At 69.8% G+C, this 57,132-nt stretch carries 55 protein-coding genes and 2 tRNA genes (2 of these 57 only partly in view); 8 read left to right on the forward strand and 49 right to left on the reverse strand.

Going from position 1 to position 57,132, the window contains the following annotated elements; translation table 11 throughout:
• Window positions 1-344: the 3' portion of a hypothetical protein gene (locus J4Z35_RS03155; protein WP_131941182.1), read on the forward strand. The gene continues 121 nt to the left of window position 1, outside the view; only the last 344 of its 465 coding nucleotides appear in the window; its start codon lies off the left edge, out of view; the stop codon is at window positions 342-344.
• Here J4Z35_RS03155 and J4Z35_RS03160 read toward each other — a convergent pair.
• The 3 genes from J4Z35_RS03160 to J4Z35_RS03170 form a co-directional block, all read right to left on the reverse strand.
• Window positions 295-453, reverse strand: a complete 159-nt coding sequence (locus J4Z35_RS03160) for a hypothetical protein (protein ID WP_160126212.1) — start codon at window positions 451-453, stop codon at window positions 295-297. The two genes, J4Z35_RS03155 and J4Z35_RS03160, sit on opposite strands and share 50 nt — an antisense overlap.
• A 108-nt stretch (window positions 454-561) precedes the next feature.
• Window positions 562-1,794 carry a radical SAM family heme chaperone HemW gene (gene hemW, locus J4Z35_RS03165; RefSeq protein ID WP_131941184.1) on the reverse strand — a complete coding sequence of 411 codons (1,233 nt, stop codon included), beginning with the start codon at window positions 1,792-1,794 and terminating at the stop codon, window positions 562-564.
• A 72-nt stretch (window positions 1,795-1,866) separates the two neighbouring features.
• Window positions 1,867-2,985: a TDT family transporter gene (locus J4Z35_RS03170; protein ID WP_208065342.1), complete on the reverse strand. Its 1,119-nt coding sequence runs from the start codon at window positions 2,983-2,985 to the stop codon at window positions 1,867-1,869.
• Window positions 2,986-3,069: 84 nt separating this feature from the next.
• Between J4Z35_RS03170 and J4Z35_RS03175 the strand changes: the two genes are divergently transcribed.
• The gene (locus J4Z35_RS03175; protein ID WP_074045586.1) at window positions 3,070-4,005 is read left to right on the forward strand and encodes a LysR family transcriptional regulator; all 936 of its coding nucleotides are present in this window, start codon (window positions 3,070-3,072) and stop codon (window positions 4,003-4,005) included.
• Between the two features lie 3 nt (window positions 4,006-4,008).
• Here J4Z35_RS03175 and J4Z35_RS03180 read toward each other — a convergent pair whose 3' ends face one another.
• The 3 genes from J4Z35_RS03180 to lepA all read right to left on the reverse strand — a co-directional run bounded on the left by J4Z35_RS03180 (window position 4,009) and on the right by lepA (window position 7,257).
• Complete coding sequence (locus J4Z35_RS03180; protein ID WP_136788033.1) at window positions 4,009-4,488, reverse strand: hotdog fold domain-containing protein; 480 nt, start codon at window positions 4,486-4,488, stop codon at window positions 4,009-4,011.
• 94 nt (window positions 4,489-4,582) lie between these two features.
• On the reverse strand, window positions 4,583-5,419 hold the full coding sequence (gene trmB, locus J4Z35_RS03185; protein WP_006944325.1) for a tRNA (guanosine(46)-N7)-methyltransferase TrmB: 837 nt from the start codon (window positions 5,417-5,419) through the stop codon (window positions 4,583-4,585).
• On the reverse strand, window positions 5,416-7,257 hold the full coding sequence (gene lepA, locus J4Z35_RS03190) for a translation elongation factor 4 (protein ID WP_208065343.1): 1,842 nt from the start codon (window positions 7,255-7,257) through the stop codon (window positions 5,416-5,418). The genes trmB and lepA overlap by 4 nt, the downstream gene beginning before the upstream one ends.
• A gap of 338 nt (window positions 7,258-7,595) precedes the next feature.
• On the opposite strand from lepA, the gene J4Z35_RS03195 reads away from it, so the two are divergent.
• A complete protein-coding gene (locus J4Z35_RS03195) occupies window positions 7,596-8,189 on the forward strand; it encodes a rhomboid family intramembrane serine protease (RefSeq protein ID WP_006944274.1) in 594 nt (197 codons plus the stop codon).
• A gap of 80 nt (window positions 8,190-8,269) precedes the next feature.
• Here J4Z35_RS03195 and J4Z35_RS03200 read toward each other — a convergent pair whose 3' ends face one another.
• Window positions 8,270-9,514, reverse strand: a complete 1,245-nt coding sequence (locus J4Z35_RS03200) for an MFS transporter (RefSeq protein WP_208065344.1) — start codon at window positions 9,512-9,514, stop codon at window positions 8,270-8,272.
• Between the two features lie 170 nt (window positions 9,515-9,684).
• Here J4Z35_RS03200 and J4Z35_RS03205 point away from each other — a divergent pair, with 170 nt between their 5' ends.
• Complete coding sequence (locus J4Z35_RS03205) at window positions 9,685-10,314, forward strand: type II toxin-antitoxin system PemK/MazF family toxin (RefSeq protein WP_144694505.1); 630 nt, start codon at window positions 9,685-9,687, stop codon at window positions 10,312-10,314.
• 102 nt (window positions 10,315-10,416) lie between these two features.
• Here J4Z35_RS03205 and J4Z35_RS03210 read toward each other — a convergent pair whose 3' ends face one another.
• Complete coding sequence (locus J4Z35_RS03210; protein WP_167539844.1) at window positions 10,417-10,893, reverse strand: N-acetyltransferase; 477 nt, start codon at window positions 10,891-10,893, stop codon at window positions 10,417-10,419.
• Between the two features lie 177 nt (window positions 10,894-11,070).
• On the opposite strand from J4Z35_RS03210, the gene J4Z35_RS03215 reads away from it, so the two are divergent.
• A complete protein-coding gene (locus tag J4Z35_RS03215) occupies window positions 11,071-12,408 on the forward strand; it encodes an acyl-CoA dehydrogenase family protein (protein WP_208065345.1) in 1,338 nt (445 codons plus the stop codon).
• Between the two features lie 64 nt (window positions 12,409-12,472).
• Window positions 12,473-13,756: an acyl-CoA dehydrogenase family protein gene (locus tag J4Z35_RS03220; RefSeq protein ID WP_131941190.1), complete on the forward strand. Its 1,284-nt coding sequence runs from the start codon at window positions 12,473-12,475 to the stop codon at window positions 13,754-13,756.
• Between the two features lie 175 nt (window positions 13,757-13,931).
• On the opposite strand, the gene J4Z35_RS03225 is transcribed toward J4Z35_RS03220, so the two are convergent.
• Window positions 13,932-14,129: a hypothetical protein gene (locus J4Z35_RS03225; protein ID WP_131941192.1), complete on the reverse strand. Its 198-nt coding sequence runs from the start codon at window positions 14,127-14,129 to the stop codon at window positions 13,932-13,934.
• A gap of 6 nt (window positions 14,130-14,135) precedes the next feature.
• Entirely contained in the window at window positions 14,136-14,315 is a 180-nt protein-coding gene (locus J4Z35_RS03230) for a hypothetical protein (protein WP_208065346.1), read from the reverse strand.
• Window positions 14,316-14,554: 239 nt separating this feature from the next.
• Here J4Z35_RS03230 and J4Z35_RS03235 point away from each other — a divergent pair, with 239 nt between their 5' ends.
• Window positions 14,555-14,881, forward strand: a complete 327-nt coding sequence (locus tag J4Z35_RS03235) for a hypothetical protein (protein WP_074039860.1) — start codon at window positions 14,555-14,557, stop codon at window positions 14,879-14,881.
• 239 nt (window positions 14,882-15,120) lie between these two features.
• On the opposite strand, the gene J4Z35_RS03240 is transcribed toward J4Z35_RS03235, so the two are convergent.
• The 8 genes from J4Z35_RS03240 to J4Z35_RS03275 form a co-directional block, all read right to left on the reverse strand.
• Window positions 15,121-15,193, reverse strand: a tRNA-Ala gene (locus J4Z35_RS03240).
• A 303-nt stretch (window positions 15,194-15,496) separates the two neighbouring features.
• Window positions 15,497-15,569, reverse strand: a tRNA-Ala gene (locus J4Z35_RS03245).
• Between the two features lie 96 nt (window positions 15,570-15,665).
• Window positions 15,666-16,154, reverse strand: a complete 489-nt coding sequence (locus J4Z35_RS03250) for a DUF4442 domain-containing protein (RefSeq protein WP_083603832.1) — start codon at window positions 16,152-16,154, stop codon at window positions 15,666-15,668.
• Window positions 16,151-16,468, reverse strand: a complete 318-nt coding sequence (locus tag J4Z35_RS03255; RefSeq protein WP_143181198.1) for a hypothetical protein — start codon at window positions 16,466-16,468, stop codon at window positions 16,151-16,153. The genes J4Z35_RS03250 and J4Z35_RS03255 overlap by 4 nt, the downstream gene beginning before the upstream one ends.
• Before the next feature lie 192 nt (window positions 16,469-16,660).
• Window positions 16,661-17,317: a histidine phosphatase family protein gene (locus J4Z35_RS03260; protein ID WP_171969827.1), complete on the reverse strand. Its 657-nt coding sequence runs from the start codon at window positions 17,315-17,317 to the stop codon at window positions 16,661-16,663.
• On the reverse strand, window positions 17,314-17,688 hold the full coding sequence (gene rsfS, locus J4Z35_RS03265) for a ribosome silencing factor (protein ID WP_006944260.1): 375 nt from the start codon (window positions 17,686-17,688) through the stop codon (window positions 17,314-17,316). Before rsfS ends, J4Z35_RS03260 begins: the two co-directional genes overlap by 4 nt.
• A complete protein-coding gene (gene nadD, locus J4Z35_RS03270; protein ID WP_006944269.1) occupies window positions 17,689-18,276 on the reverse strand; it encodes a nicotinate-nucleotide adenylyltransferase in 588 nt (195 codons plus the stop codon).
• A 17-nt stretch (window positions 18,277-18,293) separates the two neighbouring features.
• A complete protein-coding gene (locus tag J4Z35_RS03275; RefSeq protein WP_006944208.1) occupies window positions 18,294-18,521 on the reverse strand; it encodes a hypothetical protein in 228 nt (75 codons plus the stop codon).
• A 106-nt stretch (window positions 18,522-18,627) separates the two neighbouring features.
• Between J4Z35_RS03275 and J4Z35_RS03280 the strand changes: the two genes are divergently transcribed.
• Window positions 18,628-19,710 (forward strand): glycosyltransferase family 2 protein, encoded by a 1,083-nt coding sequence (locus J4Z35_RS03280; RefSeq protein WP_006944291.1) that lies wholly within the window; start codon window positions 18,628-18,630, stop codon window positions 19,708-19,710.
• A 93-nt stretch (window positions 19,711-19,803) separates the two neighbouring features.
• Here the strand turns inward: J4Z35_RS03280 and J4Z35_RS03285 are convergent, their stop codons facing one another.
• The 31 genes from J4Z35_RS03285 to cysC all read right to left on the reverse strand — a co-directional run.
• On the reverse strand, window positions 19,804-21,075 hold the full coding sequence (locus J4Z35_RS03285) for a glutamate-5-semialdehyde dehydrogenase (protein WP_074039856.1): 1,272 nt from the start codon (window positions 21,073-21,075) through the stop codon (window positions 19,804-19,806).
• Entirely contained in the window at window positions 21,059-21,718 is a 660-nt protein-coding gene (locus tag J4Z35_RS03290; RefSeq protein ID WP_074039854.1) for a NifU family protein, read from the reverse strand. Before J4Z35_RS03290 ends, J4Z35_RS03285 begins: the two co-directional genes overlap by 17 nt.
• Window positions 21,715-23,634, reverse strand: a complete 1,920-nt coding sequence (gene feoB / locus J4Z35_RS03295) for a ferrous iron transport protein B (protein ID WP_074039853.1) — start codon at window positions 23,632-23,634, stop codon at window positions 21,715-21,717. Before feoB ends, J4Z35_RS03290 begins: the two co-directional genes overlap by 4 nt.
• On the reverse strand, window positions 23,631-23,867 hold the full coding sequence (locus J4Z35_RS03300) for a FeoA family protein (RefSeq protein ID WP_175282459.1): 237 nt from the start codon (window positions 23,865-23,867) through the stop codon (window positions 23,631-23,633). The genes feoB and J4Z35_RS03300 overlap by 4 nt, the downstream gene beginning before the upstream one ends.
• Before the next feature lie 88 nt (window positions 23,868-23,955).
• A complete protein-coding gene (gene proB, locus J4Z35_RS03305; RefSeq protein WP_171969826.1) occupies window positions 23,956-25,197 on the reverse strand; it encodes a glutamate 5-kinase in 1,242 nt (413 codons plus the stop codon).
• Window positions 25,198-25,233: 36 nt separating this feature from the next.
• Window positions 25,234-26,760, reverse strand: a complete 1,527-nt coding sequence (gene obgE / locus J4Z35_RS03310; RefSeq protein ID WP_062257584.1) for a GTPase ObgE — start codon at window positions 26,758-26,760, stop codon at window positions 25,234-25,236.
• A 196-nt stretch (window positions 26,761-26,956) separates the two neighbouring features.
• On the reverse strand, window positions 26,957-27,223 hold the full coding sequence (gene rpmA / locus J4Z35_RS03315) for a 50S ribosomal protein L27 (protein WP_006944241.1): 267 nt from the start codon (window positions 27,221-27,223) through the stop codon (window positions 26,957-26,959).
• Window positions 27,224-27,272: 49 nt separating this feature from the next.
• Window positions 27,273-27,578, reverse strand: coding sequence for a 50S ribosomal protein L21 (gene rplU, locus J4Z35_RS03320; protein ID WP_006944318.1), 306 nt, complete (start codon window positions 27,576-27,578; stop codon window positions 27,273-27,275).
• Between the two features lie 344 nt (window positions 27,579-27,922).
• Window positions 27,923-31,384: an Rne/Rng family ribonuclease gene (locus tag J4Z35_RS03325; protein ID WP_347813533.1), complete on the reverse strand. Its 3,462-nt coding sequence runs from the start codon at window positions 31,382-31,384 to the stop codon at window positions 27,923-27,925.
• A 431-nt stretch (window positions 31,385-31,815) separates the two neighbouring features.
• Window positions 31,816-32,565 carry a TIGR03936 family radical SAM-associated protein gene (locus tag J4Z35_RS03330; RefSeq protein WP_208065347.1) on the reverse strand — a complete coding sequence of 250 codons (750 nt, stop codon included), beginning with the start codon at window positions 32,563-32,565 and terminating at the stop codon, window positions 31,816-31,818.
• A gap of 75 nt (window positions 32,566-32,640) precedes the next feature.
• Window positions 32,641-33,654: a hypothetical protein gene (locus J4Z35_RS03335; protein ID WP_074045575.1), complete on the reverse strand. Its 1,014-nt coding sequence runs from the start codon at window positions 33,652-33,654 to the stop codon at window positions 32,641-32,643.
• A gap of 58 nt (window positions 33,655-33,712) precedes the next feature.
• The gene (locus tag J4Z35_RS03340) at window positions 33,713-35,716 is read right to left on the reverse strand and encodes a TIGR03960 family B12-binding radical SAM protein (RefSeq protein ID WP_074039973.1); all 2,004 of its coding nucleotides are present in this window, start codon (window positions 35,714-35,716) and stop codon (window positions 33,713-33,715) included.
• 56 nt (window positions 35,717-35,772) lie between these two features.
• A complete protein-coding gene (locus J4Z35_RS03345) occupies window positions 35,773-36,876 on the reverse strand; it encodes a beta-eliminating lyase-related protein (protein WP_144707474.1) in 1,104 nt (367 codons plus the stop codon).
• 10 nt (window positions 36,877-36,886) lie between these two features.
• The gene (locus tag J4Z35_RS03350) at window positions 36,887-38,311 is read right to left on the reverse strand and encodes a DUF6421 family protein (RefSeq protein WP_144707475.1); all 1,425 of its coding nucleotides are present in this window, start codon (window positions 38,309-38,311) and stop codon (window positions 36,887-36,889) included.
• 204 nt (window positions 38,312-38,515) lie between these two features.
• Window positions 38,516-40,357 (reverse strand): long-chain fatty acid--CoA ligase, encoded by a 1,842-nt coding sequence (locus tag J4Z35_RS03355; RefSeq protein WP_074039846.1) that lies wholly within the window; start codon window positions 40,355-40,357, stop codon window positions 38,516-38,518.
• 64 nt (window positions 40,358-40,421) lie between these two features.
• Window positions 40,422-41,552, reverse strand: coding sequence for a rod shape-determining protein RodA (rodA, locus tag J4Z35_RS03360; RefSeq protein ID WP_074039845.1), 1,131 nt, complete (start codon window positions 41,550-41,552; stop codon window positions 40,422-40,424).
• Window positions 41,549-42,499 (reverse strand): bifunctional riboflavin kinase/FAD synthetase, encoded by a 951-nt coding sequence (locus J4Z35_RS03365; protein WP_074039843.1) that lies wholly within the window; start codon window positions 42,497-42,499, stop codon window positions 41,549-41,551. Before J4Z35_RS03365 ends, rodA begins: the two co-directional genes overlap by 4 nt.
• A 9-nt stretch (window positions 42,500-42,508) precedes the next feature.
• On the reverse strand, window positions 42,509-43,609 hold the full coding sequence (locus J4Z35_RS03370) for a HoxN/HupN/NixA family nickel/cobalt transporter (RefSeq protein ID WP_074039841.1): 1,101 nt from the start codon (window positions 43,607-43,609) through the stop codon (window positions 42,509-42,511).
• Between the two features lie 131 nt (window positions 43,610-43,740).
• The gene (truB, locus tag J4Z35_RS03375; protein ID WP_074039840.1) at window positions 43,741-44,700 is read right to left on the reverse strand and encodes a tRNA pseudouridine(55) synthase TruB; all 960 of its coding nucleotides are present in this window, start codon (window positions 44,698-44,700) and stop codon (window positions 43,741-43,743) included.
• Window positions 44,697-45,134, reverse strand: coding sequence for a 30S ribosome-binding factor RbfA (gene rbfA, locus J4Z35_RS03380; RefSeq protein WP_006943469.1), 438 nt, complete (start codon window positions 45,132-45,134; stop codon window positions 44,697-44,699). Before rbfA ends, truB begins: the two co-directional genes overlap by 4 nt.
• A 116-nt stretch (window positions 45,135-45,250) precedes the next feature.
• The gene (locus tag J4Z35_RS14675) at window positions 45,251-46,363 is read right to left on the reverse strand and encodes a hypothetical protein (RefSeq protein ID WP_208065348.1); all 1,113 of its coding nucleotides are present in this window, start codon (window positions 46,361-46,363) and stop codon (window positions 45,251-45,253) included.
• 197 nt (window positions 46,364-46,560) lie between these two features.
• Window positions 46,561-49,476 carry a translation initiation factor IF-2 gene (gene infB / locus J4Z35_RS03390; RefSeq protein WP_074039839.1) on the reverse strand — a complete coding sequence of 972 codons (2,916 nt, stop codon included), beginning with the start codon at window positions 49,474-49,476 and terminating at the stop codon, window positions 46,561-46,563.
• Window positions 49,477-49,576: 100 nt separating this feature from the next.
• A complete protein-coding gene (locus tag J4Z35_RS03395; RefSeq protein ID WP_253184066.1) occupies window positions 49,577-49,942 on the reverse strand; it encodes a YlxR family protein in 366 nt (121 codons plus the stop codon).
• A 129-nt stretch (window positions 49,943-50,071) separates the two neighbouring features.
• Complete coding sequence (nusA, locus tag J4Z35_RS03400; RefSeq protein WP_006944857.1) at window positions 50,072-51,091, reverse strand: transcription termination factor NusA; 1,020 nt, start codon at window positions 51,089-51,091, stop codon at window positions 50,072-50,074.
• Window positions 51,091-51,642 (reverse strand): hypothetical protein, encoded by a 552-nt coding sequence (locus J4Z35_RS03405; protein ID WP_074039838.1) that lies wholly within the window; start codon window positions 51,640-51,642, stop codon window positions 51,091-51,093. The genes nusA and J4Z35_RS03405 overlap by 1 nt, the downstream gene beginning before the upstream one ends.
• Before the next feature lie 170 nt (window positions 51,643-51,812).
• Window positions 51,813-52,748 (reverse strand): ABC transporter permease, encoded by a 936-nt coding sequence (locus tag J4Z35_RS03410; protein WP_006944871.1) that lies wholly within the window; start codon window positions 52,746-52,748, stop codon window positions 51,813-51,815.
• The gene (locus J4Z35_RS03415; RefSeq protein WP_006944904.1) at window positions 52,735-53,556 is read right to left on the reverse strand and encodes an ABC transporter ATP-binding protein; all 822 of its coding nucleotides are present in this window, start codon (window positions 53,554-53,556) and stop codon (window positions 52,735-52,737) included. The genes J4Z35_RS03410 and J4Z35_RS03415 overlap by 14 nt, the downstream gene beginning before the upstream one ends.
• A gap of 1 nt (window position 53,557) precedes the next feature.
• Window positions 53,558-54,670 (reverse strand): ABC transporter substrate-binding protein, encoded by a 1,113-nt coding sequence (locus tag J4Z35_RS03420; RefSeq protein WP_006944875.1) that lies wholly within the window; start codon window positions 54,668-54,670, stop codon window positions 53,558-53,560.
• A 1-nt stretch (window position 54,671) separates the two neighbouring features.
• Entirely contained in the window at window positions 54,672-56,060 is a 1,389-nt protein-coding gene (locus J4Z35_RS03425) for a GTP-binding protein (protein ID WP_006944912.1), read from the reverse strand.
• A 2-nt stretch (window positions 56,061-56,062) separates the two neighbouring features.
• Window positions 56,063-57,001 carry a sulfate adenylyltransferase subunit CysD gene (cysD, locus tag J4Z35_RS03430; RefSeq protein WP_006944913.1) on the reverse strand — a complete coding sequence of 313 codons (939 nt, stop codon included), beginning with the start codon at window positions 56,999-57,001 and terminating at the stop codon, window positions 56,063-56,065.
• Window positions 56,998-57,132, reverse strand: the 3' end of a protein-coding gene (cysC, locus tag J4Z35_RS03435) for an adenylyl-sulfate kinase (protein WP_050786489.1). The gene runs 402 nt beyond the window's last position; the window shows 135 of its 537 coding nt (coding positions 403-537); its start codon lies off the right edge, out of view — the gene reads right to left on this strand; it ends in the stop codon at window positions 56,998-57,000. The genes cysD and cysC overlap by 4 nt, the downstream gene beginning before the upstream one ends.

Raw genomic sequence — 57,132 nt, forward strand, 5'->3', positions numbered from 1 at the left:
TCCGCCGGGCCTGGCACATCACCTCACGCGACCTCGGCTTCGTCAAGGAGGGCGCGCTGGGTTCCTGGCTCGTCGGCGCACGGGGCGGCATCGCCGCCATCACCATCGTCTGGGGCGCCAACCACCTGCTCGGGGGCGTCGACTTCTCGCCCAAGATCACCGCCTCCGGAAAACGCGAACTCGCCCAGGATGAGCGAGGCGCCCGCGCCGATGAGGATCGCCCCCAGGACGCGGAAGACCGAACTCTCGGCCGCCGTGTTCATGACCGCGCCGGCCAAGCAGCGCGAAGATGCCTTAGACGGCGGGGTGAACGTGGACGCCGTCCTGGGAGACGTTGTCCTTGAACGGACCCTTGCCGGCGCGGATGAGGCGCGTCACGAGGAAGGTGACGACGAAGGAGATGAAGACGAACAGGAGCGGCAGCGTCGTCGTCGAGTAGTCGGAGCCGTTCATCGGCGCCCCCTTCGGTCGTCGGGGTCGGCGCAGGCGGGCACGCAGGGGCCCGGGGATCGCCCCTGAGGCAGGCCAGCCCCGGGAGGCGGGCGTCTCGGTGCGCGCGGCTCAGATCGCGAGCAGCGCCCGCACGACGGTGTCGGTGAGCAGGCGACCGCGCAGCGTCAGACGAACTCGTTTGTCGCGCACCGCTGACGGGCCGTCGATCAGCCCCGAGGCGACGAGGCCGGCGACGGCGCGTCGCCCGTCCTCGTCGAGAATGTCGAGAGGAAGTCCCTCGGCGAGGCGCACCTGGAGCAGGACGCGTTCCTCATAGCGCTGGCGCTCGTCGAGCAGTTCGCGTGCCAGCGCCGGCGAGAGCCCCGCGTTGACGCGTTGGGCGTAGGCGCGCGGATGCTTGACGTTCCACCAGCGCACGCCGCCGACGTGGCTGTGCGCGCCGGGGCCGACACCCCACCACGGCTCGTCGCGCCAGTACGCGAGGTTGTGGCGGCACTGCGTCTGCGGCGAGCGCGCCCAGTTCGACACCTCGTACCAGTCGTACCCGGCATCCGCGAGCAAGGCGTCGGCGAGCTCGTACTTGTCGGCCTCGTCGTCGTCATCGGGCAGGGGCAGCTCGCCGCGACGCACCTGCGCCCCCATCTTCGTGCCCTCCTCGACGACGAGGGCGTAGGCGCTGATGTGGTCGGGCTCCAGCGCGATCGCCGCGTCGAGCGAGGTGCGCCAGTCGTCGAGACTCTCACCCGGCGCGCCGTAGATGAGATCGATGCTGACCTGCAGCCCGACGTCCTTCGCGGCGCGCACGGCGCGTTCGACGTTGGCCGGGTCGTGCGTGCGCTCGAGCGTCGCGAGCACGTGCGGGACGGCCGACTGCATGCCGATGCTGACGCGCGTGAAACCACCGTCGGCGAGGGTGCGCAGGTAGGTCTCGTCGACCGAATCGGGGTTGGCCTCCGTCGTGACCTCGCACCCCTCGGCGAGACCGAACAGCTCGCGCGCCTTCGCGAGGATGCGGACGAGGTCGTCGGCGGGCAGCATCGTCGGGGTGCCGCCGCCGATGAAGACGGTCTCGATGACGGGGACGCCGCTCGGCGCCTCGCCCAGTTCGCGTGCCGCGAGATCCAGCTCGCGCAGCGCGGCGTCCGCGTACGTGCTGACGCTCGCGCCCGGCTCACCGAGCTCGGTGAGCGTGTAGGTGTTGAAGTCGCAGTAACCGCAGCGCGTCACGCAGAACGGCACGTGGACGTACAGCCCGAACGCACCGCCCGCCAGCGTCGCGAGCGCAGCGGACGGGAGGGCACCGTCGTCAGGGGCGGGGATTCCGTCGGGCATCTGCGGCATCTGGTCATTGTCGCACCGCTCGGCGTCGCACCGTTGCCGTCCATCCCTGCCGCGCCCAGCTCATCGCCGCGTTCAGGCGTGACGCAGAGCGCGCTGGTGACACACCGCGAGCAGCGAGCTGATCGCGCAGACGCTCCAGGTGCCGAGCAGGAAGAGATACAGCGCCGCACCGGCCCAGGTGAAGATCGCGTGGTGCGAGCTGCGCCCCAGCATCGTCGAGCCGAGCACGAGCGTGCCGACGGGGAACGTCATGCCCCACCAGCCTGGGCTGAACGGCATGCGCTTCGTGAAGCCACGCACCGTCATGGCGAGCGCCCAGGCGACGAGCGGCACCCCGATCGTTAGCACGACGTAGCCGTAGACGTGCCCGGCCTGGGTCACCGTCGTCGCGAACTGGCCCTGCAGCATCGACGCCGACTGCCTCGCGATGGCCTGCGCAGCCGCCGTCGACTGACCGACGACGCCGAGCGGCAGCCACGCGGTGATCGACGCCGCGAGCGGCAGCGGCTCGACGAGCCAGTGGTGACGGTAGGCGATCGCGAAGATGATGACCCCGAGCACGAGCGCGACGAAGAAGCAGGCCGCGCTCGCGAGCAGCACCCATACGCGCGCCTGCGGGTCGCTCAGCCAACCGACGATGCCGGCGCCGCCGGTCGCCGAGACCATCGGCGGCACGACCGCCAGACCCCACGCGGTCGTCGGTGTGCTCGGGTCGGCGACGAGCAGACGGGCCGGCACGGCGACGGCGGTGGTGAGGCCGATGACGGTGCCGACGACCCACAGGACGAGGTCGGCCTGCCAGGCTGCGTCCCACAGGCCCACGGAGATTGTCGGGAGCACCGCCGATGTCGCCGAACCGACGGCCAGGACGCCCATCGACACCATGCCCCACTGCGCCATCGCGACGGGGTTCGCGATGCTCGCACGCAACGCGTCGCGGTCACGAGCGATACGGACGACGAACGCGGCGGTGAGGGCGACGAGCAACGTACAGGCGATGAGCCAGAACACCACGGCGAGCAGGTGACCGAACGGGATGACGTCGGTGCGCAGTTCGCTCAGCGTCGCCAGGATGGCGCTGCCCATGACGCTGCCGTACCAAGCCGGCGACGCCGCGGGCACCGTCGTGTTCGCGAAGAACGAGCCGGTGGTGCGGTGAGGCATGACGTCGGTGGCGGTGGCTGTGCTCATGGGTTCCATGCTCCCGCCGTGTCGGCTCGCCCGGTAGCCCTATATCCGGCATGGGGGTATGTGCTTCGCATATAGGCTGGGGTGGTGACGACCTGGCCCGACCTCGCGACGCTCGAACTGCTCGTGGCACTCGCCGACGAGGGCTCGCTCAGTGCGGCCGCCCGACGCTGCGGGGTGGCGCAACCCAACGCGAGTCGCAGCATCGCCCGGCTGGAGCGCGGGCTCGGCCTGTCGCTCATCCATCGCGCGACGACCGGTGCCCGCGTCACGACCGACGGCCTGCTCGTCGTCGAATGGGCGCGCGCGACGCTCGAGGCGGCGCGCGCCCTCGAGACGGGAGTCGCGGCACTGCGCGCTCGTACGCAGGCGCCCCTCGTCGTCATGGCGAGCCAGACGGTCGCCGAACACCTGTTACCGGGATGGATCGCGGGGTGGCAGCACGCCGCGGGTGGCGCGGGCGCCGGTGGCGCTTCCCCTCACGACCCATCGCTTGGCGAGACGCGCGGCATCTCGGTAGCCGTCGGCAACACGACGGAGGTGCTCGCCGCGGCACGCGGCGGTGAGGTGGATCTGGGGTTCATCGAGGGCCCCGGCGCTCCGCCAGGGTTGAACTCCGTCGTCGTCGCGCATGACGACCTCGTCCTCGTCGTCGCGCCGCAGCATCCGTGGGCCGCGCGCTCACGTGTCCGCGCCGAGGAACTGGCGGCCACACCGCTCGTCGCGCGCGAGTCGGGCTCGGGCACGCGGGTGGCCTTGCGCCGCGCCCTCGCGCCGCTCGATGTCGCTCCCCCGGCGCTCGAGCTGGCGAGCAACGCCGCCGTGCGGGTTTCCGCCGCGGCCGGGACGGCTCCCGCCGTCCTCAGCCGGCTCGCTGTCGACGACGCGCTGCGTGCGGGCACCCTCGTGGAGGTCGGCGTCGACGGCGTCGACCTCACCCGCAACCTGAGGGCCGTCTGGGCCGGCCCACGGCGGTTGACGAACCCCGCCGCCGCGGCGCTTCTGGCCACGGCGGCGGGGTGAACGTCACTTCTTCTTCTTGGCCGAGACGTAGATCGGGATGATGCCCTCGACGGCGACCGTGCCGTCCTTGACGAGGCGCCCCGTCACCTTGACGTGGACCTGGAACGGCGGCTCCTTGTCCCAGTCCTCCGGCGTCGTCTCGGCGACGCACTCGATGTCGCCGGGCGTCTTCGCGACGTAGTCGAGCGTGATGCCCTTGGGGATCCAGCGCATGTCGTCGGGCGTCGTCGCCTCCGCGAGCAGCCCCATGGCGCACTCCATGCCGTTGGCGATGGCGATGGCGTGCACGGTGCCGATGTGGTTCTGCACACCCCACCACTTCTTGATCTTCACGACGCCGCGGTGCGGCTCCATCGTCTGGATCATCGGGGCGACCGTGCGGAAGTAGGGCGCCTTGAGCGCGAACGCGGCCGAGAACGCTGCGCGCCCCGCCTTGTCGTTCTTCGCGGTGAGCTTCTTGTACATGCCGTAGACCTGATTCATGGCCCCAAGGTTACCCGCGAGTATCGGCGTTCGCGCCCGATCAGCCGCGCCGGGGACACCGAGCCCGAACGCCGTGGGGACCGAGCGGCACCGCTCAGTTGGCTCGCTTCACCTCGAGGTCGCGCACGATGCGCTCGACCTTGAGACCCTTCGTCTCGAAGCGGGTCGTCGTGCGGCCCTCGAAGCGCGGCGCGAACCCTCCGCGCGCGCCCTCGGGATCGACGTGGGCGTCCCCGGCGTCCGCGAGGCGCCCGGTCCACGGGTTGGTGAAGCGGGGCGACGCCTCGACGACGTCACGCATGTGCCAGGCATAGTCGGCCCAGTCGGTCGCGAGGCGCCAGGTGCCGCCGGGCACGAGGACGTCGGCGACGACGTCGGCGAAGCCGAGCTGCACGAGACGACGCTTGTGGTGCTTCGTCTTCGGCCACGGGTCGGGGAAGAACGTCCACACCTCGTCGACACTGCCCGGCGCGAAGAGCCGATCGAGCGCTTCGGAGGCGTCGATCTCGATGAGACGCACGTTCGTCACGCCCGCGTGGACGGCCTTCGAGATCGTCTGCGCGATGCCGGGACGCCACACCTCCAGAGCGATGAAATCCGTCTCGGGGTGCTCGAGCGCTGCATGGACGATCTGATCCCCCGCGCCCGAACCGATCTCGACGACGAGCTTCGCCCGGCGTCCGAACACCTCGGCGATGTCGAGCCGGAAACCATCGACGGGCTCGGTCGTCCCCGGCTTGCGGGGAACGTCGAGGACGTACTGCTCACCGTTGTCACTCAGCGCACGATGGTGACGCTCCGGCATCCGGCCGCCGCGGCGCGTGAACGAGCGCGTGCGTGCGAGTGGGCGCGGCCCGACCTGCGGGTGCTCCCCCGCGCCCTCCGACGGCTGGCCGGACGTCGCACCCGGAACGTAACCGGGCTTGCTCACTTCTTCTTCTCCGCCGACTCGCCCTGGCTGAGCGCGGCGATGAAGGCCTCCTGCGGCACCTCGACGGAACCGACCATCTTCATGCGCTTCTTGCCCTCCTTCTGCTTCTCGAGCAGCTTGCGCTTGCGGCTGATGTCGCCGCCGTAGCACTTGGCGAGCACGTCCTTGCGGATGGCGCGGATGTTCTCACGGGCGATGACGCGCGTGCCGATGGCCGCCTGGATCGGCACCTCGAACTGCTGACGCGGGATGAGCTCCTTGAGCTTCGTCGCCATCATCGTGCCGTAGGCGTACGCCTTGTCGCGGTGCACGATGGCGCTGAACGCGTCGACGGTGTCGCCCTGCAGCAGGATGTCGACCTTGACGAGGTTGGCGCTCTGCTCCCCCGCGGGTTCGTAGTCGAGCGAGGCATATCCGCGCGTCTTCGACTTGAGGGCGTCGAAGAAGTCGAACACGATCTCCGCGAGCGGCAGCGTGTAGCGCATCTCGACGCGCTCCTCGGACAGGTAGTCCATGCCGAGCAGGTTGCCGCGACGGGCCTGGCACAGCTCCATGACGGCGCCGATGTACTCGCTCGGCACGAGGATCGTCGAACGCACGACGGGTTCGGTGATGTCGGCGATCTTGCCCTCGGGGAACTCGCTCGGGTTCGTCACCTCGCTGACGACGCCGTCGTCCGTCGTCACCTGGTAGACGACGTTCGGCAGGGTCGAGATGAGGTCGAGGTTGAACTCTCGCTCGAGGCGTTCACGCGTGATCTCCAGGTGCAGCATGCCGAGGAAGCCGACGCGGAAACCGAACCCGAGCGCTGCCGACGTCTCCGGTTCGTAGACGAGCGCCGCGTCGTTGAGCTTCAGCTTGTCGAGGGCGTCACGCAGGATCGGGTAGTCGGAACCGTCGATCGGATACAGACCCGAGAACACCATCGGCTTCGGGTCGGAGTAGCCGCCGATCGCCTCGGACGCGGGCTTCGCGGCGTTCGTGACCGTGTCACCGACCTTCGACTGGCGCACGTCCTTCACGCCGGTGATGAGGTAGCCGACCTCGCCGACGGACAGGCCCTTCGTCGGGATCGGCTCGGGCGAGTTGACGCCGATCTCGAGCAGCTCGTGCGTCGCGCGCGTCGACATCATCTCGATCTTCTCGCGCGGGCTGAGCCGTCCGTCGACGACGCGGACGTAGGTGACGACGCCGCGGTAGGTGTCGTAGACGGAGTCGAAGATCATGGCGCGGGCCGGCGCGTCGGCGTCACCGACGGGGGCAGGCAGCTTCTCGACGATGACGTCGAGCAGTTCCTCGACACCGACGCCCGTCTTGCCGGAGACCTTGAGTACGTCCTCCGGTTCGCAGCCGATGAGGCCGGCGATCTCCGCGGCGTACTTCTCGGGCTGCGCGGCCGGCAGGTCGATCTTGTTGAGCACCGGGATGATCGTGAGGTCGTTCTCCATCGCCAGGTACAGGTTGGCGAGCGTCTGCGCCTCGATGCCCTGCGCGGCGTCGACGAGCAGGACGGCGCCCTCGCACGCGGCGAGCGAACGCGACACCTCGTAGGTGAAGTCGACGTGCCCCGGCGTGTCGATCATGTTGAGGCAGTAGGTCGTACCGTCGAGCTCCCACGGCATGCGCACAGCCTGGCTCTTGATCGTGATGCCGCGCTCGCGCTCGATGTCCATGCGGTCGAGGTACTGCGCACGCATGGCCCGATCCTCGACGACGCCCGTCTTGCTCAGCATCCGGTCGGCGAGCGTCGACTTGCCGTGGTCGATGTGCGCGATGATGCAGAAGTTGCGGATCTGCTCCGGCGGCGTCGCGGCGGGCTCGAGTGCCTTGCGGGCCATGGGTGACAACGTGATACCTCGAAGTTCGTCGGGTCGGTGTTCGCCGCCGCGCGCCCTGGAGGCGGCGATGACGCATCGATCTGCGGCCGCCCGTCGCGCCCCGCGAGGAGCACACCGGCGACCCTTCATTCTTTCACGCCCCGACGCCCCTGCCGCACGCGTCACGTACGACGGCCGACGCGACACGTGCATCCAGCGCACGCGAAGAGAGCCCCACTACGATGCGAGACAGATACGCGTCGATCGGGTGTCGTCGAGCACGCGTTGTCGAACCGACGACGCATCACCCACGCCATACCGGTGGACCCGACGAGCCACTCCCCACAGGAGGCCAGCCCATGGATCTCGACAGCACCCTTCGCCCCGCGGCAGAGCGCGTCAAGCAATCCGCCGTCGTCTCCGCACTGATCGTCGCCGCGCTGTGGATCATCGAGGCCCTCGACGTGCTGACGCACCACGCCATCGACGCCGCCGCCTCCCTGAAGGCCTGGGAGGTGAGCGACCTGTGGTCGATCTTCACCATGCCGTTCGCACACTACGGGTGGGCTCATCTCGAGGCGAACAGTGCGTTGCTGCTGCCGCTCGGGTTCGTCCTCGCCCTCAGCGGCCTGGCCGTCCTCGCGCGTGTGACGTTCATCGTCACGTGCACGTCGGGGCTCGCCGCGTGGCTGCTCAGCCCGCCGTACACGGCCGTCGCTGGTGCCTCGGGCGTCGTCTTCGGGTGGCTGACGTACCTCATGGTCCGAGGATTCTGGACGCGCCGCTGGCCCGAGGTCGTCGTGGGGCTCGTCCTCGCCGTCGTCTACGGCAGCGTGCTGTGGGGTGTGCTTCCGCAGAGCACCCACGTCTCGTGGCAGGGTCACCTCGGTGGCGCGATCGGCGGTGTTCTCGCCGCGAAGCTCGTCAGCGATCGGACGGCGTCCTCAGGCTGATCCGCACGGCCCGAGCGTGCCCACGATGACGGCAGAGCCGGGCGAATCAGCGCGGCCACCTCGCGCCACCAGGGGCGCGCTCAGCCTGCGACGGCGGCGCGGCGCGACGTCCATGCCGAGACCAGCGTGATGACGGCGCCCGCCGCCGCGAGCACGGCACCGACGCGCGAGCACCACTCGTACCCGAGCCCCGCGTCGAGGACGACGCCGCCGAGCCAGGCGCCGAGGGCGTTGGCGGCGTTGAGCGTCGCGTGGTTGAGAGCGGCCGCGAGCGACTGGCCCTCGTGGGCGACGTCCATGAGCCGCGTCTGGATCATCGGCACCATGATCGTCGGCACGCAGCCGAGCAGGAACACGAACACGACCGCGCTGACCTTGTTGTGCGCGGCGAAGCCGAAGAGCGACAGGATGATCGCGATCGTCACGAGGCAGCCGAAGATGCCGCGCATGAGCCCGCGCATGGCGACGCGTTCGGACAGGAACGCACCCGCCGTCATGCCGATGCCGTAGATGACCAGGATGACCGGCACGACGGCGTCCGAGAAGCCGGTGAGCTCCGTCATCGTCGGCGCGATGTAGCTGAACGTCGAGAACATGCCGCCGAAGCCGACGACACCGATCGCGAGCGCGAACCACACCTGCGGGCGCGTCAACGCCTTCAGTTCACCGGTGACGGACGTGACGCCCAGGGAGCCCTGGTGCGGGATCCACAACCACACCGCAACGACGGTGAGCAACGCGATGACGGCGACGAGGGCGTACGGCCACTGCCAGCCCAGATGCTGCCCGAGCCACGTCGAGACGGGCACGCCGACGATGTTCGCCACCGTCAGGCCAGCGAGCATCATAGACACGGCCCAGGTGCGCCGGTGCTTCTCGACGAGGGTGGCCGCGACGACGGCGCCGATCCCGAAGAACGCGCCGTGCGGCATGCCCGCGACGAAGCGGGCGAGCAGCAGCATCGGGTAGCTCGAGGCGAGCGCCGAACCGATGTTGCCGACGAAGAACGCAACCATGAGTCCGAGCAGGACGTTCTTGCGCGGCACCTTCGCGAACAGCATCGTGACGAGAGGCGCACCGACGACCACGCCGAGCGCGTACGCCGACACCGCGTGACCGGCGCTCGGGATCGAGATGCCGAGACCCCGAGCGATCTGCGGCAGCAGACCCATCGTGACGAACTCCGTCGTGCCGATGGCAAAACCGCCAAGGGCGAGTGCGAGGATCGCGAGGCCGGCTCGCGGGTAGCTGCCGTGGTGGTTCGAGCGTTCGGCGTCGACGGCCCCGTCGTCGCAGATGTCATGCAGCGCGGTTGCTTCGGTCACCGATCCATTCTTCCGCACCCGTACCCCTACCCCGAGCCGCTGAGGGCGTGCGCACGGCGTGCGTTTCATCACCCGTCGTCACCTGCGTCCGTCGTTCGTGTGAGAGCGCAACCAGGCGGTCGGCGCGTGCCCCGCACCCGTTGCTCCCCCGGACGGACTACGTTCGGACCATGAACCTGCGCACCGTCGCCGTCCGCCTCTCCCGCCTGCTCGCACGTGAGGGCATGAATGCGCTCCTCGACCCCGAACGCCGTGGTGCGCCTTCCCCGCGGCGCGGCCCCGACGGCGTGATCGGGTCGGCAGGAGGGCGGGCCGGCACACCGACGTCACACCGTGAGCACGACGCGCCCAGGGCTCGTCCGGGCGGCCCTGCGCACCCGTATCGCGGCGATTGGACGGCGCCGCTACCCGCGACGGTCTATGCGCCGCATGACGACGGGCATCCCGATCCGGGTGAGGTCGTGTGGGCATGGGTGCCCTACGAGGAGGACCACACGCAGGGCAAGGATCGCCCGGTTCTCGTCATCGCCCGGCACCCGGAGCTGGAAGACTTCGTCCTCGCACTTCCGCTGACGAGCAAGGATCACGACCGTGACGCCGCGCAGGAAGCTCGGTCGGGGCGTCATTGGATGGATGTCGGCTCCGGCGCCTGGGACAACCGTGGACGGCCCAGCGAGGTGCGCCTCGACCGCGTCCTGCAACTCGACGTCACCAGCGTGCGACGCGAGGGTTCACACATCGACGAGCAGACGTTCGACGCCGTCGTCGCCGCCGCCCGCACCCGCTCCCTGGGCCGCTGAGCACACCGCCGCAACGGCGAATCCCGTCCAAATCGGCGATTTTCGTCCACCTCTGCGAATCTCGGTCACATTCGTGCGACGTCATCGACGGGTGGCCGAGAGTCACAACGCCATCGACAGGTGCTGGAACGGCCCTTCGTCGCTGAAACCGGCCTTGCGGTAGAGCGCGTCGCCGCTCTCGGTGGAGAACAGCGAGACCCAGCCGGCCTCCTGCTCGCGACACCACTGCAGTGCGGCGTCGAGCAGTGCCGTGCCGCAGCCGCGGCCGCGGAACTCGGCCTCGGTGCACATGTCGCCGACGTACGCCGAGCGGCCCGAGCCGTCGGGGCCGGGCAGGTGCTGTTCGACGGTCGCCGTCACGCACGACGCGAGCGGCGAGCCGGGGCCCGCGCCCTCGACGCGGTCGATGACGAAGCACGCGTACCCGTCGGAGGCGAGCAGCTGGCGCGCGACGCGGGCGCACCGTTCGCGCCACGCGTCGTCGAGTTCGATGTCGAAGGGCCACCCGTCGATCATGAGCAGCGCCTTGAGGCGCACGATCTCGGGGACGTCATCCTGGGTGGCGCGGCGAATGTTCACGATCCGCACCCTAGCGCGGCACGCCCCGGAGCGGGTCATCCTCGCCCGCACGCCAGTCCCCGGTTACCGATACCGCGCGTACCTACGTTCAGGTAACCTCGGCTTCAGCCGCGTGTCACGCCGCCTCGAACGGCGCTCGCACACCCCGACGCACCGTCACTCACGGAAAGGGCCGAGATGACTTCGACCACCAACCAGGCCTCCCTCGCCGACAAGGGCCAGGCCATCGCACTGCGCCTTCTCGCCAAGGCCGGCGGGCACGATCTGCTCAAGAACCCGGCGATCCGCTCCAAGGTCGAGCGTGCCCTTTACCAGGGCAGCAAGTCCGGTTTCAAGGCTCAGACGGTGGCCGGGCGCGCCTTCACGAAGAAGGCCGGCTCGGGCGACGCGGCACGCACCGCCCCGACGAAGCCGCGCCGCGAGTTCGACCTGACGCCCACCGAGGATCAGGAGACGATCGCCGCCGTCGCCGCCGAACTGGCCGACGAACTGCTGCGTCCCGCCGCGGCGAAGGCCGACGCGGAGCGCGCCCTGCCCGACGAGATCCGTGCGCAGGCCACCGAGATGGGCCTGACGCTCGTCGGCGTCCCGGCCGAGCTCGGCGGCATCGCCGAGGAGCGCAGCGCCGTGATGACGGCCCTCGTTCTCGAGCAGCTCGCCCGCGGCGACATGGGCCTCGCCGTTGCGATCATGGCACCGGCTGCCGTCGCGACCGCCATCGCGAGCTACGGCACGTCCGCGCAGCAGGAGACCTACCTGCCCGCCTTCACCGACGAGAAGAAGCCCGCCGTCGCCGCGCTCGCGCTCGCCGAAGCGGGCCCGCTCGCCGACCCGCGCACCCCCGCGACGACGGCCACCCGGGACGGCGCCGACCTCGTCATCACCGGCGAGAAGGCGCTCGTACCGTGCGCCGACTCCGCCGAATTGTTCGTCATCAGCGTCATGCTCGACGGCGCCGCGCGCCTCGTCATCGTCGAAGCCGGCACCGAGGGCCTGACGACGAGCGAGGAGCCTGCGATGGGCGTGCGCGCCGCGCACACCGGGCGCCTGCACCTCAACGGGGTGCGCGTGCCCGCCGAGAACCTGCTCGGCAAGGCTGACGACACCCTCGATGCCATCCGCCGCTCGCGCCTCGCGTGGGCCGCCCTCGCGTGCGGCACCGGCCGCGGCGTGCTCGATCAGGTCAGGCAGTACGTCGTCGAGCGCAAGGCGTTCGGTGAGCCGATCGGTCACCGTCAGGCCGTCGCGTTCACCGTGTCGAACATCGCGATCGAACTCGATGGGCTGCGCCTCGTCACCCTGCGCGCCGCGGCGCGTCTCGACGCCGGAGACGACGCCGGTGCCGCCGAGACCATCGCTCACGCCCGTGCGCTCGTCGGGATGCACGCCACGCAGATCGGCTCCGACGCCGTGCAACTGCTCGGCGGACACGGCTTCGTCAAGGAGTTCGACAACGAGCGTTGGTACCGCGACCTGCGCGGCGCCGGCGTCCTCGAAGGTGGCGTCAGCGTCTGAGCTCGCCGCTCCGCTGCGCCACCAGCCCTCCTCTTTCCGCGTCTTTTCAGCAAAGGACCCAGTGATGATCGACCTCGAGATCCCGAAGAAGTTCGTCCCCCTTGTCAAGCAGGCCGGCTCGATGGCCGACGAGGTCTTCCGCCCCGTCAGCCGCAAGTACGACCTCGCCGAGCACACCTACCCCGCCGAGCTCGACCTCGTCTCCGCCCTCATCGACGGCATGACCGACTCGGGTGCGAACAACGGCGCGGGCGCCGCCGGTTCCACGCGCGCCAAGGACGGCACCGACCAGGCCCCGGCCAGCACTGACGCCGACGAGGCGACGGGCGTGACGAAGCCCGCGTCCGGCACGAAGGCCGGCAAGGTCAACAAGAACGGCGCCAACATGAGCTCGGCGCTGTCGATCATGCAGACGTGCCGTGGTGACGTCGGGCTGACGCTGTCGATCCCGCGTCAGGGCCTCGGCAACGCCGCCATCGCCGCCGTCGCGAACGACGAGCAGAAGGAGCGCTACGGCAACCGCTGGGCTGCCATGGCGATCACCGAGCCCGACACCGGCTCGGATTCGGGCAACATCCGTACGACCGCGACGAAGGACGGCGACGAGTACGTCCTCAACGGCGAGAAGATCTTCGTCACCTCCGGTGAGCGCGCCGAACTCGTCGTCGTATGGGCGACGCTCGAGCGTTCGCTCGGCAAGAAGGCGATCAAGTCGTTCGTCGTCGAGCGCTCCAACCCTGGCCTCAAACTCGTGCGTCTCGAGCACAAGCTCGGCATCCGCGCCTCCGACACGGCGGCGTTCGTCCTCGAGGACTGCCGTGTGCCCGCGAACGATCTGCTCGGTGACCCCGAGATCCGCACCGAGGGCGGCTTCGGTGGCGCGATGCAGACGTTCGACAACACGCGCCCCCTCGTCGCGGCGATGGCCGTCGGTCTGACGCGCGCCTGCCTCGACTTCACCCGCACCGCCCTCGAGAAGGCCGGCCACGGCCAGGACTGGGACGCACCCGTCGCCGCCCAGACGTACGCCTCGGCGCGCCTCGTGCAGATGGAGGCCGACTACGAGTCGGCGCTACTGCTGACGTTGCGTGCCGCGTGGATGGCCGACAACGGCAAGCCCAACTCGATGGAGGCGTCGATGGCGAAGGCGAAGGCGGGCCGCACGTGCGTCAACGTCGCGCTGCAGTGCGTCGAACTCGTCGGAGTCGACGGCTACGCCGAGAGCGAGCTGCTCGAGAAGTGGGCGCGTGACGCGAAGATCCTCGACATCTTCGAAGGCACGCAGCAGATCCAGTTGCTCGTCGTCGCTCGTCGCCTGCTGGGTCTGACAAGTGGGCAGCTGAAGTAATCTCGCTCCCCTTGTCGATCATCGCCCGGAAACGCCTCGTCCCTGACGCGTTTGCGGGCGATGATCGTTCGGCGGGGCGCACTGCGCGCGGGGCGGCGGCCTTCTCACCAGAAGCATCGCTCGTGAAGTTGAATCGTGAAGTGACCCCCGGTGTCACAGCCATACGAGACATGGGTCAGATTGTGGTGTGACCACCTGATGCAGCCTCTTCGCGAACGCCAAGTGCCGCGCGCTGTTCATCTCTCGGATGCTGCTCATGGTCAGTGCCGTCATGGGGGACGTTCGCGCTGGGCGTCGTGATGTTCGACCAGACCCGCTCCCCCTTGTTGACCGCGCTGGTCATGTTCGGCCGGCCACTGGTCCAGCTCGTCACGTCGCGCTACCTGCTCGCCTCGAGCGACCTCCTGCGCCCGCGCACCGCCATGATGATGACGGGCGTCGTCGCCGCCTGCGTCGACAGCATCCAGGTCATCCCGTCACGGCCGTGGTGGATGCGCTTCGTGCTCGTCGCCGTCATGCACTTCGCCCTCGCCGCGACCATCGCGCTGCTGTCGGACATCGTGCCCAAGGAAGCGTTCGTCCTCGGGCGCGCAACGCTCAACATGACGGTGAGCACCGTCCAGGTCGTCGGCAACGCCCTCGGCGCCATCCTGCTGACGTGGGTGGCCCGCACGAACCTGTTCCTCATCTCCGCCGGGGCGGCCGTCGTCGCCGTCATCGGCACCCGCATCGGCCTGCAGGACTACCCGCCAAGGGCTCCTGCTGCCGCTGCGCCTGCTGCTCGCCGCACCGTTCCTCGTGTTCGCCCTTCACCCGCCGATCGTGCTCGCCGCGCCTTTGGGCGGCCTCGCCGCCATCGGCTACGCCGCTGCCCTGCCCCTACAAGAACGCCTCGTCGCAGCCATCGACCCCGACACCAAGGGCCAAGCCTTCGGCCTGCTCAGCACCGGCACCATGGTCGGCCAAGCCGCCGGCGCGCTCCTCATCGGAGGCATCGCCAACATCGTCGGAGCCGCCACCGTCATGACGATCGCCGCTGTGCTCGCCATCACGACGTCGCTGCTGCTCATGCCGGCGCTGCGCGGGACGATGCCTGCCGAAGACGAAGCCGTGGCGCTGGCGTGACGATAGGCTCACGCGCATGGCGGCGAGTTTCTCGCGCGTCGCCGGAGGTCTCACGCGCTTCGCGCGTCGTGGCGTGGCGGCGCGAGGTCCACGCGCTTCGTGCGTCGTGGAGCTATGGGGACTCCGTCGGGCTCGCTAGCGCTCGCCCTCCTCCTCGAATCACAGAGTTCGATCAAAAACAGAAACAGAGGACCACCCAGACGAAAAGCGTGTCTGGGTGGTCCTCTGTTTCTATCTTGTGGAGCTATGGGGATTCGAACCCCAGACCTCTTCCATGCCATGGAAGCGCGCTACCAACTGCGCCATAGCCCCGTGACCCACTTACGTGAGCACTCGCAGAACGTTACCTCCTCGACGCAGCAAGTCCAACTCGAGTTCACCCCGATGCGACGACTCCTCAGGGTCACGCGCTGCGTGCGTGCACCGCTGGGGCGTGGCGCGCTTCGCGCGTCTCAGCGTCGCGCACACGCGCCTCGCGCGCGTCGGAGCTATGGGGACTCCGTCGGGCTCGCTGGCGCTCGCCCTCCTCCTCGAATCACAGAGTTCGATCAAAGACAGAAACAGAGGACCACCCAGACGAAAAGCGTGTCTGAGTGGTCCTCTGTTTCTGTCTTGTGGAGCTATGGGGATTCGAACCCCAGACCTCTTCCATGCCATGGAAGCGCGCTACCAACTGCGCCATAGCCCCGCACTCACCTCGTGAGCAACCCGTGTACCTTAACCGGCCGGCCACCCACGAAGCAAATCACCCGCACGCACGCCGCGAGCACCGACACGCGAACGGTCACGCCGCCTTCGGACGCTTCTTGCGCACGTACACGAGACGCCTCGCATGCGCGACGACCGTGCCGTCAGCCAACGTCAGATCACACTCGAACCAGCGCAACACCTTCGACCCGTCAGCGGCCTGCGCACGGATCTCCTCGACGACGTCCTTGGGCATCCCGTACACGCCGTACACCGTCGATGTGCCCGGCGAACGGAACTCGATCTCACACGCCTGATCCCACACGAGATACTCCGGACCCAACTGATGCATGAGCAGCAATGGGAAGAACGCATCCGTCATCGCGTTGATCGACCCACCGAACGCCGTGCCGTTCTGGTTGCGATTCAGCCGATTGAGCTTGAGTTCGACGCGCGCTTCGCTCCAGTCGTCCGAGAACGACTTCACCCGCAACCCCATGCCCACCAGCGGCGGGTAGAAGTTCATGAGCCGCCCGAACGTGCGTGGCGACATCCGCTTGCGCTCGCGCCCCGCGTGCCGACTCATCGCCGCACCTCGTCCCCGCGACGGGCCTCGTCCGCACGGCCCGCGACGGGCACACCCACGAGACGGTTGATCGCCGGTGAGGCCAAGCCCATCCCGACACCACCGAGGATCGGCGGCAACCACGCCCCGAACGCGTCGTCGAGGACGCTGTCAGGAAGGAGGGACCGCGCCACGACGATGACGGCGACGAACACCACCAACCCGAGCGCGAGAGCCGCGAGAACGCGAAGCCACTCCTGGCGCCCCATTGGTCGAGAACCACCCTCGATCCCCAACCATCGCGCCATCGACTTGCTGCTGCCGTGCTCGCTCACTTGAGCCTCTCTCCTCGTCCGCGTGCGATCCGCCCTGATCATGCCACGCCTGACGCGACGCCGGCGGTCCCTTCACGAGGGTGCCCCGCCCCCACTCCGCCGCGAGGACCGAGCCCGGAAACCGAGACATGAACGACCCTCCGCCGACACGAGAAGACGCGGCCGCACCACAGAGCCCACGAGCCGGCAGGCTCACTCCCCCGCGTTCCAGCGTTCGATGGCCCAACCACCGTCGCGACGCTCGACGAGCGTCACCCAGTGGCAGTTGTCGATGCTCCGGAACGACGTGCGCACGGTCTGCGGCGCCAGCCCCGCCAACGCACCCGCCACCCCGCGGATGACGGCGCCGTGCGTCACGACGAGCACACTCTCCCCCGGGGTTGCCAACGACACGGCATCACGCACGCCCGCCTCGACGCGTGCCGTCGCCTCGGCGAGCGTCTCGCCGCCGTCACCGCGCCGGACGTCGTCGCCACGCGCGATCGCGGCCGACGCGTCGGGCCAGCTCGCAGCGACCTCGGCGTGCGTCAGACCGGCCCACGCACCCATGTCGATCTCGACGAGCCGAGCGTCCTCGGTGCGCACGAGCGGCCGACCGGCCAGGTCGAATGCACCCTTGAGCACGGACGTGGTCTGCGCCGCGCGCCGCGCCGGCGACGTCACGAGGCGCGTGATCGAACCGTCGCGCACGAGCAGCGCCGCGGCACGCTCGGCCTGGCGGAGCCCCACGTCGTCGATCGGCACGTCCAGGCGGCCCTGCCAGCGCCCCTGCTCGTTCCACGCCGTGCGCCCATGACGCAAGAGAATGACCCGCCGCAGCGGGTCATTCTCGGGGGACGTCGGCGTCACGCGTCGGCGGGCTCGTCGAGCTCGAGTTCGATGACGGGGCAGTCCTGCCACAGGCGCTCGAGGTCGTAGAACTCGCGGTCCTCCTCGTGGAAGGCCTGCAGGACGATGTCACCGAAGTCGATGAGCACCCAACGCCCGGAGGCGCGGCCCTCACGTCGCTGAGGCTTCGCGCCGAGCGGCAGCAGCGCCTCCTCGACGGCGTCGACGATGGCGTTGACCTGACGCTCGCTCTCCGCGGAGGCGATCACGAACGTGTCGGTGATGGCGAGCTGATCACTCACGTCGATCGCGGTGATCGACGTGGCGAGCTTGTCCGCGGCGGCCTGGGCGGCAGCTCGCGTCAGCTCGAGGGAACGGTCTGTTGCGGACACTCAGTCCTCCTGGAGGGAGCCCGCTCGGGGCCCATAAAGCTGGTACTTGTGGATGTACTGCACGACGCCGTCGGGCACGAGGTACCACACGGGTTTGCTCGCACGCACCCGGTCACGGCAGTCGGTCGAGCTGATCGCCATGGCCGGGATCTCGAGCAGGGTGACGCGATCGTGCGGCAGCCCCGCGTCACTGAGCTCGTGCCCGGGGCGCGTGACGCCGATGAAGTGCGCCAGCTCCCACAGCTCGTCGACGCCCTTCCACGACAGGATCTGCGCGAGCGCGTCGGCCCCTGTGATGAAGAACAACTCCGAATCGGGACGCAGCCGCTTGAGGTCCGTCAACGTGTCGCGCGTGTACGTCGGGCCCTGACGGTCGACGTCGACGCGGCTCACGCTGAAGCGCGGGTTAGACGCCGTCGCGATGACCGTCATGAGATAACGGTGCTCGGCCGGCGCGACATCTCGTCCGGCCTTCTGCCACGGCTGACCCGTGGGCACGAAGATCACCTCGTCGAGGTCGAGGAGGCTTTGAACCTCACTCGCCGCGACGAGGTGACCGTGGTGAATGGGGTCGAACGTGCCGCCCATGACCCCGATTCGTGATGTCAGTGGTTCACACCCTGGTTCTGACCCCCACCTCGCACACCGGCGGGGCCGTGGCCCTTGGGGGCACCGTAGCGGGCCGCGGTGTTGCGGAAGGCCCACAGCAGCGCGAACAACAGGCCGAAGATGCACAGGGCCATCAGACCAAAGGCCCACGGCGGCATGGCGATGTGGTTCTCCTCGAGCTCCGGAACATCCACAGCGGCGACAAGCGAAACGAACGACGTCATGAAAGCAAGGATACTGCCTCAGCACAGCCCGATGACAGCGACCCTTCCTAACGTCTCGATCGACACGGTGCCACCGCGCACGAGCCGATCCGCCGAGAAGGTAGCCATGACCTCCCACCCCAGCCTCGACACCCTCCCCAACGGCGCACCCCACCTGTCCGTCGTCGTCCCGATGTACGACGAGCAAGAGGTCCTGCCCCTGTTCGCCGAACGCCTGCGCCCCGTCCTCGACGGGCTCGAGGTGCCGTACGAGGTCGTGTGCGTCGACGACGGATCCCGCGACGCGACCGCGTCGCTCCTGCACGCGATGCGTCGGACGTGGCCGCAGGTGCGTCTCATCCAGCTGCGCGCGAACTCCGGGCACCAGGCGGCGATCAGCGCGGGCCTCGCCCGAGCCCGGGGACGCTGGATGGTGACGATCGACGCCGATCTGCAGGATCCACCCGAGGTGATCGCCCAGATGCTCGAGGTGGCCGAGCGAGAACACGTCGACGTCGTCTACGGCGTGCGCACCGACCGCAGCACCGACACCGCCTTCAAGCGCGTCACCGCCGAGGCGTTCTACGCACTCATGCACCGCCTCGGCGCGCGTGGGGCAATGAACGCCGGCGACTTCCGACTCATGTCGCGCACGACCGTCGACGCCGTCCTCGCGCTGCCGGAGACCAACCGGGTGCTGCGCCTCGTCGTGCCGGCCCTGGGCTTTCCGTCGGCCGACGTCGGCTACCGCCGTGACGAGCGGGCCGCCGGCGAGTCGAAGTACCCGTTGAGCAAGATGATCAGGCTGACGCTCGACTCCGTCACGGGCGTCTCCAGCGCTCCGCTGCGCCTCGCGACGTGGTTCGGTCTCGCGGGCTTCGTCCTCGCCTTCGCGGTGGCCGCATTCGCCGTCGTCTCGAAGCTGACGGGTCACTCGATCACCGGATGGGCGTCCACGATCGTCGTCGTCAGCGGCTTCGGCGCGATGCAGCTGCTGTGCCTCGGCGTGCTCGGCGAGTACGTGGGCCGCCTGTTCCAAACGGCCCAGGCGCGCCCGACCCGCTACGTCGCCTACGACTCGTTCGAGGCCGGGGGCCAGGGCACGGGCGATGATGCTCGCTACGGCGTCGAGACACAGAGTGGTTCCCGCGCAGGCGGAGCACACCCCGTCGCCGAACCCGGGTTCGAGGTGCTCGCCCAGGCGTCATGACACGCCGGGCGCCGTGCCGCGACGAACGCGCTTCAGGCGCCGAGCGTCACCCCGAAACGTCGGGACCGTCGTCAGGATGCGGCGCGAGTGACGTCAGCGGATCTGGCCGTCGCCGTCGACGATCCACTTCGTCGTCGTCAGCTCCGCGAGCGCCATCGGGCCGCGTGCGTGCAGCTTCTGCGTCGAGATGCCGATCTCGGCGCCGAAGCCGAACTCGCCGCCGTCGGTGAAACGCGTCGAGGCGTTGATCATGACGACGGCCGAGTCGACCTGCGCGGCGAACGTGCGCGCTGCCGCGCGGTCCTCGGTGACGATGCAGTCGGTGTGATGCGTCGAGTAGCCATCGATGTGGGCGATCGCCCCCTCGAGGCTGTCCACGACACCGACCGACATCTCGAGGCCGTGGAACTCGGTGCCCCACGCCTCATCCGTGACGGGCTGGGTCGCGACGCCACCGGCGAGGGCAGCGGCGCGTTCGTCGGCGTGCAGGACGACACCGCGCTCGGCGAGCTCGGTGAGCACGCGGGGCAGAAACGTCTCGGCGACGTCGGCGTGCACGAGCAGACTCTCGGCCGCGTTGCACACGCTCGGCCGGTGCGTCTTGGAGTTCACGGTGATGTCGAGCGCCATGTCGAGATCCGCCGCGCGATCGACGTAGACATGGACGTTGCCCGTGCCCGTCTCGATGACCGGCACGCTCGAACCGGTGACGACCGCCTCGATGAGCGCGGCCCCACCGCGCGGGATGACGAGATCGACGAGACCGCGCGCGGTGATGAGCGCCGTCACGTCGTCGTGGCCGCCGTCGAGCAACTGCACCGCATCGGCGGGGAGTCCCTGCTGTTCGTACGAGGCGCGCAGTGCCTCGACGATCGCGGCGTTCGTCGCCGCCGCGGCCGAGCCGCCGCGCAGGATCATCGCGTTGCCGCTCTTCAATCCGAGCCCCGCTGCGTCGACGGTGACGTTGGGGCGCGCCTCGTAGATCATGCCGACGACCCCCATCGGCACGCGCACCTGCTTGATCTGCAAGCCGTTGGCGAGAGTGTTGCCGCGCGTCACCTCGCCGACGGGGTCGGGCAGCGCCGCGACGTCGCGCAGCGCCTGCGCGACCTGGGTGACGCGTTCGGGCGTCATCCGCAGCCGATCCTGCAGGCTCTCGCTCATGCCGCCCGCAGCGCCCCGCGCCAGGTCCTCCTCGTTCGCCGCGACGATCGTCGCGGACGCGGCCTCGACGGCGTCGGCGAGCGTCAGCAGCGCGGTATCCTTCTCGGCGCGCGAGAGCAGCGCGAGGCGTTTCGACGCGGCGCGCGCCGCGCGACCGGCGGTCTCGATGCGGTGACGGGTTTCTTCAGCGACGTCGCTCATGCGCCCACTGTAGGAGCGCACGCCCGCCTCGCTCCAGTCCGCCCGAGCGCTTCTTCACGGTGTGGGCACGCACCTCGCGCACCCCGCCGACCCGCGCGCGCAGCTCGTCCTCGATGCGCCGGTGCAGCGTCATCGCCGCAGCGGGGCAGCCGTCGCACGCGCCCGTGAGGCTGACGGTGACGACGCCGCGCTCGACGCCGATCAGCGTGATGTCGCCGCCGTGCGAGTGCGCCACTTGCTCGGCGACGTCCGCGACGACCACTCGGGCCTGCTCGGCGATCTCGGTGTCGTCGGCAGCGCCCTCGTCGAGCTCGCCCACGGCGTCCCCGTCGGCGTTGCCCGAGGCATCGCTCGGCTCGACGCCGCCGGGCTCACGCGCAACGAATCGGCTCGACGCGTCAGCAAGCACGTCGCTCAGCGCGTCGCGCACGGCTGCTCCGTCACTCGCCCAGGTGTGCGGCGCGCTCAGCCTGACGACGAGCGCGCCCGGTTCGCTGACCACGTCGCCGACGCCCGCGCGCGTCAGCGCCTCGGGCCACGCCGCGAGCGCTCCGAGCGGGACGTCGCACCGCGCTCCGGAGAAGCGCCACCGCACGACGTCTGGATCGGGTGTTGCCTCCGGGTGCAGGGCGAGGTCGCTCATGTGATCGCGAGCACGATGTGGCGAGCGAAGAACGCCATGCCCCATGCGAGGACGAACATGTACGCCCACGCGATCGCCGGCCAGCGCCACGTGTTCGTCTCGCGACGCATGATCGCGATCGTCGAGACGCACTGCAGGGCGTAGACAAAGAACACGAGCAGCGCGACGACCGTCGCCGTCGTGAAGACGAGCTGCCCGGCGTGCGGGCCGTCGCTGAACGTCATCTTCATGAGCGCCGCGCGCGGGTCCTCGGGGTCGGTCGCGCTCGCCACCTGCCCGAGCGTCGCGACGAAGACCTCGCGCGCACTCGTCGCGCCGAGCAGCCCGACGCAGATGTGCCAGTCGAACCCGAGCGGCGCGAAGATCGGCTCGATGAACCGCCCGATCGAGGCGGCATACGAGTGGTCGATGACGTACGCGGCCTTCTCGGTGTCGCCCATCCCGGCGGTCTCGGCGCCGCGGGCCGGGAAGTTGAGCAGCACCCACAGCGCGACGGTCGTCGTCAGGATGATGCCGCCGGCCTTGCGCAGGAACATACGCACCGAGTGCCACATCGTCGTCACGACGTTGCGGATCGACGGGAAGCGGTACGGCGGCATCTCCATGTAGAACGGCAGCGACGCATCGCGCAGCGCCGTCGCCTTGAACACGGCGACCGCGACGAGGGCCGACAGCCCGCCGAGCACGTACAGCCCGAAGAGCACGAGGCCCTGCGCGTTGAACGGCCCGTACCGCTGCCCCGGTTCGACGAGCAGCGACGTCAGCAGCACGTAGACGGGCAGGCGCGCCGAGCACGTCATGAGCGGCGCAGTGATGATCGTCGCGATGCGGTTGCGTGACGACGGGATGGTGCGCGTCGCCATGATGCCTGGCACCGCGCATGCGAACGAGCTGAGCATCGCGACGAACGCGCGGCCCTCCAGCCCCGTGGCGGCCATGATCCGGTCCATGAGGAACGCCGCGCGCGACAAGTACCCGACGTTCTCGAGCAGCGACAGGACGAGGAACAGCAGCATGATCTGCGGCACGAAGACGAGCGTCGCGCCGACACCACCGATGATGCCGTTGCCGACGAGTGAGGCGAGCGTGTCGTTCGGGATGTGTTGCGCCTGGGCGCCGAGCCACGCGAACCCCTGCTCGACGAGATCCTGCAGCGGCGCGGCGACGGTGAAGATGGCCTGGAAGAACATGAACATCGTCGCGAAGAACACGGCGAGACCGGCGACCGGGTGCAGCAGCACCGCGTCGATGCGCCGCGAGCGCGTGTCCTGCCCGGCGGGCGTGTACTCGGCGGCCGCGAGCACCGAACGCGACCACGGCGCGAGCTGCGCATCCTGCGTCGGCGGGCTGACGACGGGCCGCGTCCAGGCGGGGACGTCGGCGAGCAGGGCGCGGATGTCGTCGACCCCCGCGCCCGTCGCCGCCATGACGGCCCGCACCGGCACGCCGAGGGCCCGCTCGAGGGCTGCGACGTCGAGGTGGCCGCCGCGCGCGTGCAGTTCGTCGATCATCGTGAGGGCCAGCATCGTCGGCTTGCCCAACGCGATCGCGCGCGCGACGAAGGGCAGCGAGCGTCGCAACGTCGTGGCGTCGGCGACGACGATGAGCGCGTGGGGTGCCGGCACGCCGTCGAGTCGGCCGGCGAGGGCATCGACGACGACCTGCTCGTCGGGGCTCACGGCCTCGAGGCTGTAGGTGCCCGGCAGGTCCTCGAGGACGAGGTTCGTCTCGCCTGCGCGCACGTCTCCGAACGAACGCGACACCGTCACGCCCGGGTAGTTGCCCGTCTTCGCGCGCAGACCGGTGAGTCGGTTGAACAGGCTTGACTTGCCGGCGTTCGGCGCGCCCAGCAGCGCGACGCGGGTGCTCGTCGCGGCGTCCGCTGTCGCGACATCATCGGGGGCGTGGCAGCTCACAGGACGTCGACGCGGATGGCACCCGCGTCACGCCGACGCAGGCAGAGTTCGTAGTCGCAGACACGGAAGACCATCGGATCGCCCATCGGCGCACGGCGCACGACCTCGATCTGTTCACCCTCGCGGAAGCCGAGCTCGCGCAGGCGACACAGGACGGCGTCGGCGCACCGGGACGCATCGAATCCGACGACGGTGGCGTGGGAGCCGGGCCGCAGCAGGTCGAGAGTCGTCATGGGCCTCACCTTCGGAGCGTTCGCATCGTCGCGGGACGCGGCGATCATAGGCAAGGCTAACTTTACTCCCCCGGGGCGAACAAGTGGCTCAGGGCAGCAGCACCAGATGATCGCGGTGGACGAGGCTGCGCTCGAAAGCCGGGCTGATGGCCTCGCTCAGATCGCGAGTCGTGCGCCCCATGGCACGGTGCACGTCGGCGACGTCGTAGTTGACGAGCCCGCGCGCGAACACGTGGCCGTGACGGTCGGCGAGGTCGACGGCGTCGCCTGCGAGGAATCGCCCCTGCGCCTCGATGACACCCGCGTGAAGCAGCGAGCGCCCCTTCGTCCGCACGGCCTCGACCGCGCCATCGTCGAGCACGAGGCGCCCGGCCGGGTGCGTCGCGTGCGCGAGCCACAGGCGTCGCGCGCTGCGACGACGACCTGTCGGCGCGAATGCCGTGCCCACCTGCTCGCCGAGCAGCGCGTGGCGCGCGTTCGGCATCGACGTCAGCATCGTCGGGATGCCGGCTGCGGTTGCGATGCGCGCCGCGTCGACCTTCGTCCGCATGCCCCCGGTGCCGACACCGGATCCGGTGCCGCCGATCTCGACGTCATCCATCGCGGCGACGTCGGCGACGAACGGGATCCGCGAGGTGCCCTCGCGGCTCGGCGGACCGTCATAGAGGGCGTCGACGTCCGAGAGCAGGATGAGCGCGTCGGCGTCGACGAGGTGCGCGACGAGCGCCGCGAGCCGGTCGTTGTCACCGAAGCGGATCTCCTGCGTCGCGACCGTGTCGTTCTCGTTGATGACGGGCACCGCGCCGAACTCGAGCAGCGTCTGCAGCGTCGAGCGGCCGTTGAGGTACGTGGCGCGGCGGGTGACGTCCTCCGTCGTCAGCAGCACCTGCCCCATCGTCAGCCCGAGACCCTGAAACAGCAGCGAGTACGCGGACATGAGCTGTCCCTGCCCGACGGCTGCTGCGGCCTGCGCCTGCGGCAGCTCCGTCGGGCGCGTCGGCATGCCGAGCTGGCCCATCCCCGCAGAGATGGCTCCGGAGGAGACGAGCAGCACCTCCTTGCCCGCGTGCCGACGCTCGGCCAGCACCCCGACGAGCTCCGTCAGCGCCTCGTGGTTGATGCCGCCGCTCGTGTGGGTGATCGAACTCGACCCCACCTTGACGACGACGCGCTTGGCTTCGCGGATCTGCGCGCGCACCGCGTCGCCGTCGACGGCAGGGGTCGTCGGGGGCGTCTGCGGGGCGTGCTCGGCATGATCGTGCTCGTCGCGCACGTCAGCCGCACGCGTGGCGTGCTCGTCGGGCATGGTCGTCGTGGCGTCTGCGTTCATCGGGCGACTCCTTGCTGCACCGACGCGCGGGGCGCGTCACTCCTCGGTGCGGTAGCTCTCGTGCTCGGTCCAGACTCCGGCCTGACGTTCGGCCGCGAGCTCTTCGCGCGCCAGACGCTGACCGTCCTTGCGGTTGTGGAACTCGTCGCGCTTCTCGGCGCGCGACGGACGCGACGCCTCCTCGAGGCGCAGGTCGGTGCCGCGGGCGCCGAGCAGTTCGGCGCCGGCCTGCAGGGTGGGCTCCCAGTCGAAGACGACAGCGTTGTCGCCGGGACCGATGAGGACGGTCGAGCCGGGCACCGCGCCCGCCTTGAACAACTCCTCCTCGATACCGAGGCGGTTGAGACGATCGGCGAGGTAGCCGACGGCCTCGTCGTTGCTGAAGTCGGTCTGGCGCACCCAGCGCGTCGGGCGATCCCCGACGATACGGAACAGCGTGCCGTGCGTGCCACCCTCCTTCACGATGCGGAACCCGGCGTCGTCCATGGCCTTCGGACGCACGATGACGCGCGCCGGCACGGCCGACTCGACCTCCTGACGCGCCTGCTCGACGTGCTTGGCGAGCGCGAACGTCAGCTCCTTGAGGCCCTGGTGCGCAACGGCGGAGACGATGAACACCTCGAGGCCGCGTGCTTCGAGGTCGGGCTTGACCATCTCGGCGAGTTCGCGGGCGTCCGGCACGTCGGCCTTGTTGAGCACGACGATGCGGGTGCGCTCGGAAAGGGGCTTGCCGCCGAGGGATTCGTCGGCGACGTACTCGCTCAGTTCGTGCTCGATCGTGTCGAGGTCGCTCATCGGGTCACGGCCCGGCTCGAGCGTCGCGCAGTCGATGACGTGGACGAGGACCGAGCAGCGCTCGACGTGACGCAGGAACTCCAGGCCGAGGCCCTTGCCCTGGCTTGCGCCGGGGATGAGACCGGGCACGTCGGCGATCGTGAAACGCTGCGAACCGGCCGTCACGACACCGAGATTGGGCACGAGCGTCGTGAACGGGTAGTCGGCGATCTTCGGCTTCGCGGCGCTGACGACGGAAACGAGCGAGCTCTTGCCGGCGCTCGGGAAACCGATGAGGGCGACGTCGGCGAGCGTCTTCAGCTCGAGCACGATGTCGTTGCTCTCCCCCGGCTCGCCGAGCAGCGCGAAACCGGGCGCCTTGCGCCGCTGGCTCGCGAGGGCCTTGTTGCCGAGGCCGCCGCGGCCACCGGCGGCCGCGACGTAACGGCTGCCGAAACCGACGAGGTCGGCGAGGATCGTGCCGTCGCGATCCTTGACGACGGTGCCCTCCGGCACGGGCAGGACGAGGTCGTCGCCGTCGGCGCCGTTGCGTTCGTCACCGGCACCCGGCTTGCCGTTCTGCGCGCTGCGGTGCGGGCTCTTGTGGTACTCGAGCAGCGTCGTCACCTGCGGGTCGACCTCGAGGACGACGTCACCGCCGTGCCCGCCGTTGCCGCCGTCCGGGCCACCGAGCGGCTTGAACTTCTCACGATGCACGGAGGCGACGCCGTGCCCACCGTTGCCGGCCGTCACGTTGAGGACGACGCGGTCGACGAAGTTGGTTGCCATGGGTGATTCCTTTCGGCGCGCGCGAGGCGCGTGGCGCGGCCGGGCCCGTGAGGCCCGTGGTGCCGCCGTGATGCGGTGCCGCGTCGATGCGTCACCACGTTGATTCTATGAGCGTTCCGAGACGCACGTGAGGGGGTGAGCCGCGACGCGCGGGCTCACCCCCTCACGCGGGGTGATCAGATGATCGCGTGAGCGATCAGGCCGTGATCTCCGGCTCGACGACGATGTCGACGACCTTGCGGCCCTTGCGCTCGCCGAACTTGACGGCGCCCGGGGCGAGGGCGAAAAGCGTGTCGTCGCCGCCACGGCCGACGTTCTCGCCGGGGTGGAAGTGCGTGCCGCGCTGGCGGACGATGATCTCGCCCGTGCCGACGACCTGGCCGCCGAAGCGCTTCACGCCGAGTCGCTGTGCATTGGAGTCACGACCGTTGCGGGTCGAGGATGCACCCTTCTTGTGTGCCATGTCAGAGCCTCTTTCGAAATCTGTGGAAGATCAGGGATGAGCGCGGGGCTCAGCCGATCTTGGTGACCTTGATCTGCGTCAGCGGCTGACGGTGGCCCTGGCGCTTGCGGTAACCCGTCTTGTTCTTGTACTTCATGATGGTGATCTTCGGGCCCTTGGCGGCCTTGACGACCTCGGCGGCCACCTTGACACCGGCCAGCTTGTCGGCCTCGACCGTGATGTCGGCACCGTCGACCAGCATGAGCGGCTTCAGCTCGATGCTCTCGCCCGGCTGCGCCGAGACCTTGTCGATGAGGAGGACATCGCCGACGGAGACCTTCTCCTGGCGACCACCCGCGCGAACAATCGCGTACACGTTGGACTCTCTTTCGTCATGGCACGCTCGCTCTGTCTGACCGGCCGATAGCTACCCCGGTTTCGCCGCGCACACGCACGAGGCGCAGGCTGGCGGTGACGGGACATCGGGCGCGGTGGGCGCACCAAAGGTAAAGAATACCTGGCGGCGGGTGCGGGGCCCAAATCGTCCTGATGGCCCGCCCGCTGTCGGCGCGGCTTCCCTCACCACGACGCTTGAGGTCTGGACCCCGCCATGCGGGACTGCAGTCCTCACGACGACGGTTGGGGGCCAAAACTCCGCCATGCGGAGTTTCGGCCCCCAAGATCATCGGGGACGACGTGGTGCGCGCCCCGCGTGATCGATCAGTCGTCGCTCGGCGCCTTCGGCGCGGGTGCCCCGGCGGGCGAGCTGACGCGAGCGCGCTTCTTGCGCGCCGGAGCCTTCTGCTCGCCAGCAGCAGCCGACGCCGCGTCAGACGTGCTGCTCGCCGTAGCCGTGTTGTGGGCTGTGGCCGTGTCGTTCGCGGTGGTCGTGTCGCCCGTCGTGGTCGAACCCGTCGAGTTCGACGCCGAGCCGGCCTCCCCTGCGACCTTCGTCAACGGGGCCGACGACGACGCCGGCGCGCTGAGGTCGACCGGCTGCAGAGTGACGGGCGCACCCGCGCTCGAACCGGCGCGGCGACGCGGACGCTTCGTCGGCGCCGGCGTCGTCCCGGCCGACGAGGTGACGACTGTCGATGACGTGGCGTCCGCCGGAGCATCCGACGTCGATGCGGCACCCTGCGTCGGGCCGTCGGTCGATGCCGTGTCCGTGCTGGAGCTCGCCAGTGCCGCCGAAGTCGACGGCGTAGCTGAGGTCGACGTGCCCGACTCAGATGCCTCGGACGGTGCGGTCGATGCCGACGCCGCCGGCACCGTCATGACGCTCGCCTCACCGGCTCGTGCGGGCGCACCCGTCGACGTCGCCGCGCGACGCGAACCGCGACGACGCGCCGTCGGGGCCTGCGCCGTCGACGCCGTCGCAGTGGCAGCGCTGCCCGCGTCGGCAGGAGCCGAACCGCTCACCGCCGTGCCGTTCGTCGCGATGTCGGCAGCGGCACCCTCGTTCGCCGCAGGCGCGCTCGCCACGTCGCCCGCGTCCGTCGAGGCGTCGGCAGCAGCCTGGGCGACGCGCTCCGAACGCGGCTTGACGCGGCCGGAGCGGCGCGTGCCCGACTTCTGGGGCGCACTTGTCTCGGGAGCAGCCTCAGCCGAGCCTGCGCCGTCCTGCCGCGACACCGTCATGACGGCGTCGTCGTCAGACGCGGTGGAGACGGGCTTCGACGTCGCCGACTTGTCGCCCGCGGAGATCGCTGCGGCGTGCGCGGCCGCGGCGATCTGCGCGAAACCGTTGTCGCGCTCCGCCTTCGACTCGCCGGCCTCGTCCTGACGACCCTGGTGCTGACCGCCGTTCGAGCCGCCGCTCGAACCGTGCGAACCGTTGCCCGGGGTGTCACGGCCACCACGACCACCGCGCCCGCCACGACCCTTGCGGTTCGTGTCGTTGCCGTTGATGTCGCGATTCTCGACCGGGTGGTCGTGGATGACGATGCCGCGCCCCTGGCACGACTCGCACGTCTCGGAGAAGACCTCGACGAGGCCCGCGCCGACGCGCTTGCGCGTCATCTGCACGAGGCCGAGCGAGGTGACCTCGGCGACCTGGTGCTTCGTGCGGTCGCGGCCCAGGCACTCGAGCAGGCGACGCACGACGAGCTCGCGGTTCGCCTCGAGCACCATGTCGATGAAGTCGACGACGATGATGCCGCCGATGTCGCGCAGGCGCAGCTGACGCACGATCTCCTCGGCCGCCTCGATGTTGTTCTTCGTCACGGTCTCCTCGAGGTTGCCCCCGGAGCCGACGAACTTGCCGGTGTTGACGTCGACGACCGTCATCGCCTCGGTGCGGTCGATGACGAGCGAACCGCCCGACGGCAACCACACCTTGCGGTCCATGGCCTTGGCGAGCTGCTCGTCGATGCGGTGCTCGGCAAAGACGTCTTCGTCGCCCTCCCACTTCTCGAGGCGCTCGACGAGGTCGGGCGCGACCTCGGAGATGTAGGTGTGCACCTCGTTCCAGGCACGCTCGCCGGAGACGACCATCTTCGCGAAGTCCTCGTTGAACACGTCGCGGATGACGCGGACCGTCAGATCCGGTTCGCCGTGCAGCAGCGACGGCGCGTTGGCCGTCTCGGCCTTGGCCTGGATGCGCTCCCACATCTTCATGAGGCGCTCGACGTCGGCGCGCAATTCCTCCTCGGAGGCACCCTCGGCGGCGGTGCGGACGATGACGCCCGCGTCGGCCGGCACGACCTCCTTGAGGATGCGCTTGAGGCGCGCGCGCTCGGTGTCGGGCAGCTTGCGGCTGATGCCCGTCATCGAGTTGCCCGGCACGAAGACGACGAAGCGTCCCGGCAGCGAGATCTGCGACGTCAGGCGGGCGCCCTTGTGGCCGATCGGATCCTTCGTCACCTGGACGAGGACGCTCTCGCCCGCCTTGAGTGCGTGCTCGATGCGCTTGGGCTGGTTGTCGAGACCGGCGGCGTCCCAGTTGACCTCGCCGGCGTACAGGACGGCGTTGCGCCCGCGGCCGATGTCGACGAACGCCGCCTCCATCGACGGCAGCACGTTCTGCACCCGGCCGAGGTAGACGTTGCCCGCCATCGAGCTCGCCTGCTCCTGACGCGAGACGTAGTGCTCGGCGAGCACCCCGTCCTCGAGGACGCCGATCTGAGTGCGCCCCTCCTGCTCGCGCACGACCATGACGCGCTCGACGCTCTCGCGGCGTGCGAGGAACTCGGCCTCGGTGATGACGGTGCGGCGGCGCCCCGCCTCACGGCCCTCGCGTCGTCGCTGCTTCTTCGCCTCGAGGCGCACCGAGCCCTTGATGGAGGTGATCTCGTCCTTCGCGCGACGCGGCTCGCGCACCTTCGTCACGGTGTTCGCGTCGTCGCCGTCCGAGCCCTGACCCGAGCCGCTGCGACGGCGACGGCGCGTGCGCTTGCGCGACCCCGCGTCGTCCTGGGCGTCGTCCTGGGCGTCGTCGTCGTGCTTCGAGCTGTCGCCCTGCGCGGCGTTGCCGTCGCGCTTCGAGCCGTCGCCCTGCGCCGCGTCGTCGTGCTTCGCGTTGCCGCCCCTGGCACCGGAGTCGCGGCCGTCGGCGTCGTCGTGCTGCGCCTGCGAACCGTCGCTGGCGTCGTCACCCTTGTTGCCGCGACGGCCACGGCCGCCGCGACGACGCCGACGCGGGGTCAGCTCGTCGTCGTTCTCGTCGTGGTTGTCGTCGGTGTCGGCGGACTGCTTCTCGCCCGCCTCGTCCGCGTCCTCGCGCGAGCCCTGAGCGGCGTCGTCGGACGACGCGTCGCCATTTTCGTCGTGCTGCGCGTCGTCACCGCGACGGCGGCGGCTGCGCGAACGCGCGGGGCGCGGCTGCTCGTCGGCCTCGACGTCGGTGTCGTCGTCGCCACCTGCGCGGGCGGCGGGTGCCTCGTCACGCGGCGACTCGTCATCGGCACGGCGCGAGCGGCGGGGCACGCGCGTCATCGGGTCGGCGGCCTGGAACACGAGGCCGAACGCGGCGCCGGCGGGCGCGCCCTGGCCCGAGTCGCCATCGGTGACGTCCTCGTCACCGTCGATGGCCTCGACCTCGTCGCTCGTGTCAGCGTCCTGCGCGGGCTCGGCCTGCGACGCGGAGAAGGGGCTGCCGGCCGCGAACGGGCTGGCGAAGGGGAATTCAAGATTTTCGGGGGCCACGGGGCCCTCCTTCTTCGTCGGCACGACGTGTGCCACAGAAAGACCACCTGGGCCTTGCACGCGCCGCGGCGCGGATCGTTCGTATCGCCTGCGATCGTTCGTGTCCGCAGGACGGAAGTCGTCTTCTACGTGGCTCGTCGGCTCGCGCTGCGCGCGGCACCGGACGTCACGCCGCAGAGCTTCTCGGTCGGCGGCTTCGCATGACGATGCGTCGGCCACCCTCGCGCGATTCGCGGTGCACCGGCTGCGGCTCGCGCCGCATCACCTGCGCTCCGACGGCGCGGTCGGAAGGTTCTGCGGGAGCGGCAGGCTCTGTGAGACCTGCACGTTCCACCCGCATTATCGCACAGTCACCCCACGAGTGTCGGCAGGTCGGCACCCTCGTGTCCACGTGGCGTCGCATGCCTCACCCACGCCGGGCCTGCCCCACGAATGCGGCGACCCACGAGTCCGTCGGACGGCGCTTTTCAGGCGTCGAACGGGTCGCTGACGCGGCCGTCGGCTTCGAGAATGCCCTGTGCGAGACGCGTCATGAGCGGCGAACGCGGCACCTGCAGGCCCGTCAGCTCGGTGAGACCGGTCATGACGTCGATGGGGCGCACCGCGGGCGTCGTGTGCTGGATCGTCATCGTCCAGCGCACGAGGTCACGTCCGTCGGCATCGCCGGCGCGCACGAGCACGACGTCGGAGGCGAGGACGGCCTGACGCACGTCGAACTCGCGCGCACCCGACTTCGTCATGCGGGTGACGAGCAGCTCGGCGCGATCCATGAACGTCGCCACGGCGTCGGTGATTGTCTCGAGCGTGACGCCTTCGAAGTCGAGCTGCCACACGCTGGCCTGGAGCAGGTCGGCGAGCGCTCCGGGTGCGGCCTCGACGACGCGCAGCACGGCCATGTCCTGCGGCAACGATTCGTCGAGCGCTGCGCGCAGCGCCTCGAGGTCGCACTGCTGCGACAACTGCAGCTGGAAGTACTCGGCTTCGGAGGCGGCCCCCGTCGGCGCGGCGTTCGCGTACGAGATACGCGGGTGCGGGTGGAAGCCGGCGGAGAACGCCATCGGCACCCCCGCGCGACGCACGGCACGCTCGAGGGCGCGCTGGAAGTCACGCGTCGAGGAGAAACGCAGACGTCCGCGCTTGGCGTACCTCACCGAGACCTTCTGGACGGCGGGTGCGGGGGGCGGACCTTCGGGAACTCGCTGACGTGCCACGAGCACGATCCTACCGTCGACGCAAGGGCACGCGGATCACCGCACCGTCACTCGGCTCGCCGGCACGACGAGGCACGCGATTCAGCGGATGCCGCGGGTGACGGCGGCCGTCGCGCCCTCGAGGGGCCCACGCGACCACGGTTCGCGCGAGACCAACGAGCGCCACGCCATCGGCAACACGAGGGCGCCGACGCACAGGACGCCGACGTTGCCCCACGCGTCGTCGCGTTCGCCGGGATGCAGCTCACGCACGTACCAGGCGAGGTAGGCGATCTGCAGGACGTAGACACTCAACGTCATCGACCCCGCGGCGGCGAGCGCCGGCAGGCAGAAGCGCTCCGGCACGACGGCGAACCAGGCGAGCGCGAATCCCCCGACGAGCAGCGCCTCGAGCACGATCTCGAGGTGACTGCCGTCGTACGGTTCGAACGCGAGGCGCCCCGACGTCTTCGCCGCCATGAGCAACGCGGCCCCTGCGAGTGCGACCAGGCCCGCCAGGCCCGCGCTCCACGCGGGGACGGCGCGCGTCCAGCGCCACAGCACGATGCCGAGGCAGGTGAAGACGAGCAGCGTCGTCAGGCGGTAGTGCGGTCCCGCGACCACGACGTCCCACAAACGGTGGCCCACGTCGTCGCCGGCGACGAGAGCCTCGGTGCTGCGGGTGCGGCCCCAGCTCAGCAGGGCGGGTGCGGCAGCCCACGACATCGTGGCGATCCCGAGCAGCACCGTGTCGGGCAGCCGCGCCAGCAGGGGCGCGAGCAGCGTCGGCAGGGCGAGGTAGACGAGGACGACGTCGACCTGCGCACCCCACGGCTCGATCCACAACCCGAGCGCGACGAGCACGGCCGCGCGCACCCCGGCCCGGACGAACGAGACGGTCAGCCCGGCGTTGCCCCGGTCCGCGAGCATCGCGCTGATGCCGATGAGAAGCGCGAACAACGGCGCCGTCGCGAACTCGGTCAACGCCGCCAGTCGGAACGGGCCGTCGTCCGGGGCGCAGTAGGCGACGAACATCGACACGAGGGCGAGCCCGCGCAGCATGTCGACGCGCGCATCGCGCCTGTGGACGCCGCGGCGAGCACGTCGTGGGCTCATCGGCGTCTCACCGGCGCCCCGTCGAGACGAGTCGCATCGTCATGACGCCGCGCCCACGTCAGTGCGCGTGGTCGGCGGCGGCCAACTTCTTCGCACCCTCACCGAGGACGGTGAGCGGCAGCAGCGTCTTGCCCGTGGGGCCGATCTGGATGTCGGTGTCCATCTGCGGGCACACGCCGCAGTCGAAGCACGGCGTCCAGCGGCAGTCGTCGACTTCTTCCTCGGAGAGGGCATCCTGCCAGTCCTGCCACAGCCAGTCCTTGTCGAGACCGGAGTCGAGGTGATCCCAGGGCAGCACCTCGAGCTCGCCGCGCTCACGCGTCGTGTACCAGTCGACGTCGATCGGGTGCTCGGAGGCGGCGAAGACCGCGTCAGCCTGCCCCATCCAACGCTCGTAGCTGAAGTGCTCGCTCCAGCCGTCGAAGCGGCCGCCGTCACGCCACACGGCCTCGATGACGGCGCCGACGCGGCGGTCGCCGCGGCTCAGCAGGCCCTCGACGATGCCGGGCTTGCCGTCGTGGTAGCGCATGCCGATGCTCGAACCGAACTTCTTGTCGGCTCGGATGGCGTCCTTGAGCTTCTTGAGCCGCTCGTCCGTGGCCTCGGCCGACAGCTGAGCGCACCACTGGAACGGCGTGTGCGGCTTCGGTACGAACCCGCCGATGGAGACGGTGCAGCGGATGTCCTTGCGGCCGCTCACCTGGCGCCCGGTCTCGATGACGCGGCGCGCCATGTCGGCGATCTGCAGGACGTCCTCGTCGGTCTCGGTGGGCAGGCCGCACATGAAGTACAGCTTCACCTGACGCCAGCCCGCGCCGTATGCGGCGGCGACGGTGTTGATGAGGTCGTCCTCGGAGACCATCTTGTTGATGACCTTGCGGATGCGCTCGCTGCCGCCCTCAGGCGCGAACGTCAGACCCGAGCGGCGGCCGTTGCGCGTCAGCTCGTTGGCGAGGTCGATGTTGAACGCGTCGACGCGCGTCGACGGCAGCGACAGACCCGTCTGCGTGCCCTCGTAGCGGTCGGCGAGGCCCTTGGAGATCTCGGCGATCTCGGTGTGGTCGGCGGAGCTCAGCGAGAGCAGGCCCACCTCCTCGAAGCCGGTCGCGGCGAGGCCCTTCTCGACCATCTCGCCGATGCCGGTGATCGAACGCTCGCGCACGGGGCGCGTGATCATGCCGGCCTGGCAGAAACGGCAACCACGCGTGCAGCCGCGGAAGATCTCGACGCTCATCCGCTCGTGGACGGACTCGGCCATCGGCACGAGCGGCTGCTTCGGGTAAGGCCACTCGTCGAGATCCATGACGGTGTGCTTCGCGACGCGCCACGGCACACCGTGCGCCTCCTCGCTCAGCACGACACGCTGGATGCGCCCGTCGGGCAGGTAGTCGACCTCGTACATCGACGGCACGTAGACGCTGCCCGTGCGCGCGAGTTCGAGCAGCAGCCCGCGACGCCCGCCGGGGCGCTCGGCGAGCTTCCACTCCTTGATGATGTCGGTGATGAGCAGGACGGCCTCTTCGCCGTCACCGATGACGGCGGCGTCGATGAAGTCGGCGATCGGCTCGGGGTTGAACGCCGAGTGCCCGCCAGCGAGGACGATCGGGTCGTCGATCGTGCGCTCGTCGGCGTGCAGGGGGATTCCGCCGAGGTCGAGCGCCGTCAGCATGTTCGTGTATCCGAGTTCGGTCGAGAACGACATGCCGAGCACGTCGAAGTCGCGCACGCTGCGGTGGCCGTCGACGGTGAACTGCGGCACGCCCGCCTCACGCATCTTCGCCTCCATGTCCGGCCACATGGAGTAGGTGCGCTCGGCGAGCGCGTCGTCACGCTCGTTGAGCACTTCGTACAGGATCATGACGCCCTGGTTGGGCACGCCGACCTCGTAGGCGTCGGGGTACATGAGGGCCCAGCGCGTCGTCAGCTCCTGCCCGTCGGGGCCGTAGCCGCCGCAGTTCCAGTCCTTGACCTGGGCGTTGAGCTCGCCACCGACGTACTGGATCGGCTTGTTCACCTGCTCCAGCAGCGGCTCGAGATCATGGAAGACAGACTCACCAGACATGTCCACCAGGGTAGTTCGGCCCAGGACGAGCGCCCAATCGTCGCCGGCGCGCCCGCTCAGGCGCTGCCCGTCTCACCTCCACGGCGTGACGCCGCCACGAGCGCGGCGACGAACGCGTCGACGTCCTCGTCGCGGGTGTCGAACGAGCACATCCAGCGCACCTCGCCGCGCACCTCGTCCCAGTCGTAGAACCGGTAGCTCTCGCGCAGTCGGTTCGCGACGTCGGTCGGCAGCGTCGCGAAGACGGCGTTGACCTGCGTCGGCTGCGTGAACGCGACCTCACCGAGCGCACCGCGCGCCTGCTCGGCCTCGATCCCGGCCCGCAGGCGCCGCGCCGCAGCGTTGGCCTGCGTCGCGTTCTCGCGCCACAGCTCACCGTCGTAGAGCGCGAGCAACTGCGCGGAGACGAAGCGCATCTTCGACGTCAGCTGCATGAGGAACTTGCGCGAGAACCCGAGCCCCGCACACGCCTCGGGCGTCAGCGCCACGACGGCCTCGGCGAGCATAGCGCCGTTCTTCGTGCCACCGAGGCTGATGGCGTCGACGCCGGCGTCCGTCGTGATGGCGCGCAGCGGCACCTCCAGCGCGGCGGCCGCGTTCGACAACCGCGCGCCGTCGAGGTGCACCTTCAGCCCCAATCGGTGCGAGTGCTCGGCGATCACGGCGATCTCGTCGGGCGTGTAGAGCGTGCCCAGCTCGCTCGACTGCGTGATCGACACGACGCCAGCCTGGGCGCGGTGCTCGTCCCCGAAACCCCATGCCTCGCGGTCGATGAGTTCTGGGGTGAGCTTGCCGTCCTCCGTCTCGACCGTGAGCAGCTTGAGCCCGCCGGTGCGCTCCGGCGCGCCACCCTCGTCGACGTGAATGTGCGCCGTGCTCGCGGCGATGACGGCGCCCCAGCGCGGCAGCATCGACTGCAGCGCGAGGACGTTCGCGCCCGTGCCGTTGAAGACCGGGTAGGCGATCGCGTCGTCACCGAAGTGGCCCCGCACGACCTCCTGCAGCCGCTGCGTGTAGTCGTCCGCACCGTAGGCGCCCTGGTGGCCACCGTTGGCCGCGGCGAGCGCCTCGACGACGCGGGGGTGCATCCCCGCGTAGTTGTCGGACGCGAAGTCGCGCCGCGCGGTGTCGTGCAGCGCCTCGAACGGTTCGTGGTTCATCGTCGTCTCCTCAGTCATCGCGGCCCGTGATCCCTCGCGTCGAAGCGATGACGGGCGCCATCTTGCGCTCGAGCGCCTCGAAGAACATCGACAGCGGGAACTCGTCGTCGCGCACCGCGTCGGTGTAGCCCTTCGGCGGCCCCGCGAGCACCTCGTCGGGCAGCCCGCGCGCCCACACCGACGCCGGGTGCGGCGTCAGGACGGAACGGATCAGCTCGTACGCCGCGAGCCAGTGCGCGACCTTGGGGCGGTCGATCGAGCGCCAGTACAGCTCGTCGACGGCGTCGGCGAGTTCGATGATGCAGGCAGGCAGGCGCGACCACTCGACGGTGAGCTTCGAGTCCGTCCAGTTCATCACGCCACGCTGGTGCAGCCACGCGAACAGCAGCTGCCCGCCGAGACCGTCGTAGTTGCGCACACGGCCGCCGGTGAGCGCGAACCGGAAGATCCGATCGAGCAGGACGGCGTACTGCACGCCGCGCGCATGCGTCAGCGTGTCACGCTCCACGGCGGTCAGGTTCTCCCCCGCGACGACGCGCTCGCCGAGACGACGCTCGAGGTCGACGCAGTGACGGAACGCCGTGAGGTCGCAGCGCAACTCCTCGAGCGAGTAGAGGAAGTACGGCATGCGCTGCTTGATCATGAACGGGTCGAACGGGAGATCGCCGCGCATGTGGCTGCGGTCGTGGATGAGATCCCACATGATGAAGGTCGCCTCGGTGAGCGACTGATCCTCGAGCATCGCCTGCGCCCCGCTCGGCAATTCGAGCTTCGTGATGCGCGCGGCTTCACTGACGACGCGCCGGTAGCGCGCTGCCTCACGATCCTGGAAGATCGCACCCCAGGTGAAGACGGGCGTCTCACGCGTCGCGACGGTCTCGGGGAACAGCACGGCCGAGTTCGTGTCGTAGCCGGAGGTGAAGTCGACGAAGCGCAGCGGCACGAACAGCGGGTTCTCGTACTCGCGCTCGAGGGTGTCGATGAACTCCGGCCAGATCACCTCGACGAGGACGGCCTCGAGGTGACGGTTCGGCGAACCGTTCTGGGTGTACATCGGGAACACGACGAGGTGGCGAACGCCGTCCTCGCGCTGGTTCTGCGGGTCGAATGCGACGAGCGAGTCGAGGAAGTCGGGCACGCCGAAACCGTCGTCGGCCCACCGGCGCAGGTCGACGACGAGCGCGTCGAGGTAGGCGGCGTCGTGCGGGAACGACGGCGCGAGCGCCTCGATCGCCGTCACGGCGCGCTCGAGCTCGGCGCCTGCGGCGCCGGCGTCAGCCTCGGGGGCGAGAGAGCCGTCCTTGACCTGCATGGCGGCGATGGCCTCGCATGCGGCCTTGAGCTCGCTCCACGCGGTGGTGTCCTCGACGACCTCGGGCTCCCCGACGACGGCCTTGACCTCACGGGTGGACGTGAGCAGCTGGGCACTGGACATGGACAACCTCCGATCGCTGAGTGCGAGCCGATGTAAGCGGCAAAGGGACTTGACGCCCCTCACATTATCGCGAGACGAAGGGTGGTGATGACCTGAGGCACACGTGACCTGCGCGGACTCGGCGCGCGTGCGGGCACGCGAACGGGGCACCCGAGCGTCATCGGCTCGAATGCCCCGTTCGTCGGCCCGCGCGGCGGGCGGGCGTCAGTCGGTGTAGAGCTCGTCGAGGTCGTCCTTGAACTTCTTGACGACGACGCGGCGCTTGATCTTCATGCTGGGGGTGATCTCACCCTCCTCGACCGACAGGTCGCGCGGCAGGATGATGAAACGCTTGATCTGCTCCCAGCGGTTGAGCCGCAGGTTCATCTCGTCGACGTAGCCCTGCACCATCTCCCGGCACGCGTCGCTCGTCACGACGTCGCGGTAGCTCTTGCCGGCCATGCCGTTCTTCTCGGCCCACTCGGCGATGGCGTCCTCGTCGAGCGTGATGATCGCGGAGACGAACTTGCGGCCATCGCCCTCGACGACGAGGTTCGAGGCGTAGGGGCACACGCCCTTGAACATCGCCTCGATGGCGCCGGGCGAGACGTACTTGCCGTTCGAGGTCTTGAACAGATCTTTCTTGCGGTCGGTGATGCGGATGTGGCCCGACTCGGCGATCTCACCGATGTCACCGGTGTGGAACCAGCCGTCCGTCAGCACCTCGGCGGTCTCGCGCTCGAGGTTCCAGTAGCCCTGCATGACGCCGGGACCCTTGACGAGCAGTTCGTCGTCCTCACCGAGCTTGAACTCGGTGCCCGGCAGCGGCCAACCGACGGTGCCGACCTGGTTCGCGCCGAGGTAGGGACGGTTGACGCTCGCCGCCGCCGACGACTCCGACAGGCCGTAGCCCTCGAGGATCGGCAGACCGATCGCGGAGAACCACAGCGCGATGTCCTTGTTGAGCGCCGCCGAACCGGAGATGAAGTAGCGCACGTGACCGCCGAAGCGGGCGCGGATCTTCGACAGGATGATCTTGTCGGCCAACTTGTACTCGATCGCGAGACGCCCGGACGGCTCGCGGCCGTCGGCGCGCTCGTGGGCCACCTTCGTGCCGACCTCCACGGCCCAGCGGTACAGCTTGAGTTTCGCGCCGCCGTCGGCCTCCATCATCGTGTTGATCTTGCCGTACACCTTCTCGAAGATGCGCGGCGCGGCGCCCATCCACGTCGGCTGCGTCTCGGGCAGGTTGTCGATGATCTTGTCGACGCGACCGTCGACGACCGTCGGGAAACCGACCTGGATCGGCAGGCACAGCAGCATCTTGCCGAACACGTGCGACAAGGGCAGCCACAGGTACTGCACGTCACCCGCGTTGAGCAGACCGGTCGAGTCGACGGCGGACGCCTCGTACGTCCAGCAGTCGTGCGACAGGCGCACACCCTTCGCCTTGCCCGTCGTGCCCGAGGTGTAGATGAGGGTCGCGAGGTGCTGCGGCTTGATGCCGGCGACGCGGTCGTCGATGACGTCGGGCGTCTCCTCGAGACGGGTGCGGCCGAGCTCGCGCAGCTCGTCGAGCGTCATGACCCACTCGCCGTCACCCTCGCCGTCGAAGACGACGACCTTGACGACGTCGGGGATCTGCTCGCGCCCGCTACGCAGCTTCTCGACCTGATCGGTGTCCTCGGCGAACACGACGCGCGAGCCCGAGTCGGTGAGGATGTGGACGACGTCGGCGAGCTGGCTCGTCGGGTACACGGTCGTCGTCGCCGCGCCGGCGAGCATGTTGCCCAGGTCCGCGAGGACCCACTCCAGGCGGGTCGAGGAGGCGATGGCGACGCGGTCCTCAGCGTCCACGCCGAGCGCGACGAGGCCCGCCGCGATCTGACGGGCGTGCGTGTCGGTCTGCGCCCACGTCATCGACTTCCAGGCGCCGCCCTGCGGGAAGCGGTACGCCTCGTCCTGGCCGGACTTCGCGACGCGGTCGATGAACAGATGCGCGACGCTGCGGGCTCGGTTGTCGATGAGATCGCGCTCGAACTTCTCGTCGGCGATGTTCATGACCATGGGTAGGCGCCTCCAGTCGCAACTCGGCAGAGTGGTTACTCGCCAGTTTTCTTAGGTGTAGCCCTCACCCTAGGCGAGAGCGGCGGGTCATTTGGACGTTTCCGACGAGCCCGATGGCGGCCCAGCACGAAAACATGCTCGATCCACCGTACGAGACGAAAGGCAGCGGCACCCCCGTGACGGGCATGAGACCGAGGTTCATCCCGAGGTTCTCGAGCGTCTGGACGAGGAACCATCCGGCGAGCGCGACGCAGACGAGGCGCGCGAAATCGTCCTCCGAGCGGCGCGCCACGTGCAGCATGCGGACGACGACGAACAGCTCCAGCGCGACGACGCCCACGGCCCCGACGAACCCGAGCTCCTCCCCCGCGACGGAGAATACGAAGTCGGTGTACTGGAACGGGATGAACCCGCCCTGCGTCGAGCGTCCCTCGAACAAGCCCTCACCGAACAACCCCCCGGAACCGATGGCCGTCTTGACCTGCGCCACCTGGTAGCCGATGCCACTCGGGTCGGCGGTGGGGTCGACGAACGCGAGCAGCCGGTCGCGCTGATACGGCGCGAGCACGGGGGTGAACAGGGCGACGGCGACGACTCCCGCGAGCGCGGTGCCTGCGCCGAGCAGCACCCGCCGTCGCACCCCGGGGACGAGCAGCGCCGAGACCGCGAGCAGGGTGAGGACGACGGCTGAGCCGAAGTCGGGTTGCAGCATGATGAGCGCCAGGGGCGCGGCGACGACGGCGAGCGGCAACCGCAGCTGCCGCAGGCCGAGGGGGCGCGGGTCGTCGCGGTCGGCGAGGACGGACGCGAGCGCCACTGCGAGCGCGACCTTCGCCATCTCCGACGGCTGGATCGAGAAGCCGGGCACTTCGATCCACGAGCGCGAACCGTTGATCGTGCTGCCGAGCGGTGTCAGGACGGCGAGGAGGGCGAGCAACGCGACGAGGTAGATCGCCGGGGCGAGCGCGCGCAACGTCCGCGGATCGAGGCGCATGATGAGCGCCGCGAGGCCCACTCCGATGACGGCGTTGATGACGCCGCGCACGGCGAAGGCGGTGCCGGAGACGTGTGCGGTGGCCGACCACGTCAGCAGGATGCCGATGACGGTGAGGCCGGCCGCCGCCGTCAGCAGGCCGAGGTCGAGGCGTGCGAGGTCGGCGAGGACGCGTCGCGGCTCGCGTCGCGCTGCGTTCACGCAGGCGCGAGCAGGTCGCGTGCCGCCTCGACGTCGCGCGTCATCTGCTCGATCAGTGCCTCGATCGAGTCGAATTTCACGTTGCCGCGCAGGTGCTGCACGAACTCGACGGCGACGATCTCGCCGTACAGGTCGAGGTCGGTGCGGTCGAGGACGTACGCCTCGACCGTGCGCTCGGGGATGTCGAACGTCGGGTTCGTGCCGACGCTGATGGCGGCGGGCAAGCGGTATTCGGGGTCGTCCTGGGCGAGCGAGCGACGCACCAGCCACCCCGCGTACACACCGTCAGCGGGGACGACGCCCTCGGCGTCCCGCGCGAGGTTGGCCGTCGGGAAACCGAGTTCGCGCCCGCGCTGGAAGCCCTTGACGACCTCCCCGACGACGCAGTGGTTGCGCCCGAGTACCTCGGCGGCCTCATCGACCTTGCCGCCCGCGATGAGTTCGCGCACCTGCGAGGAGGACCAGCGCACGCCCGGGCCGACGTCGTCGAGGGCGATGACGTCGAAGCCGAACTCGCCCCCCAGCTCGCTCAGCGTCGTGATGTCGCCGGAGTTCTTCACGCCGAAGCGGGTGTCCTTGCCGACGACGACGCAGCGCGCATGCAGGGCGTCGACGAACGTCGCCTCGACGAACTCGCGCGGCGTCTGCGCGGCGAGCTCGCGGGTGAACGGCATGACGACGACGGCGTCGAGGCCGAGCTGTTCGAGCAGGAACAGCCGGTCCTTCATGCCCGTCAGCATCTCGGGCGCCTTGTCGGGCGCGAGGACGGCGAGGGGGTGCGGCTCGAACGTCACGGCGACGCTCTTGAGCCCACGGGCGTGAGCCTCTTCCGCGACGCGCTGCATCACGGCGGCGTGGCCGCGGTGGACGCCGTCGAAGTTTCCGAGTGTGACGACGGTGGGCCCGAAGTCGGCGGGCAGGTCGTGGGGGTCAGTCAGGCGCAGCACGACGCCACCTTATCCGCCCGTGGACAGCTCTCGCTCGTCCATGCGTGCGAGACGCCACACGGCGAGCGCGCCGGCCCACGTCAGCACGAAGAGCGCGACGATGACGTACCCGACCGAGTCGAGCGGGATCGAACCCAGCCAGGCGACCGGGCCGCTCGTGATGTTCCACTTGTCGCTCACGACGCCGGCCAGTTCGATCGTGCCGATGACGAGGGCGACGAACACCGACAGGCCCGTCACGGTCGCGTTGTAGTAGAGCCGTCGCAGCGGTTTGGCGAAGGCCCATTCGTAGGCGCGGGACATGAAGATGCCGTCGATCGAGTCGAGCAGGCTCATGCCGGCGGCGAAGATGATCGGCAGGGTGAGGATCGCGTACCACGGCAGCGCGAAGGCCGCCGCCCCGCTCGCGAGGACGAGCAGCGAGATCTCGGTGGCCGTGTCGAAGCCGAGGCCGAACAGGAACCCTGTCGGGTACATCTGCACCGGCTTCGTGATCGACTTCGTCGCGCCCCGCAGGATGCGGGCGAAGAATCCGCGGCCATCGAGATGCCCCTCGAGCGCTTGCTCGTCGAGGCGGTCTTCACGCGCCCCGCGCCAGACGCGCACGATGCCGATGAGACTCATGAGGTTGAGGATGCCGATGACCCACAGGAAGACGCCGGAGACCGTCGGGCCGAAGACGCCGAGCCACTGGTGCAGCGTCGAGTCGTCGTCCTTCACCGGCCCGGCGATGGCCTTGATCCCGAGCGCGAGCAGCAGACACATCGTGAACACGACGCTCGAGTGGCCGAGGGAGAACCAGAAACCGACCGACACGGGCTTGTTCTCGCGACGGTCGGTGAGCAGCTTGCGCGTCGTGTTGTCGATGGCCGCGATGTGGTCGGCGTCGAAGGCGTGACGCATGCCGAGGGTATAGGCGGTGAGGCCGAGGCCGATGCCGAACAGCTGCTTGTGCCCGTCCGAGGTGATCTGCAGGTTCTGCGGTTCGACGACGAACGCGAGCACCCCCCACCCCACGACGTGCAGCAGCGCGACGAAACCCGCCATGCCGAGGATCGAGCGCTTCTCGTGGGCGTTGAACCCGTGCCACCAGCCGGTCAGACGGCTCATCGCCCATCCTTCGTCTCGTCGTGCGTTGCAGCGTCACCTTACCGCCCGGTGCGACAGCTTCGCACCTGGGTGAGCGTGGCGTGCGTCGCGGGCGCCGCGGGTGGTGACCGCGGCGCGTGCTGCCTGCAGGCTCAGGCCGGGAAGGTGACGCGCGACTTCGCGGTGGCGGCTCGCTCGTCGAGGATCGCGGCGAGACGCCCGTCGGGCGCGATCGCCGCGACCGTCTCCTCCCCGCGGTGCGCCGAGGCGATCCGCTGGCCGTACCCGAGGGCGCGTTCTTCCTCGACATCGAGATCGTGGACGACGAAGGAATCCGCCGCGGCCTGCGCCATCGGGATGACGCGCGGGACGCCGCCGTCCCCGGCCTGCTCGGCGATCGTCTCCAGCGTCGCCGCATCCTCGAGGGTGAACGCGCCGACGCGGGTGCGCCGCAGCGCTGTGAGGTGCCCGCCGACGCCGAGCGCGGCGCCGAGATCGCGCGCGAGGGCGCGCACGTAGGTACCGGAGGTCACCTCGACGACGACGTCGAGGTCGACCACGGGCATGCCGTCGTCCGTGCTCGCCTCACGCACGTCGAGCACCTCGAAGCGGCTGACGGTGACGGAACGCGCGGCGAGGGCGACGTCCTCTCCCCCACGCACGCGGGCGTAGGAGCGCTTACCGTCGACCTTGATCGCGCTGACGCTGCTCGGCACCTGCTCGATGTCGCCGCTGAGCGAGGCGACGGCCGCCGCGAGGGCCTCGTCGCTCAGCTCCGCGCGCGTCAACGGCGTCGAGGCCGTGACGCCGCCCTCCGCGTCGTCGGTGATCGTCGTCTGGCCGAGGCGAATCGTCGCGGTGTACTCCTTGTCGCACCCGACGAGGAACGTCAGCAGCTTCGTCGCCTTGTTGACGCCGAGCACGAGCACGCCCGTCGCCATCGGGTCGAGTGTGCCGGCGTGGCCGACGCGGCGCGTGTTCGCGAGGCGCCGCATGCGGCCGACGACGTCGTGCGAGGTCCATCCGGCGGGCTTGTCGACGAGGACGAGCCCGTCGGGCGTCTGCGGACGCGCCTCGCGGCGGGGGCGCTGCTGGGCAGCGGACTCGCTCACGCCTCGTCGGCGGGTTCGGCCGGCTTCTTGTACGGGTCCGCCTCGCCCGCGTAGGCGGCGGTAGAGCGGTTACGGGCCAGTTCCTCGTCGCGGGCGCGCGTCTGGGCGAGCACGTCCTCGAGGTGTGCGGCGCCCTCGGGGATCGCGTCGGCGATGAACTCGAGCGTCGGCGTGAGACGGATGCCGAGGCCCTTGCCGACGTGGCTGCGGATGCGGCCCTTGTTGTCGGCGAGCGCTTCGGCCGTCGCGGCGCGCTCCTCGTCGCTGCCGAAGACGGTGTAGAACACGGACGCGTTCTGCAGGTCGCCGGTGACGCGCACGTCGGTGATCGTGAGGAAGCCGACGCGCTCGTCCTTGAGACGGAACTCGACGTACTCGGCGACGAGGGACTTGATGCGGTCGGCGACCTTGCGGGCGCGGGCCTGGTCGGCCATGGATGCCTCCTGATGCTGAAGTGAACTGCCCCAACCCTAGGCGATGGGCGCAGGCGGCGGCTCGACGACGCAGCCGGGCGCGGCCGTTACCGATCAGGGTGTTCCGTATGTACCGCTCAGCCCTTGCGCGCGACGACGATGTCGCGATCGATCGAGGCGTCGACGCGGTGACGGAAGGCGTCCGCGGCGACGTGCCCCTGCGTCGGGCCGTCCACGCCGTGGCCGTGCACGACGGTGAAGCCGTGCGCCTCGAGCGCTTCTGCCATCGCCTCGGGCCCGGCGACGTGACGGTTGTACGCGAGGCCGATCGTGCCGCCGGTGCGCAGCGCGTCGTACCAGCCGGGCAGCGCGCGATCGAGCAGGCGCAACGGTGAACGGGCGAGCCGCTCGCCATTGCTACCGTGGCTGCCGTGCTGCACACCGTAGGGCAGGTCGGTGACGACGACGTCGACGCTCGCGCGGCGCATGACGTCCGGCAGCTTGGTGGTGTCCATCGACAGGTACGTCACCTGCTGGGTGCGCCCCGCCTTCCAGTCCTCCTTGCTGGGAGCCGTCTCTAGCTCGAGGGCGCGACCGTACGTGCGGCCGCTGCGACGGATCTGTGTCGCGTCGATCTCGTGCTTGAGGCGGTGCGTGCGCAGCCACGTCGTGATGAACGTCTGGTACTGCTCGAAGTCGCCCTTGTCGACCTCGACGCCGGTGATGTCGAGGCCGCGCAGCAGACACGTGTTGAGCGTCGTGCCGCGCCCGCACATGGGGTCGAGGACGTGCAGCGTGCCGTCGAGCAGCTGTGCGGGACGCTTGCTCAGCGCCGCGGTGACGTTGAGCAGCAGGTGCGTGAACTGCTCGTTCGTCTTGCCCTGGTACTTCTGGATCGTGACGACGTCATCGGTGTAGAGCCTGCGTCGCTCCAGCGGGGTCGGGCTCAGCAGCCCGTCGCGCGCGCCGAAGAGCGCGAATGCGCCGCTGGCCTCGGAGACGACGCGGTCGAGCCGGTCGTCGTCACCGGCGACGGCGAGGTAGTCGACCCCTGCCACGGTGACGGGTTCGACGCTCGCCTCGATGCCGAGCGCACCCGCGAGCAGCGTGATCTCCGCAGCGTTGAGGCGCGCCGCGTCCCCCGCGTACACGCGGTTCGACGACGGCGCGAGCAGCAGCAGGCGCCCGTCCGGCGCCACGTCGGGCGGGGTCGAGACATCGGGGTTCAGCACGGGAGCGTCAAGAGTCACGGGCCCCATTCTGCCCGATCTGCCGCGCACGGCCGATGCCGCATGGCGCCGCGCAGCGCCGTGGCCCGGTGCCACGGCTGACTCACGCCATACACGACGGCGACCCCGCCCGAACCCCGGTGTTCGGGGTTCGAGCGGGGTCGCATCCGACCATGTGTCCGAGGCGATGAGGTCATCGCCTCGGACACGGCGAGGCGTCAGGCTCGGGGGATCTCCACCATCTCGTACGTGGTGATGAGGTCGCCCGTCTGGACGTCGTTGTGCGAACCGAGGTTGATACCGCACTCGAAGCCCTCGCGGACCTCGGTGACGTCGTCCTTGAAGCGTCGCAGACCGGCGATCTCGAGGCCTTCGACGATGACGACACCGTCGCGCGTGATGCGCGCCTTGGCGCCACGCTTGATCTCGCCGCTCCTGACCATCGATCCGGCGATGTTGCCGAACTTGGACGAGCGGAAGATCTCGCGGATCTCGGCGGAGCCCGTCTCGCGCTCCTCGTACTCCGGCTTGAGCATGCCCTTGAGGGCGAGCTCGATCTCCTCGATCGCCTGGTAGATGACCGAGTAGTAACGGATCTCGACGCCTTCCTTCTCGGCGTACTCCGCGTTCTGGCCCTCGGCGCGAACGTTGAAGCCGACGATGATGGCGTCTGAGGCGACGGCGAGGTTGATGTTGTTCATCGTGATCGCGCCGACACCACGGTCGATGATCCGCAGGTCGACGTCGTCGCCCACGTCGATCTGCAGCAACGCGTCCTCGAGGGCTTCGACCGAACCCGACACGTCACCCTTGAGGATGAGGTTGAGGGTCTCGACCTTGCCCGCCGCGAGATGCTCGTTGAGGTCCTCGAGGCTGATGCGCTTGCGCGCCTTGGCCAGCGAGGCCTGACGGTCGGCCGCTTCACGCTTCTCGGCGATCTGACGGGCCGTGCGGTCGTCCGGAGCGACGATGAACGTGTCACCGGCGCGCGGCACCGAGGCCAGACCGGTGACGAGCACCGGGCGGCTCGGGCCCGCTTCGGCGACGTTCTGGCCGTGCTCGTCGAGCATGGCGCGAACGCGTCCGTAGGCCTGACCCGTGACGATGGCGTCACCGACGCGCAACGTACCGGACTGCACGAGAACCGTCGCGACGGCACCGCGACCACGGTCGAGGTTGGCCTCGATCGCGACACCACGGGCGTCCTTGTTCGGGTTCGCACGCAGGTCGAGCGCCGCGTCGGCGGTGAGCAGCACGGCCTCGAGCAGCGAGTCGATGTTCTGACCCTGGCGGGCCGAGACGTCGACGAACATCGTGTCGCCGCCGTACTCCTCGGCGATGAGGTTGTACTCGGTGAGCTGCTGACGCACCTTCGCCGGGTTCGCGCCGTCGACGTCGATCTTGTTGACCGCGACGACGATCGGCACGTTCGCCGCCTGGGCGTGGTTGAGCGCCTCGATCGTCTGCGGCATCACGCCGTCATCGGCGGCGACCACGAGGATCGCGATGTCGGTGACCTTCGCACCGCGGGCACGCATGGCGGTGAACGCCTCGTGACCCGGGGTGTCGATGAACGTGATCGGACGGTCGACGCCCTCGTGCTCCTTGTGGACCTGGTAGGCACCGATGTGCTGGGTGATGCCGCCGGCCTCGCCCTGCGCGACGTCCGCGTTGCGGATCGCGTCGAGCAGGCGCGTCTTTCCGTGGTCGACGTGACCCATGACGGTGACGACCGGCGGACGCTGCTCGAGCACGTCGTCGCTCTCGCCCTCGGCCTCGGCGTCGAGGTCGATGTTGAACTGGCCGAAGAGCTCGCGCTCCTCCTCCTCCGGGGAGACGACACGGATGTCGTAGCCGAGCTCGGCGCCGAGCAGCTGGAACGTGTCCTCGTCCAGCGACTGCGTCGCCGTCGCCATCTCACCGAGGTGGAACAGCACGGTGACGAGCGATGCGGGGTTCGCGTCGATCTTGTCGGCGAAGTCCGTCAGCGACGCACCGCGACGCACCTGGATGATCGTCGAACCGTTGCCGCGAGGAACGCTCACGCCACCGATCGACGGCGCCTGCATCTGCTCGAACTCTTGACGCTTCGCGCGCTTGCTCTTGCGGCCGCGCACCTTGCTGCCACCGCGACCGAACGCACCCTGGGTGCCGCCGCGGCCACCGGGGCCACGACCGCCGCCACCGGGACGACCGGCGAAACCGCCGCCGCCGGGACGACCACCCGCACCGGGACGACCGCCACCGCCACCACGGGCGGGACGCTCACCGGGACGCGGCACGGCCGCCTGCGACGGCATCATGCCCGGGTTGGGGCGCGGACCACCGGGACGGGGGCCTCCGGCACCGGCGGAACCGCCGGGGCGCGGACCTGCCGCACCCGCGGGACGGGGGCCACCGGAGCCTGCGGGGCCACGGTTGCCGCCGGGACGCGGCATGCCCTGGCTCGGCGCGAACGGGTTGTTGCCGGGGCGTGCGCCGCCCTCGCGACGCTCACCGCCGCCACGACGCTCGCCACCACGGCCCATGCCCTGGTTGGAGCTGAACGGGTTGTTGCCCGGACGCGGTGCGCCGGGGCGCGGGCCGGGACGGTTGCCAGAACGCTCGGGGCGCTCCGAACGCTCGCCACGTGACGGACCCGACGTGCTCGCCGGCTTCGCGGCTGGCCCGGGCTTGGGGCCGGGGCGCGCAGCAGCGGGCTTCGGTGCCGACGGTGCGGCCGCAGCGGGCTTGGGCGCGGACGGCGTCGCCGCGGCGGGTGCTGCCGGGGCAGCGACCGACTCGGTCTTGGCCGCAGGCTTCGGGGTGGCGCTCTCGGCCGGCTTCGACGGCGCCGCGGGTGCGGCATCGGCGGGGGCAGCCTTGGGAGCGGGCGCCTTCGGGCCCGGCTTGGGGGCGCCGGGCTTGGCGGACGAACCGCCAGCCGGCTTCGGGGGGCTCGACGGCACGTCGGCGGCGTCGCCACCGGCCTTCGTCGGCTTCGGGGGGTTCTCCTTGATCTTGCGCACGACGGGCGCTTCGATCGTCGAACTGGCGGACTTCACGAACTCGCCCTGCGCCTTGAGGTGCGCGAGCAGTTCCTTGCTCTCGACTCCGAGCTCCTTGGCGAGCTCGTGGACTCGAACCTTGGCCACGTTTCTCCTGTCAGATGGTGACGGGCGGCCAAGGCTTCGAGCAATTGCTTGCCCGGAGGATCAGCCGACCGCCGAGGGGTAGGTGTTCATCGGTGAGAACTCATCGGTTGCTCATCGCGTCAAACCCGCTTTCGGTCATGGTGTGTTCGCCGTCGGGCGACGGCAGGCGGGCGATCTCGGCCGCCACGTGTTCCTGCAGCGTCGCGGTGTGGACCGCGGTGTGCAGACGAAGTGCTCGTGCCCATGCCCGACGCTTGGTGGCCTGTTCGAGGCACGTCGTGTCGGCGTGGAGCCAGGCTCCTCGACCGGGCATCGCCTTGCGCGAGTCGAGCACCAGGGTGGCGCCGTCATCGCTCACTGCGATGCGCAGCAAAACGGAACGGCCGCCCTTGCCCCGGCACCCGATGCAGGTTCGCTGCGGTTCTGCGGGCCGGGAGAGCTCGACGTTCGGGATCGGCACGTTCACACGCACCCCACCTTCACATCTGTCACCGTTCAAGACCTATCCTACCCCCGCACAGCTCCGCGACGAAATGCGCGCACCCCGGCCACGCTCGGTGGCCGGGGTACGCGCGAGACGTCTGAGGGCGCGCGCTCAGCGGGCCGACTCGTCGTCACGCCCGCCGTCGGCGAGCGCGGTGTCGGGCCGGATGTCGATGCGCCACCCCGTCAGCTTCGCCGCGAGACGGGCGTTCTGGCCCTCCTTGCCGATGGCGAGGCTGAGCTGGAAGTCGGGCACGACGACGCGGGCGGCTCGGGCCTTCGGGTCGACGACCTCGACCGACTCGACGCGCGACGGCGACAGCGCCGCGGCGATGAACTCATCGGGCTGGCGCGAGTAGTCGACGATGTCGATCTTCTCGCCCTGCAGCTCGCTCATGACGGCGCGCACGCGCTGACCCATCGGGCCGATACAGGCGCCCTTGGCGTTGATGCCGGGCTTCGTGGCGTGCACCGCGATCTTGGTGCGGTGACCCGCCTCGCGCGCGAGCGCGGCGATCTCGACGCTACCGTCGGCGATCTCGGGCACCTCCATCGCGAACAGCTTGCGCACGAGGTTGGGGTGGGTGCGCGACAGCGAGATCTGCGGGCCCTTCGGGCCGCGGCGCACGGACACGACGTAGCAGCGCAGACGCTCGCCGTGACGGTAGGTCTCCCCTGGCACCTGCTCCGCAGTCGGCAGGATGCCCTCCACGGTGCCGAAGTCGACCTTGACGAACCGCGAGTCGAGGCTCTGCTGGATCGTGCCGGAGACGATGTCGCCTTCCTTGCCGATGAAGTCACCGAGGATGGCCTCGTCCTCGACGTCACGCATGCGCTGCATGATGACCTGACGGGCCGTACCCGCGGCGACGCGCCCGAAGTTCTTGGGGGTGTCGTCGAACTCGGGGCCGGGCTCGCTCCAGGTGCCGTCCTCCTGCTTCTCGCCGTCCTCGCGCGCCCACACGACGACATGACCCGTGCGGCGGTCGAGCTCGACGCGCGCCCGGCGGTAGGAGCCCTCCTCCTTCTGGTACGCGAGCAGCAGCGCCTGCTCGATGGCGGGGACGATGACGTCCATCGGAATCTCGCGCTCCCGCTCCAGGGCGCGCAGTGCAGCCATGTCGATGTCCATCAGACGTCCTCTCCCACGGCGTCGGCGTCGTCGCCGCGCGTGAATTCCACCTGCACCTTGGCGCCGGTGATCGATGTGTAATTGAGTCGGGCGGGCTCGGCGTCAACGGCCGCCCCCGCCTTCTTGCCGCCCTGCTCGGGCGTCACCTCCACCGTCTGGGCGTCGGCGCGGGTGATGCGACCGGCGACCTTCGACTCGTCGTCGAGGGTGACGGTGACGAGGCGGCCGACGACGCGCGCGAAGTGGCGCGGCAGCGTCAGCGGACGGTCGGTGCCGGGTGAGCTGACCTCGAGGACGTAGGGCTGTTCGCCCATGACGTCGCTCGCCTCGAGTTCTGCGTCGATGACGCGCGTGGCGTCCGTGACCTCGTCGAGCGTGACGGGCTCGATCGATTCCTCGACCGCCGTCTCGAGGGCGACGTCGCGGTCGACGAGCACGCGCACGAGGCGGCGCTTGCCGGCAGGCACGACGGTGACGTCCTCGACGAGGAGACCCAGTGGTTCGAGCTTCGGCAGAATCGTGTCGATGATCGTCTGTTCCGAGTTGCTCACTCGCGCCTCCTGGAGTTGTCGCCGTGCCGTGCACCCGTCGCCCGCGGCACGAGCCGTGAGGTGACGAATGCGCAGGCGTCGTGCCTGCGCATCGCCCCTGAGTCTATCGTGACGCGCGAGGAGCCGTCGTCGCCCGAGACCGGAGCGTCCCGGCTCGCCGCAGGTCAGCCCTACGACGGCGCGAGGCCCCGACGGTGCAGCATGCGCCGCTCGATCGGGCCGAAGAGCAGCACCTCCACGGCCAACCCGACGACGAGCACGAGAACGATCGCGGCCATCACGGCTGGCATGTCCGAGTTCGCCTGCCCCTGGTTGAGCATCGAACCGAGACCGAATCCGAGCTTGGGCGACTGCACGATGAGCTCGGCGGCCATGAGGGAACGCCAGGCGAACGCCCAGCCCTGCTTGATGCCGCCGAGATAGGTCGGCATGGCCGCCGGCAGGAGGACGTGACGCACGAGTTGCGTGCGACTCGCTCCGAGGGCCCGGCCGGCTCGTTCGAACAGAGGCGGGACCTGATCCAACCCGCCGATCAATCCCATGGCGATCGAGGGCACTGCGGACAGCAGGATCACGGCGTACATCGTCGTGTCGCTGAGGTAGAACATCATGACGGCGAAGGGCACCCACGCGACCGACGGCAGGGACTGCATCGCTGCGAGCAGCGGTCGGAAGGCGCGCCGCGCCAGTCTCGCGCGGCCGACGACGAGCCCGAGTGTCGTGCCGAGCACGAGAGAGAGCGCGAAGCCCACCGCGCCGCGTCGCAGGCTGACCCAGATCGCGTCGAGCGCCTCCCCCGAGGTGAGGGAGGTCCACAGGGCCCGAGCGATGTCGGTGACCGGAGGGAGCACCCAGGCCGGTTTGACGTGTGCCCACACGAGAACCTGCCAGGCGAGGACCACGATCGCGAGCGCACCCAGCGGCGCTAGCACGGACAGCGGGTCGACGCGGCGTCGGCGCTGCGCCTGAGCCTGTTCGAGCGCGTCTAGTCCGGAGGTGACGTCGTCGTCACTGATCATCGATCTCGTGGGGCCGGGCGAGCGGTGCCGTCGGGCACTGGCCTCGAACGGATCCTCCTCGCGCATGTCGAACTCAGGCGTGGGCATGACGACTGATCTCCTCTCGCAGGCGCGAGGTGATCTCGCGGGACAGCTCACCGACGCCTGCGTCCTCGATGGCACGCGGCTGTGGCAGGTCGACGTCCCACGTCTGGCTGACGCGTCCCGGGCGCGAAGAGAGCAGGACGACACGTTGGCCGAGACGCACTGCTTCACGCACGTTGTGGGTGACGAAGATGACGGCCATGCCGTCGCGATGCCACACGTCGCTAAGTTCCCCGTGGAGCAGGTCGCGCGTCATGGCGTCGAGGGCGGCGAATGGTTCGTCCATGAGCAGCAGGCGCGCGTTCTGGGCGAGTGCGCGCGCGAGGGCGACGCGTTGGCGTTGGCCTCCGGACAGTTCGTGGGGTCGTCGATCCACTGCGCCGTCGAGCCGCACCGTCGCGAGCAGCTCCTGCGCCCGCTGGCGGCGTTCGGCGGAGGGCACGCCCCTGAATCGCAGGGGAGCCTCGACGTTCTCGCCGACGCTCAGCCACGGGAAGAGCGCGGAATCCTGAAACATCAGCGCCGGTTGAGGGCCGTCGACGTGCACGTCGCCCGCGCTGGCGGGTTCGAGCCCGGCGATGATCGACAGCAGGGTCGACTTGCCGCAGCCGGAGGCGCCGAGAACGCTGACGAACTCCCCCTGTTCGACCCTCAGGTCGAGCCCGCCGATCGCCTCGACGGCGTCGTCGCCCTGGCCGAAGACCTTGTGCAGACCGCGGATGTCGACGGCGGCCGGCTGTGCCGTCGAGCGTGCGTCGCTCGGCGGGGCGATCGGGTGTCGCTCGCCTGCCGTGGTGGTGTCGAACGTCATGTCAGCCCTTTCTGTGCACGCCGAGACCGGCGTCGGTGATCGCAGGCAGGGCGCGTGCAGCAAGGACCTGCCGGAGCGGGTCGAGGTCCGCCAACCCGCGCAGGTCGGGACGGACGTCGATGCCGCCCGTTCGCCACGTGTGTTCGGCGACCTGCGCGATGTTTGCCATCAACGGATCCCAGGAGAACTGCACGTTGTCCATGGCCCGCTCGGCGACCGATCGCTTCAACTTCTTGCCGCTGAGCTTGCCGATCTCGGCGTTGAGCAGCACACTCGCGGCGCCCCGATGGCTGTTGATCCATTCCACGGTCTCGACGTGGGCCGCCAGGAGCTGCTCCACCTGAGCAGGCGCGCGTTCGAGGTACTCCTGGGTGACGAGCAGGCACGTCGTCACGAATCGGTGGTCGGGCCACTGGGTGCGCTCGTCGACGAGCACGTGCGCGCCGGCTTCGACGACGAGGCGAGAGACCCATGGCTCGGCCTGGTAGCTGGCGTCGAGGCGCCCCTGGCGGAACTGATCGAGAGTCTGTGAGTTGGCCATCCACACGGTCTCCACCTCGTCCGCTCCCGGCCCCGTCGTCAGGTGGTGCTCGGCGAGCAGTGTCTTGAGGGCTACGTCCTGGGTGCCGCCGATCTGCGGCGTGGAGACGCTGCACCCACGCAGATCGTCGATCTTCTTCACTCCGGGACGAGCAACGAGCGCAGCGCCGTTCTCCGCTGCTCCGGCGAGGAGGCGCACTCCGGCGCCCTTCGTCCGCACCCACGCCGTGATCGCCGGGTTCGGGCCGAGGTAGGCGACGTCGATCGCGCCGGCGAGCATGGCCTGGACGGCGGCGGGCCCGTTGTCGAAGACCTGCCGCTCGATGGCCGTGCTGCCCAGGTGGCGCGCGAACGTTCCGCGGGCCATGCCTGCGAGGGCCACGCCGTGGGTCAGGTTCGAGAAGTGCCCCAATCGCAGGCGATGCGGGCTCGCCTCAGCCGCCCCGCACCCCGACAGGGCCGGTGTCATGAAGGGGGCGGCGAGGCCGGCGCCGAGGAGCGTCCGGCGCCCGATCTGGGGTGATCGGGCCCGGGATCGGTGTACGGCATCGACAGGTGCGTGATCGTCGCGCATGTCAGCCAGCCAGCCAATCCTCTTCGGATTCGAGCTGCGCGGCGTCGTCGTCCGCACCCGAACCGAGCCCCGCACCCGACATGCCGGCTCCGAGCGTGGCGCCGCTCGCGGGATCGATGACGAGGAACGCGCCGGTCGCCCGGTGGCTGTCGTACGGGTCGAGCACCACGGGCTCGGCCAGACGCAGACGGACTCGTCCGATCGTGTTGAGCGTCATCACTGCTTCAGGGCCGGCTGCGTGCCACGTGCTCGTCTCGACGTCCCACAGATGCGTGATGTCGTCGACGACCGCGCGCACCACCTTGGTGCCCGCCTTGACGAGGACGCGCTGACGGACACGCCCGTCCGCGGCCGCGAGCCACGCGAGCACTCCGCTCACCTCGGAGTCGGCAACCGGTTGATCGGGGTCGGCCACGAGCGACAGGACCTCACCACGAGCGACGTCAAGTTCGTCGCCCAGACGCACCGTCACTGACTCGCCCGCTACGGCCACCTCACGCGAGCCCACCGGAGTGTCGATCGCGACGACCCGGCTCGTCAGGCCCGAGGACACCGCGCGCACACGGTCACCGACGTGCAGGACGCCGGAGGCGATGCGGCCGGCGAGACCGCGATAATCCGGATGCTCGGCGGTGCGAGGCCGGATGACGAGCTGGACCGGCATGCGGAACGACTCGGCCCGCAGGTCATCGCGGACGGGTAGCGACTCGAGCAGGTCGAGCAGCGGCGGGTGGTCGTACCCGTCGGGGGCCGGAGCGACGACCCCCTCGCCCGTCAGCGCAGACAGCGCGACGACGCGGGGATCGCTGAGGCCCACCCTGTCGGCCAGGTCGGTCGCCTGGGTCCGGACCTCGTCGAACCGCGAGCGCGACCACTCGAGGGCATCCATCTTGTTGACGGCGAAGATGACGTGCGGAACACGCAGCAGCGCCATCAACGCGGCGTGACGACGCGTCTGGTCGCTGACCCCGTGTCGCGCGTCCACGAGGACGACGGCTGCGTCAGCGGTGGAGGCGCCGGTGACCATGTTGCGCGTGTACTGCACGTGCCCCGGGGTGTCGGCGAGGACGAAGGTGCGCCGGGGCGTGGCGAAGTACCGGTACGCCACGTCGATCGTGATGCCCTGTTCGCGCTCGGCGCGCAGCCCGTCCGTCAGGAGAGCAAGGTCGACCTGCTCGGCGCCGCGTGACGTGCTCGCGGCGACCATCGAGTCGTAGGTGTCGGCGAGGATGTTCTTCGTGTCGTGCAGCAGACGACCCACGAGGGTCGACTTGCCGTCGTCGACGCTGCCCGCCACGACGAGGCGGAGCTGGGAACCGGGCGAGGCGGTCGGTGCGTGCTCGGTGGACGAACGTGGTGCGTCGGCGGCACGGGTGGTCGTGGTCGTCATCTCTAGAAGTAGCCCTCTCGCTTGCGATCTTCCATAGCGGCCTCGGAGAGGCGGTCGTCGGCGCGGGTGGCTCCGCGCTCGGTGAGATGGCTCGCGGCGATCTCGGCGATGATGTCGGCGGTCGTGCGGGCCTCGGACTCGACGGCGCCCGTGCAGGAGCCGTCACCGACGGTGCGGTAGCGCACCGAGCGGGTGACGAGGGGTTCGTCGTCGCGCGGCCCGAACCAGGGCCCCGGCGTCAGCCACATGCCGTCACGCAGGAAGACCTGGCGCTCGTGCGCGTGGTAGATCGGCGGCAGCGCGACGTCCTCGGCCTCGATGTAGCGCCAGACGTCCAGTTCGGTCCAGTTGCTCAGCGGGAACACACGCGTGTTCTCGCCGGGGGCGTGACGGCCGTTGTAGAGGTTCCACAGCTCCGGACGCTGCCCGCGCGGGTCCCACCCTCCCATGGCGCTGCGCACCGAGAAGATGCGCTCCTTCGCGCGCGCCCGATCCTCGTCCCGGCGCGCCCCGCCGAGGAGGGCGTCGAAGCGTTCTGCCTCGATCGTGTCGACGAGGGGCACCGTCTGCAGGGGGTTGCGGGTGCCGTCGGGGCGTTCCTGCAGGCGGCCGTCGGCGATCCAGTCCTCGACCGCCGCGACGTGGAGGCGCAGGCCATGACGGGCGACGACCTCGTCCCGGAACGCGATGACCTCAGGCAGGTTGTGGCCGGTGTCGACGTGCAGCAGCGTCAGCGGCAACGGCGCGGGGGCGAGCGCCTTGAGTGCGACGTGCAGCAGCACTGCGGAGTCCTTGCCGCCGCTGAACAGCAGCGCAGGGCGTTCGAACTCGGCGATGACCTCGCGGATGATCTCGATGGCCTCGGCCTCGAGTGCCCGCAACGTCGACAGCTCGCCGGCGGGGTTCGTGGAGACGTCCGGTGGCGTCATCGTCTCGGTCATGCGGGTGTCCTCTCCTCGTCGATGAGACGCAGGATCTCGGCGAGGGATTCCTCGATCGAGCGGCCCTGGGTCTCGAGACGCAATTCGGGGTTGGTCGGAACCTCGTAGGGGTCGTCGAGGCCTGTCATTCC

Source organism: Dermacoccus sp. NHGro5 (genome assembly GCF_017565385.1).
Taxonomy (GTDB): Bacteria; Actinomycetota; Actinomycetes; order Actinomycetales; family Dermatophilaceae; genus Dermacoccus; species Dermacoccus nishinomiyaensis.

Coding starts and splice junctions, on each gene's coding strand:
- J4Z35_RS03415 (WP_006944904.1), bottom strand. CDS start 53,556: ATGACGTTCGACACCACCACGGCAGGCGAGCGACACCCGATCGCCCCG.
- J4Z35_RS03215 (WP_208065345.1), top strand. CDS start 11,071: ATGACTTCGACCACCAACCAGGCCTCCCTCGCCGACAAGGGCCAGGCC.
- J4Z35_RS03170 (WP_208065342.1), bottom strand. CDS start 2,985: ATGAGCACAGCCACCGCCACCGACGTCATGCCTCACCGCACCACCGGC.
- lepA (WP_208065343.1), bottom strand. CDS start 7,257: ATGGCCCGCAAGGCACTCGAGCCCGCCGCGACGCCGCCGGAGCAGATC.
- J4Z35_RS03355 (WP_074039846.1), bottom strand. CDS start 40,357: ATGGTCATGAACATCGCCGACGAGAAGTTCGAGCGCGATCTCATCGAC.
- J4Z35_RS03410 (WP_006944871.1), bottom strand. CDS start 52,748: ATGCCCACGCCTGAGTTCGACATGCGCGAGGAGGATCCGTTCGAGGCC.
- proB (WP_171969826.1), bottom strand. CDS start 25,197: ATGAACGCAGACGCCACGACGACCATGCCCGACGAGCACGCCACGCGT.
- J4Z35_RS03370 (WP_074039841.1), bottom strand. CDS start 43,609: ATGAGCCGTCTGACCGGCTGGTGGCACGGGTTCAACGCCCACGAGAAG.
- J4Z35_RS03220 (WP_131941190.1), top strand. CDS start 12,473: ATGATCGACCTCGAGATCCCGAAGAAGTTCGTCCCCCTTGTCAAGCAG.
- J4Z35_RS03290 (WP_074039854.1), bottom strand. CDS start 21,718: ATGAGCGACCTCGCCCTGCACCCGGAGGCAACACCCGATCCAGACGTC.
- J4Z35_RS03275 (WP_006944208.1), bottom strand. CDS start 18,521: ATGACGTCGTTCGTTTCGCTTGTCGCCGCTGTGGATGTTCCGGAGCTC.
- J4Z35_RS03280 (WP_006944291.1), top strand. CDS start 18,628: ATGACCTCCCACCCCAGCCTCGACACCCTCCCCAACGGCGCACCCCAC.
- J4Z35_RS03300 (WP_175282459.1), bottom strand. CDS start 23,867: ATGACGACTCTCGACCTGCTGCGGCCCGGCTCCCACGCCACCGTCGTC.
- nadD (WP_006944269.1), bottom strand. CDS start 18,276: ATGGGCGGCACGTTCGACCCCATTCACCACGGTCACCTCGTCGCGGCG.
- J4Z35_RS03205 (WP_144694505.1), top strand. CDS start 9,685: ATGAACCTGCGCACCGTCGCCGTCCGCCTCTCCCGCCTGCTCGCACGT.
- obgE (WP_062257584.1), bottom strand. CDS start 26,760: ATGGCAACCAACTTCGTCGACCGCGTCGTCCTCAACGTGACGGCCGGC.
- J4Z35_RS03180 (WP_136788033.1), bottom strand. CDS start 4,488: ATGAATCAGGTCTACGGCATGTACAAGAAGCTCACCGCGAAGAACGAC.
- J4Z35_RS03160 (WP_160126212.1), bottom strand. CDS start 453: ATGAACGGCTCCGACTACTCGACGACGACGCTGCCGCTCCTGTTCGTC.
- cysD (WP_006944913.1), bottom strand. CDS start 57,001: ATGACCGAGACGATGACGCCACCGGACGTCTCCACGAACCCCGCCGGC.
- J4Z35_RS03250 (WP_083603832.1), bottom strand. CDS start 16,154: ATGAGTCGGCACGCGGGGCGCGAGCGCAAGCGGATGTCGCCACGCACG.
- nusA (WP_006944857.1), bottom strand. CDS start 51,091: ATGGACATCGACATGGCTGCACTGCGCGCCCTGGAGCGGGAGCGCGAG.
- J4Z35_RS03285 (WP_074039856.1), bottom strand. CDS start 21,075: ATGAGCGACGTCGCTGAAGAAACCCGTCACCGCATCGAGACCGCCGGT.
- rpmA (WP_006944241.1), bottom strand. CDS start 27,223: ATGGCACACAAGAAGGGTGCATCCTCGACCCGCAACGGTCGTGACTCC.
- rbfA (WP_006943469.1), bottom strand. CDS start 45,134: ATGGCCGACCAGGCCCGCGCCCGCAAGGTCGCCGACCGCATCAAGTCC.
- J4Z35_RS03425 (WP_006944912.1), bottom strand. CDS start 56,060: ATGACGACCACGACCACCCGTGCCGCCGACGCACCACGTTCGTCCACC.
- J4Z35_RS03345 (WP_144707474.1), bottom strand. CDS start 36,876: ATGAACCACGAACCGTTCGAGGCGCTGCACGACACCGCGCGGCGCGAC.
- hemW (WP_131941184.1), bottom strand. CDS start 1,794: ATGCCGCAGATGCCCGACGGAATCCCCGCCCCTGACGACGGTGCCCTC.
- J4Z35_RS03350 (WP_144707475.1), bottom strand. CDS start 38,311: ATGTCCAGTGCCCAGCTGCTCACGTCCACCCGTGAGGTCAAGGCCGTC.
- J4Z35_RS03340 (WP_074039973.1), bottom strand. CDS start 35,716: ATGTCTGGTGAGTCTGTCTTCCATGATCTCGAGCCGCTGCTGGAGCAG.
- J4Z35_RS03230 (WP_208065346.1), bottom strand. CDS start 14,315: ATGTCCGACAGCAGCGCGATGGTCGCGGCGAGGGCGAAGTGCATGACG.
- J4Z35_RS03195 (WP_006944274.1), top strand. CDS start 7,596: ATGGATCTCGACAGCACCCTTCGCCCCGCGGCAGAGCGCGTCAAGCAA.
- J4Z35_RS03335 (WP_074045575.1), bottom strand. CDS start 33,654: ATGAGCCCACGACGTGCTCGCCGCGGCGTCCACAGGCGCGATGCGCGC.
- J4Z35_RS03420 (WP_006944875.1), bottom strand. CDS start 54,670: ATGCGCGACGATCACGCACCTGTCGATGCCGTACACCGATCCCGGGCC.